This window comes from Novipirellula rosea (assembly GCF_039541335.1).
Classification (GTDB): Bacteria; Planctomycetota; Planctomycetia; order Pirellulales; family Pirellulaceae; genus Novipirellula; species Novipirellula rosea.
The window spans coordinates 173,015-230,685 of sequence record NZ_BAABGA010000107.1; the positions used below are offsets into that span (position 1 = coordinate 173,015).

Sequence of the window (57,671 nt, forward strand, 5' to 3'; positions counted from 1 at the left end):
TCGGCTGTGCAAGCTTGCCGTGGCGAGCTAAGAAGCCGCAGGAGACTGCCGAATACCAGACTTACATAGACCAAGCGGCTACCAACCAAACGTACGAGCAGTCCTATTAAACGACAGCGAATGATGGGCGGACACTGCTGCCGCCGATTGTCAGTCCTTCAGACCGCGTCGCCGATGCGGGCGGTGACTGCAAAGACGGTTGTTGTCATTGATATCGGAGCATCCGCCTCTCGCTAGGCTTTGCCTGAAACCTCGTCATTTATCAGCCGATGTGCTTAGCAGACGGTTCTAGACGCGCTGACTGTCTGAGAGCCGTTCGCTAGCACAATGCGGCTGATGATTTCAATCATGCTTAATGGACTATACGTCTGTTGAAAGTGATGGCGGTGGAGCATCCATTTGGATCGGTTCGTCACGCGATGCTTCCGGCTCGGTAGCAGTGAAAACAACAGAACGTCGACGATTGGACCGAAAAGGTCGGGCATAGTTCGTTTTCTGTGTTTATTCAGACGTGACGGACATTGAAGGTTACAACTAACGTTTTGACGAGTGGGTTCAGCTTAGACTCTGGCAAACTCCGTACCAATAGCTCGAAACACGCCTGCCGCACCAATCGCAATGCAAGGTTATCGCTCGGCACGGCGATTTGGAATTCGCGGCCGCCAACCATGCAGTAGCCAGGATCAGTTGTGCCAATGGCCAGACTGATGGACGTCATAGTGACCCTGTTGGTAATGGAAATGATTTCCGTGTTGGGTCGCTTGCGGCGCATGATAGTCGAGGTGCGTCGTGTTGTGGTATGTCGGTAAGTACTGGGGAGTGTAATAGCTTTGGCTTGGGTAGTGCGCTGAGTAGCTTGGAGTGTGGTGCAAATGAACACTTCCAGAGTAGCTATGTCCACCATTGAAGCCACCATGGGCGTGGCCCGAACTGAAGCCGTGACCGTGTTGCGCCTGCGCTTGGCTACCAAGGCCAAGAGAGAATGCCGCTGCAATTGCCAGTGCTGGAACCAATTTCTTCGTAATGGACAACATTGTTTTTCTTTTTGCGAAAGGGTGTTTGACATTTTTGAGACTCGGTTAGTAGTCCAAGCGAAAGAAAAAGCGAAATGTGAGCGAGAATTGGCACTAATCTGAAAAAGAATTTTCCTTGCGAGAAATGACTGGTCGAACGCAACCCCAAAAATTAAACTACGGAGTTGGCACTGTCGCGGACGTGGCTGGTCCAACGCGACAATTGCATTGTAGAGTTGAGCAAACCGCTTTTGGATTCGACAAAAATGATCCTGTTCCTGTCTGTTATTCGGTTCGGATGTCACGCACGGGCCTCTCGAGGTCTTGGCACATTCGCAGTGTTTGCACTCGTGATGACGATGTGTGTTGTCGTCTTTGCCGTTGACGCAGACGCGGGGACGCGACGCAAGAATTCTAGTCGCGGTCGACACAATGCCGCAGCCATTCAGGCTCAAAAGACGCGGATGATTCGGAGCATCCAGAACCAGATCGCCGATGCTAGAAAGGTGTTGAGTTCGATTGAATCAAAAACGGCGATGACTCAAAAGGAGGCGGAGCAGGCGATGGAAAAGCTCGCTTCGATTCATTCGGAAATCGAAGCCGAACGTCTCGATGTTCCGAAAGCGATGAAGGACATGCGCGGCATCGAAGAAGACATCCTTGCCGAGCAATTACCGGAGTCCGAGCTGAAGGTAGCGATGGCGAATATGGACCGGCTCAAGGAAGCAATGCACCTCGTGATTCATCAAATGCTAGGCCTTCCTGAACATTCAGGGGCGACCAGTTTGAACGAGGGTTTGTTTGATCTTTCCAAGCTCACCGCTGAGCAACAAAAGACGCTTGATGCCAATTCGGAATATCAGTCTACCGAGCAAAAGCTGGCGTCCGCCGCAGCACGTGTTAGGCAACTGCGGGAAAAGCTCTTTGCGAAGGACAGCGATTGGATCGCGGCCAAACAAGATGTGATCGACGCATCGAAAGAGGCACTTGCCGATAAGCGTGAGTTAAAATCGACAGTCGTTCACGCGGCGGCGGAGAAAAGTAAATTAGACAACGCAAGACAGATCGAGGCTGTCGCTCGTGCAGCTATCGCACGCGGCGAGGCTCGCCTGCGTCAATTGGGAGTCAAGTCAACGGAGGTCAAATCAACGACCAAGAAGTAGCACACTCTGAGTTGTGCTTGCCGAACTAAAACTGTTCCGCGAACAGCCGAACCGCTGTCCCCACGAACCTTGTGCCCGAACAATAGCCCGATTTGACGTGTCCAAGAGATTTTGCAAACCAGCGTGGTTGCCCCGGAAACGAAAAACAGCAAAAGCGGCGGCAGCGTTGACACTGAACCTTTCAGTTTCGTACCCATCTATCGTCCTTGACCATTGGTAATTCAGTGCAACACTTGCCTTGGAGGATGTCGTCAAAGTGTTGACATTGCGCCGTCATTTCGACACCGCTCGTTCTTCGCACCAGATATCGCGATTTTTTGGAAACTCTGTAAATCACGTGTTTTCTTGGAGTAGTATCCAGCGGCACGCCACTTGCGTTTGCGTTAAGAGGTCGAAGTCGTCCGTCCCAAACAACTTTCAAGCGAGCCAGTCTAAATGAACCGAATCATCCCTACTATCGGACTCCTTGTTGTCGGCTTCGCTCTGACGGCAAGCTCGGCATCAGCTCAGCATTACGGGTATGGGCATTATGGCTACGGTCATGAATCGCATCAGCACCACGCTCATTACGATCACGGGCCGCATCATGGCGGGCACGGCTATCACAATGATTACCACGGTGGCTATCACGCCACAGACTATTTGACCTACCCAAATCATCCGCCCGCCTATGTGTACGCTGCTCCTGTCCACGATGAACCAGCGTATGTCGATTCGCTGGCGGGCGATTACTACTGCCCCGATTCAGGCTACTGCCCCCAAGCCGCGAACGGATTCGGTCAGCATTATGCGCCTATGCCATCGCAAAACCAACAGGATGATTACGCCTACGGGCGATCGCCAGGCTTAAACGAGCTGTCTCACGACGGGCATGATCATTCAGGTGTCGCTCACGATAGCCACGACCACGGCGACCACTCTCACGGTCACGAAGGCCACTCACACGGCCCAGCGAGTCAGAGTCTCCAAAACCGAGGCAACACTTTCGCCTCACCCGATCGCCAACCGATGACGGTTCCGACTCTACCTAACCGCAACTTAGTCCCCCAACCTCCCCGCTTCAATCCACCGAGCAACCGCCAAACTCCACCCAGCGACGCACCAACGAATGATGATCCCATCCGAATGGACGGGCCACCACCGAGCCTAACATCGATCGTCAGTTCATCTGTCGATGTTGGCTGATTCAGTTGACTGCGATTTCAGTTTAGGTTTGCTGTTTGCGCAAAACGGCATTTGCAACATTCCTGTTAGGCATTCGGCTTGGTGTTCGTCGCGAAGTTCCTTGACTGCGATCGATATCTGCTGGTGGCCATTTTGCGGCTGCGCAACGTAAGGCCGAAGTAGATAGTCTCACCAGGGAAGATTAAAACCAAAGTTGTTATTTGTTTCGTGTAATATGACCGAATGACGCACGCGATGCTTGTCTGGCATGTCTGACATGAGACGCACGATTCTGTTGTGACATAGCGGAATCGAGACATTGCTGTGATTAATCATCGACGTCAATTCCCAGCCGTGTGTCTTCGCTAAGACTGCGGCACCAACGGCCGTCACCGGCTCCACTAGCCGAACGAGCTTTCCACTCAAGACAACAGGGCCAATGTTGCTGCTCCAACGCCAAGGTCGTTTCAAAGATAGTCTTTGACTTGGTGCTAGCCACTCCCAGATGGCCATCGTTGGGAGCAGGCTGAGCAATCGCATTAAACACTACACCTTCTTTCGCCAGCGGATGTTAGCTGAACTTTTCCACTGCGATGGCGATCCATAGAGGTTCGGATTCGTCGACGGCCCGATCGTCAGACACCCTCGGTGAGTGTTCCAGCTTCCATTCATGCACAGTCGCTATTTTTCTTTTGGCCAACCATGTTTAAGAACGCGACGCATCGCTGCGAGTGTTTCTTTACTCGCGTGGTGTTCCATGCCCTCGGCGTCCAGGGCGGCGATGGTTTCGCTGACGCCCAACTTGAGTAAGAATGCTTGGACGGTCTGGTGGCGGTCGCGGCATTTGTTGGCTAGTCGGCGACCGGCCGGAGTCAATTCGATCGGGCCATACGGTTCGGTCGAAGCCAAACCGTCGCGTTTTAGCCTTGCGACGGTGTTGTTGACCGTCGCATGGGTGACGTCAAAGTGCGAAACTAAATCGACCGCGCGGCAGGCTCCGCGTTCGGCGATCGCGTCGGCAATCGCCTCCACATAGTCCTCTGCCATTTCGCTGGAGTGATCTTGTCGGGTGCGTCGGTAAACTTGGTTGGTCATGATAGTGTGGCACGTTGGTCCCTTAACGTGGATTGCTTAGTCAAGAATCGAAATATTGCTTCGCGTGTACTCGGTGGAGCACTACCGATCCACATTCTAGCGATCGAGTGATTTCTCGCCACTGTCCACTTGCAACGCAACTTAGCCGTTGCTAAACTCCTCGTAGTTAGCCGGCGCTAAGTTTCGGTTTCTGCTCCTGTCTAACGAGGAAAAATTTTGTGATGAGTCGATCTGTTAGTCTATGGCTGTTGTTCCTTGTTGGCCTAGCGGGTTGTTCGAACTCGCGTCAAGACTCGGGAACTGCCGGCGCCGCCGCTAGTCAAGACGTCCCAATCCCGATCAATGTTGCGGCGACGGTCGGCATGGTCGCGGACGTGGTTCGCCAATTCGGTGGCGATCGAGTCACGGTGACCCAGGTTTGTGGTTCGGGCGTCGATCCTCACCTCTACATAGCCACCCGTGACGATGTACAAACGATGATCATCGCGGACATGATCTATTACTCCGGCCCATGAGCAACCAGCGAAAAACTCGCATCGAAGACTACTTGTTGGCCGTCGAACTGCTGTGCCGAGATACGGATCGTGCAACAACCGGAAAAGTGGCTGCGATGATTGGTGTGGCCAACGGAACGGCTAGCAGCTTTCTGCGGACCCTCGCCGAAAGCGGTCTGGTCGATCTACAGCCCTACGCGGGTTCGACCTTGACCGAAGCAGGACGTCGTCGATTGCTTGTGGTGATGAGAAGGCGACAATTGTTGGAGTTGTTTATCGTACAAACTCTGCACTTATCCATCGAATCCGCCAGCGAGGAGGCATGGCAGTTGGAACCCGCCGCATCCAATCACTTGATCGACTGTATTGACTCGCAACTAGGCAATCCCATAGTGGCAAGTTGGTCTCCAATGTGAACCGGATCAGCTCGACACACTGATTGCATCCTAATGTTAGCTTTGGCTAAATTGGATGTTGCCGGTTGTAGTGATGCCAAAACGATGCAAATACGCCAAAATTTGACTGTTTTGACGGTCTTGGTAGAACGAAACCGCCAATCGGATCGAATCTACCAGTGGCGCACGGCGGTCTCCGCCGTGTAATGTACTTGGGCGGTCTCCGGAAAATTAAGCTGATCGCACGGTGAGCACCACGGTGCCACACTTTTCAAAGGAATGATGGAATGAGACTCACTGGAAGCTTCAAGCAACGGATGTTCGCGTGGGTGCTGATGGCAAGCTGTGCGTCTGCACAAAATTCCTACGGACAAGATTGGGCTGAGTCGATCGCGCCGGCAGCTTACACCTCCTGTGGCGAATCTTCTTGCGATTCGTTCGCCGATCAGTGCCGAGCGAATCGAGCTTGTCAGCGCGGCACGGTCGGATCGCTGTTTCGCTGGAGTGCTGATCCGTCGGCGGGCGAGCTAGCTCAACCGGATGAACCGCTCGTTAGCGACCGCCCCGACTTCACCGAAGCCAGCAGCGTTGTCGGGCTTGGCATCCTGCAATTAGAAACGGGTTACACTTACACGTTCGACGATAACGGCACCGATCGGGCTGTCGGGCACTCGTATCCCGAAACGCTGTTCCGATATGGCGTGTTGGCGAATTGGCTCGAGTTTCGTTTGGCATGGAATTACGGCAACGAAGATGCAAACGGAGTCAGTACATCGGGAGCGGACGACTTGTATCTCGGATTCAAGATCGGGTTAACCCCGCAAGAAGGCTTGCGTCCGGAGATGGCGATAATCCCTCAGATGACTGTCCCCACCGGCGGCGCCGGCAGGACCGACGGCGAAGCCTTACCAGGACTCAATTGGTTGTACGGTTGGGATATCAACGATTTCTTCTCAACGGCCGGAAGCACGCAGTTCAATCGTTCGATCGACGGCGGAACCTCGAACGCTTACACGCAGTGGGCACAGTCGTGGACGGTTGGTTATTCACTTGCCGAACGCCTGGGCGGTTACACCGAATACTATGGCTTTTACCCCAGCGGTGCGGACACCGATCGGGTCAAGCATTATTTCAACGGCGGCTTAGCCTATTCCATCTCCAACGATGTCCAGTGGGACATTCGCGGTGGCAAAGGACTCAACGACGCTGCCGACGACTACTTCGTCGGTTCAGGGCTGGTAATTCGATTTCGCTAGTTGGAAATTGTGGATCGAACGAACCAAGGGAAAGGGGGCGTTTTGAACATCGAGCCACCAAAGCGAAAGACTCGCAAGTTTGTCTTTTACGAAATCACAAATCTCGTCACAGACCGTCGGTATTGATCGAGGGCTTCTTTCGCTTCCTTGGCAAGCATTGGGGTATCGTCTAAGCCGAGGTAGACCAACTTTGCTTTCATCAGAAACGCGGGGCAATTTTCGTCCGCGCGATTGCAAACGGTAATGACCAGTTCGCACGCAAGTTTTGCTATCTTCCAAACAATCGAAATTGCCGAACTAAGCGTCGCGAATCCAAGTCGCGCGGCGCATCTTTACCGTCGACCAACTAAGCCTAGTCGATCGAAGTCGCGCATCTCTGGATCAGCAATTCCGAGACTTTGGTTCATCGAGCTGGAATCAAGAGTCAGTTCGCTTTGAGTTCCCACCAACGCAATCGTGGGCGAGCTGTGTCGCCGTCGAATCCTCGAAGCAACCGCTGAGATGCCAGGCCAGACTAGTTAAGGAAACGGCGACAACAGTTCCAGAAGTGTAAATACTGTTGTGAAAGGCTTGCGCGAAGACTCGCGAATAAAGAATCTGCAAGATTAGAGTCCCGAATTCACTAAACGCTGTCAGTGCCAGTCACTTTTACGACCGAAAATCACTTCCGAGTCGCTATCTGATATCCCTTCGATCACACGGCGTATTCAATTAGATACCGGATGGGCCTTGCTTCAAAACGTTCAAATGTGGTTATACACGGGAAAACTGCTGTTAACAGTGTTTGGCATGGCGCATGCGATGTTTCACATGAAGTTTCCCGTCAACTGTCCCTTCAAGACAGAGCCCGCAACTCAACACATAGGATTCAGTCATGTTGAACAAGAAAATTTACCTTCCAGTCATCGCACTTGCCGTTGCCTTCACATTCGCCCTTGGTAGCGAAGCCCAGGCACAGCATGGTCATGGATGGGGACATGGTCACAGCAGTTTCCATAGTGGGCACGTTTATCAGCCGGTAACGCAAACACACTGGGCACACGGAGTTCAACAGTCGTTTTCCCCCAATTACGGATGGCAACAGCCGACGTTCCACAACACCACCCACCTTGATTACCACGGTCCACAAATCTCTCGGCACGGCAATCACTTGCACGTTCAACCGGGACACTACGACGTGCATCGCAGCGGTCACTGGGATCACTAAAATGTGTTGAGTGTTCAAAATCCCGCAGCCTGCCGTCTCAGCCGACCATTGTTGGCTGCGATTTTTTTTTAGGGGTGGGCATTGTCACAGGCATATTCGTTAAAAGCCCAGCCTATGCTATCTCGTTTTTGTTCAGCTCAAACAAACCTAACATCCACCAAGCCAAAATACCTTAGACTATTAGTTGACCTCTTTCCCATGGTTCCCGAGTTTCGACGACATCGCGAGATCTTTCTGGGCGGTTAGAAACTCTGGTGAATGAGATATTGCTCGACATGCACCACAACTATTCCCACAATCCCGGATTCGCAGAAACTTACCGCGAAGGCTACGAACTTCTGGGAGTAGCAAAGTTCATTCATGCCGCCGAGCACAACAATGACCGCGAAGCGATGCGTTCCAAGCTTCTCGGTACGGATCGGCTGTTTCATCACATCCAAGATGATGTTCGAGGTTGGACGAGCATTCATCACCGCCAGATCGGCACACTCGGTCTGATCTCTAAAATTGAAATCGCCGAATCCACTTTGCATCACTTGATGAACGACGTTGGAGTCTCCGAATCAGGTCAGGCTCCGCAAACTTCGCCAGCGGGCAGAGGAGTTGAGCAGGCTCCGCCGCCACCAGGCGTGCAACAAGGATACTCACCACAGCAGGACGCACCGCAAGGCTATGTCCCACAACAAGGTGGCCCTCAAAGTTATGCCCCCCAGAGTGCTCCCGCCCAAAATTACCCGCCTCAGCGTAGCACGCCAAATGCGGCTCCACTGGGCAATTCACCACCACCGCCGACTATTCAATAACACCAAATGCGTCCTCACGCGAATGGCCGCGATCTTGACCAACGGCGTCTGACCAATGCGTTGACATGCCAACAATTTCGAATCGATGGTGAATACTAGCGCCATCGATTTCCGCTCACAATCAAGCTCATGACGTAGCGACTCGTGAGGCAGCCGGTGGAAACGAAGGCCATTACCATGATACAACCCGGCGACTCGAACGCTTGCTAACGTCGATCGCGTTTAACGCTTCGCACGTTGTTCGCAATCGTTTCTGGTTCGGCAATCTGGTGGGGCCACGTTCCAACCCAGAGAGTGAATTGGTTTGCCATTGAAGTCAACACTGGGCAATCCGAGTCGGCTTTGGCGATAGTCGGTCTATGCGAGAAGAGCAAATCCTAACGCCGATCACTTGCTTCCCACTTTGTAGGTGGGAATCAAATCACTGTAGTCAAGCCCAAGACCGAAGTCTCCGTCGAACCCATCTCTTTCAATGACGTCGTTGTTGGACGCCGGAGATTTACCGTCGTGCAGCGACATGAAGTATTGGCTGCCGACGGCAGTAGGCATCAAGGGTATTCGACAGCGAAAGGATCGATAACTCATTGGCCTATCGAACCTCGATATAAGTAACATCGAGGCATCGATGCGATGCTTCCTGGGTAAGGGGGACTTCGCGCTGAACGAGCCGTCACTCGCTGCAACCTGAGAACTCGGGCAATCATATGATCAACGTCATAATGAAACAATTCCTCGTATATTTCGCCAGTAGTTTCATCCTGCACTTGATCTGGGAGAACGCCCAGATGCCACTGTTTGAGTCAGGCGACGCGTCGCTTTGGGACAACTTCAAGATGTGCCTGTGGGCCACCGCAACTGACGATATGTTTTTCATGCTGACTCTCTATCTAACGGTCGCCCTCATCCATAAAAATATTTGGTGGATTTGTGACCGATCGACATTTATACAACCGGCTACTTGGATTGTTCCAGTCATGATCGGTGTACTACTCGCTGTCAGTTTTGAGTTGTGGGCGGTTCATGCGACAGGTCGCTGGATCTACAGTTCGATGCCGATGATTCCCGTGATCAAAGTCGGACTGACGCCAGTTTTGCAAATGACACTGATCCCATTAGCCGCGATAGCCAGCGGGATGTGGTCATTGAGTCGCAGCTAAGAGCACTGCGATCATGTGCAATGCGAACCAAAGGACGAAACGACGAGACGTTTTTGGCGGATGTTCGATTGCACATAGTCAATAACTCGCCAGCAGCGTTTCAACCTCAGCCTCGCTGCGTAAACCAATCACCGTTAGTCGTGCCGCGTCCCGCTCCCATGAGATGGTGTCGACTCCATCAACGGTCACCTGCTGGAGCTGACGACCATCGCGGCTGACCAACTGGACGGGAAGATCACCAAAACTGACTTTCTGTGACTTGCAGTGTTCGAGAACGAGGAACGTAGATCGATCGGGTCTTTCACAAATACAAACGACACAGTTGCACCCGCTCGGACCAAATGGGCATTGCCCCTCACAACACTTGCAAAACGGAAACGACAGCAATTTCGTCGAAGCGAGCTTAGCATTGCCTGGCAGCGCATTCTTGTTGGCGTTCGTGCTGACGTACGTTGGACGTCCGAAGCTGGCTTCGGCTTGCTCGATCGAGACATCTTCACTGGATAACTCTTTCGTGAGCATGCTAAGTGCGCGCCCAGCATCTTGCTGGAAGAGTTCGAGTACAGGTTGCAAGTTAATTGCAACACTCGCTTGTGCCACAACCGCTTGATCCCCCGTCTGTGCGACACGGAAACTTGCGATGATCAGCATCGAAGCTGCGAGCGCAACCACAGCTCCAGAAATTGTTTTCCAACTGAAAATGAACGTCGGCGTAGTGGAAAGCGATGTACTGACATCATCATCCAAACGCCTTGCAATCGACTCCCAGGCGGGCAATCGAGACGGCGCCTCGACCTGTGACCGAGCATATTCGCCAAGCTCCTTGAATGAGTCAAGTTCGAACGAGCATGAATCACACTTGTCAAAGTGGTGCCTAATAATGACGCTGGATCTATCATCCAACTCGCCATCCATGTAAGCGGATAGATTGTTGCGAACGAATGTGCAATTCATGATTATTGCTCCCAACCTAGTTTCAAAAGCTGGTCTCGCAACTCCCTTCTCGCTCGATTCAACCTTGATCCGACCGTGCCCTCAGGTATTCCAACAATCTCACCGATCTGTGCGTATGACAGCTCGTCGACCTCCTTTAACTGAAAAATCAATCGCAGTTCTGGCTCGATCATCGCCATCGCCTTCGTCAATGTTTCGGCAGCGTCGCTGCACCACGACGTTTCCTCAGGCCGCGCGACATCTTGCTCCAAGAGCGGCTTCGTATTCCTCACTCGACGACCTCGCTGTCGCAGGTGCTGCAATGACTCGTTAACGACTAACCGATGCAGCCACGTCGGAAACGCTGACTCAAATCGGAAGCTCGGCAGTTTGGCGAACAAGTGCAGAAACGCTTCTTGGGCCACATCGGAGGCATCGGACTCGCCAACCACTCGGCGAGTGATTCGATATACCCGATCACTGAAAACTTCATAAATCTCCCGCTGCGCATCGCGATCCCCGACCGCAGCTCGGCGAACGATCTCGTCATCGACTGATTCTTGATCGGACGACATCAGACCTTCAAAATGTGTTCCGTAAGCACACGCGGAAGTCTATGTCACCACGTTGGATGCTGGAAAACAAGCGTTCCTTCACGAAAGATTCGATATTACATCAATTTTAACAGATTCAAATTTCCAAACGATCCGCGAGCAGTCAGGAAGAGCATTTCCGCGTCGTGATGGATTGTGGCTCGCCAACCGGGACATCAAGCCGAGCTTTCCTCCGCATGAAGCCATGACCGCGCATTTGTTGGACTTGCCATTGTCGCAGCATCCTTGCCCCAGCGGTACGGTTTGGCAATAGTCCATTTCGCAATCCTTTATGCAGCGCGGGCCGGCTTGGGCAGGTGGGGCGAAAGTCAATAGTATCGCCGTGATCGCAAGAGCGATTAACAGTCGGGCGGCGACGATGGATTTCGGACGGTACATTTCTGAGATTCTCATCAAGGTACGGGAAACATTCGCTGTGGCAAGCATTCACTAGCGACTGTTGGATGCATCTCGTCCGCTGCGTCTTCACGACTTTTGGCGATTCATTTATGAAATGTGACTTGGCATTCCGAAATCGAATGGTCGTCGCCAGAAAATCGCGTTCCCAGAAACGAAAACGCTGCTAGTTTTTTGCGCCAGCAGCGTCATTGTTGTTTTACTTTTGGAGCGACGTCCCGCCTCAGTGGGTGCGATAACGTCGTGGGTCCGTCTTCGGGTACTGCCAAGGTTGCTTGTGCGTTGCACCACGGTTACGAGCTTGCATGCTCGGCTGGTAGGAGAACCGACGGTAGCTTTGGACCTGTGGGGCCGCGACGTCAACACCTTGGTTTGAATTCGGTTGATACATCGTTGCCATCGGAACGGGCGACGACGCTGTCAGTGGTTGGGTTTCCACCGCAGGTGAGTAGGAAAACCGCTGATAGGTCTGTCCCAACGCTGCGTCACAACCGGACTGAGCCGACGCGTTACCAGCAGCCAAGCCCAGTGATCCCAAAATTGCAGCACTCAGAAAAGCACGTTTGAACATTTTGTCATCTCCGGGGCACGGCCCCAAACAATGTGACTAACGGACTTGGATTTTTGGTCTGGGGATCGTCCGCCTTGCTCCCTTTGACACAAATTAGATGCACCCCAGACCTCCCCCCTTCACGGCAGTCAGCAAAATTTTGCCTTTTTTCCGTTGCTGCTAGGCTTGTAGATCGCATCTGCCAAAGCGAATACATGCCAAACGATTTAGCATTCGTATGCCGCGCAAACAGGCACGAGCGTTGCGGTCATGGATTCACCCTGTACTTTCGTAAATATCCTAAGCCGTGATGCGGCCATGCATTACGATTTCGACGCGAGCCAAATTCGGTTTCAAATCACAGACCGGCACGAGAATTGAATTGAATTGAATGCACTGAGCTAGCCTCCGGTAACGCGTGGCATGCCAGGAAAGTTTTTTTGTTACTGCTGATGTCGAGGTTTAGCCCATGCAGAGTTTCACTCGCGTCCCAGCTCTATTGGGGCTGTTCGTTGTCACGTCGGCCGTGATGGATATTCGCTTGCTTCTCGCAGACGAATCACGCTTAACGTCGGTAACCTCGGGGAATTTCATCGCCCACACCTACCCAGGCGGTCCCTCAGCGGAGAAAGTTGCGAAAATTTGCGAGTTGTTGAGGGAGCAATTGGTTCGTGCTTGGTGCGTGAGTGAGCTGTCGGGTTGGAATCCTCGCTGCGAAGTTCGAGTTTACGCCTCACGCAACCAGTACATTCAAGCGGTTGGGCCCGCCGGGGCTCAGACGCTGGGCAGCAGTCTGATCCAAGTGAACGCGGTGCGTACGCTTTCCCGCCGAATCGACTTGCTCGCCGATTCCGCAGGTAACCTGCCGGCGTTGCCGCACGAACTGACCCACGTCGTGATGTCGGATCGTTTCGGAGGACGACAACCACCCCATTGGCTCGACGAAGGGGCGGCAATGCTGGCTGATAGCGAACAAAAGAAATCGCTCCATGAGCGGGATTGTCGCAAGGCGCTGCACGACGGCTCGGCATTGCCGTTGTCGGTCCTACTGCACCTCGAACAGTTCACTTCCGCTGATCAAATGCCCGCGTTCTACGGTCAAAGCGCCTCGCTGATGAAGTTCCTGTGCTCGAAAGGCGACATCAATAAAATTACGCGATTTGGAGTCGATGCAGCGAGTCACGGGTACGACCAAGCCTTGCTGAAACACTTTGAAATAAAAAACGTTCTCGATCTGGAAAAGCAATGGAAGCACTTTGTCTACAACACGGATGCGTCACAGAGGTTACCAGCCGTGTTGACCGTTAGTTTCACGCCCTGAGTCACCGCCGACACTTGCCCCACCTAGGCGACTATCGTCGTAGCACATTCACCATTGAAATTCATCGCCCGATCGGGAGCACTATAAAGACGCAATGCCGATTGACGCCTAGGCGTGCGTGTTCGTTCACGCGGCATTCAGGGGCCACTTTGCTACATTTTATCGGAACAGGACGAGCCACGGATTGCCCCAATCAATCGTTGCCGTGCTGAAGAACGCAGGCTATGAAGCACAACCACTCAACTAAGGCTCTCGGGAAACTGGTGAGTGTGTGGTCCGAGAGAAGGGCGGAGATGGCGTGTGGCCGCATCAAACCTGAAGCTTTGAATTGAACCGGACACCACCCCCACGAAAACCGATGTCAAGTATCGTTGTTGATTCGGAACCGGTCGTCAGTACCTCTGATTCGGTTCTCGCGTGCTGTGATTCGTTCCATTATTCGTAGCGATTGTAGAGGGTGCAGTAGACAGGGATCAAAACCAGTGTGTCGACGGCGAATGTGATCACTCCAAAAATGACCGGCACGGCGAATCGCTTCATCGGACCGGCTCCTGGAGTGGTCATCCACAAAATCGGAATCAGTGCAACGAAGTCCGTTGGGGCCAATACTCCATGCCGTCTGAATTGTCTCACAAGCGATGACCGAAATACTTGAATAGGTCTCGCATGGATTGCGCAATTTTCCGTGCCTCCGTCGTTGTTTTCAATCTTGTGTGCTCGGCTAGCCTCCGTGGTTACCACGCAGCAAACGTAGCCCGTTGGCAATGACGAGTAACGATGCTCCCATGTCCGCGGCGATGGCTGCCCACAAAGATGCGAACCCGGCGAAGGTGAGAATCACGAACAACATTTTAATCGCAAGTGAAAACGCGATGTTCTGGTGGATGATTTGGAGTGTTCGACGCGAATGATGAATCAGCCATGGCAGCTTCGAGAGATCGTCGGACATTAAAGCGATGTCAGCGGTCTCGATAGCTGCGTCGCTTCCGGCGGCACCCATCGCGAGGCCAAGTGATGCACGAGCGAGCGCCGGCGCGTCATTAACTCCGTCGCCGATCATGGCGACGTATTCGTACTTCTCAACCAGTCGTTCGATGGCTGTGACTTTGTCTTCGGGCAGTAGTTCAGCATGCACTTCGTCGATACCGGCTTCCTGTGCGATTGCCTTGGCCGTGCCTTGGTTGTCGCCGGTCAGCATCACCAACTGTTCGATACCCGCTTCGTGAAGCTGACGAATCACATCGCGAGTTTCTTCTCGAATGGCATCCGCTAAAGTGATAAATCCGCAAACGTGTTCATCGTTCCCAATCACGACAACCGTCCGTCCGGCTTCCTGCATTGACTTAAGTTGCTCGCGGACTTCGGGAGTTTCTTGGCCGCGTTGTTCCAAGTAACGATGAGATCCCAACCAGTACGTTTTGCCATTGATGACGCCTGACGCTCCCCTGCCTTGGATCGTTTCAAAGTCATCGGCTGGAGTGATTTTAATGTTGCGCCGCTTTGTCTCTTCGACAATTGCACGTGCCAGTGGATGATTGCTGTTCAGTTCCAATGCGCTGGCGCGTATCAAAAGTTCGGCTCCGTCATGTCCGTTCATGGGCACAACATCAACAACGGCGGGCGCTCCTTGCGTGAGGGTGCCGGTTTTATCCATCGCGATAGCTTTCAGTCGAGCGGGCAACTCGATGAACACACCGCCCTTGATGAGAACACCGTTGCGAGCAGCAGCAGCCAAAGCAGCCACGACACTGACAGGTGTTGAAATAACGAGGGCGCACGGGCACGCGATGACTAACAACACTAGCGAACGGTAGAGCCACACAGACCATTCACCGTCGAAAGCCAACGGTGGGATCAACAGCATCAACAGAGCCACAATCATCACGACAGGCGTATAGACTGCTGCGAACTTCTCCACCCATTTTTCCGATGGGGCACGCTTGGATCCAGCATCGCCGACCATCTTAATGATTCGAGCCAGTGTTGTATCGTCAGCCGCTTTAGTCGTTTCAATTTCCAGCAATCCGTCACCGTTGATGGTTCCGGCAAATACTTCATCGCCCGTTTCCTTCTCAACCGGAACGCTTTCTCCGGTAATCGGAGCCTGGTTCACGCCGCTGATCCCGCTGGTAACTCGACCATCCAGGGGGATCTTCTCGCCAGGCCGCACAATGACGGTGAAACCCACGGGAACGTCCGCCGGAGCCACGTCGCGGTCCTGACCGGCTGCATCGCGAAGGTGGGCGATCGGTGGCGACAAATCCATCAAAGATGCAATCGCCCGGCGTGCCCGACTAACACTCCACGATTCAAGCAACAGGGATAGTGAAAACAAAAAGGCGACGGTCGCTGCCTCGAACCATTCGCTAATCAGTACCGCTCCTACAACCGCAACCGACATCAACAAGTTCATGTCGGGGCGAAACGATGTCAGTGACCGCCATGCTTTCGGTAGCACCATCTGAAGCCCGGCCAAAATTCCGACGCAGTACAACGCGATCGACGCAAACGGTACGGATTCAGACTCACCACCAAAGGTTAATTGCCAAATCAACCCGGCCAATCCGCACAGCCCACTGACCGCAGTCAGAATGGAACGCTGATGCAGATGCCAGAATGTTTGGTCTTCACTCGCCGCACCGCCGTCTCGCCAAGACGCTGACTTCAGGCCCGTTCGCTCAATCGCGGCCAACACATCCGCTTGCGAAACGTCGAGCGACAACGTATCGACGGTGAGCTTTTCATTGAGCAAGTCAAAACCGAGCCGGTCTTCACCACCCACTAATGGTATCAACTCGCGTTTGAGCAGTGAGATTTCTTCGGCGCAGTCCATGCCGTGGATTCGCAAGATGATCAGTTCGTTAATCGGTTCTTTCATTCGTTCTCTTCAACGTCTGACGGTGTTACATTCCAAGCGTCACGTCCCGCTCCCAGCAAACCGGTTGATTGAGCGATGATACCAACAATTCCCACGAGCAACGCTTGGGAGAGATTAATCAACAAAACCCAGATCAGCGTTCGCCGTTCCGACCTTTCGTCATTGTTGATTCCGGCGGTCTCTATTTCGTCGCTCATGGCTTTCCCGTCCCTATGAACAGTGTATGGTCGCGTAGTGCAGCCAGCAGATCCGCTTTGGATTGCAGCCCGATGATCCGTTGAACTTCGACGCCGTCAACGAAGACTAACAGCGTCGGGTATTTGTCGATGTTGTACTTCTGTTTGATGAACAAGTTTTCGTCGATATTGAATTCGGCGACTTTCACTTGACCCGACAAATCGAAGGCAAGCTCGCGGATGGTCGGCTTCATCGCAATGCATGGTTGACACCAGGGGGCCCACATGTCGACTAGAACCGGGATATCGCTGTCGATGACTTCCTGCTGAAAGTTTGCGTCGATAAGTTGTATTGGATCGAGGCCTTTTGAATGCAACGCTTCCGAATTGATTTCGCTATTGCGACGACCACAACCAAACTGCATGAACGCAAGCGTGGCGACCACAATGAGTAGCAATGGATTCGAGGCTCTGAAGCTGGTTTCAGGCTGCATGATCGATTCGTTGCTTAGTTAACAATACCCACTAGCTGGAAAGCACCACGTTGATGATCTTTCGCGAACTGTAGGGTGAGACGAGGAAGGTGAAAAAAGTGGCTGAGGGCGAGCATTCTCGTAGGCTGGCAAAGCGCGCTCGTCAGGCCCCCAGCCACTACGTCGGGTAGCTCTATTCCTCCGGTTGCGGAGGCTTATGCCCCGTTTTGGCTTCGTAAGTAGCCGCAAACTTATCGAACCGTTTGGGACTGCAAATGAAGCACTGGGATTCGGGGCGGTCGTGCTCATCGCACCAGTCGCCGTCTTCTTTGAACTTGGCCACCAGCGATTTATCGCACAACGCGCACTCTTCCTCGGGCACGCCGTGCTCAACACACCACCATCCACCGTGACTGAGATCCACGTTTGTGGCCGCGACTGGTTCGGTGGTCCCTTCGGATGCCGTCTCGCTTTTGTTGCATCCGGCCAACGCTAATGCGCCGACCAATACAGTCAACGAGGAAGCACGCGTCGCTAAAATCCAATTCATCTTCATCTCAAAACTCCTTCGGCAGTGCCGAATCAAGGGGGAAAACTAAACCGTCACAGGTTTGGACGGGTGTTTACTTTCGGGCGGATGCCCTGGCTCAAGTTCATGCTCGACCTCGGGATCAGTCGGGTGATCAGGCTGACATAGATGACCGTCATCATCGCCACCATCTCCATCAAACTTCTCTACAGGCATATTGAAGACGACATAAAGCACTCTTAGCACGAGCAAGCTCATCACCATCGCGCTACAAACGCCACCAATCACCACCGTCGCAAGGGGTCGTTGAACTTCCGCGCCCATGCCCGTGCTGAACGCCATCGGGACGAAGCCGAGACTGGCCACCAGCGTTGTCATCAAGATTGGACGCAATCGTGTCATCGCGGCTTCTTCTACCGCTTGATCAAGCGATCGTCCGAGTCGGCGTAGTTGCCGAATCGTCGAAACGAGCAACATGTCATCCAGGACTGCGACACCGGACAAGGCAATGAACCCGACCGCAGCTGAAATTGAGAATGGCATGTCACGAATCCACAGGGCCAGGATTCCACCGATCCAGGCGAATGGGACACCGGTGAATACACGCAACGAATCAATCCAGTTGCGATAGGTCATGTACAGCAATGACAGGATCATCAGCAAGGCAATCGGCACGACGATCATCAAACGCAACTGGGCACGTTGCAAGTTTTCAAACTGCCCGCCCCACTCGACCCGGTAGCGGCCCGGTGGCAATTGGACCTTCTCGGCAATAACACGCCTCGCTTCGGCAACGAAGCTGCCTAGGTCACGTCCTCGCACGTTCGACTCGATCGTGATCCGTCGCTGATACCAGTCGCGTTTGATCGTATTGGAGCCATCGACTTTTTCGATGCTCGCCAAACGCGATAGCGGAATGCGTTGCCCCGATGGCGTTGCGACCAATATTTGCTTGATCGCTTCGGGATTCGCTCTCGCTTTCTCGGGCAGACGAATGATCAGCGGGAATCGCAATTGGCCCTCATAAACTTCGCCCACATTATGGGTGCCTAGCGAACGAACGAGGTTCATGACCGTGCTGGCAGGAATCCCGTAGCGAGCGATTTCATCTTGCTTGATGCGAATCTGTAACAGCGGTTGCCCGGAGACCTGTTCCATCTTGACATCCTCAGAACCAGGTATGGAATTGAGTGCCTTCTCAATCTCGCTGGCCTTTTCCACCATCAGGTCCAAATCGTCTCCGTATAGAATGGCGGCGACATCGGACCGAACGCCTGAGATCATCTCATTCATTCGCATCTCGATCGGCTGCGACATCGCAAGCCGTGGCCCAGGCAAGTCTCGCAACTCTTCCTGAATCGCGACGGTCAACTCTTCCTGTGTCTTGGCACGGGTCCATTTCTCGCGCGGGTGAAGCGTGACGAAGAGGTCTGTCAGTTCAGTTCCCATCGGGTCGGTCGCGATCTCTGCCGTGCCCATACGACTCCACACTTGAGCAATCTCATCGGGAAACTTTTCAAGCAGCACCTGCTCCATTTTTGTGTTGTAACGAATGGATTCTTCCAGCGTCGTTCCCGCCAGTCTGACCACGTTGATCGTGATCGCGCCTTCGGATAGACGCGGTACGAACTCACTTCCAAGGTTCGGAGCCACAAGTCCAAAAACACTCACAAGCAATAGCAATGCCGAGCCGATAACAAACGCCTTGTGGTGCATCGTGAATCGCAGCACCGGCGCGTAGAGTCGTTTGAGAACTCGAATCAGCAGCGGCTCTTTCTCTTGAATGTTCTTTGGCAGAAACAGGCTGGCCAATACCGGCATCAATGTCAGCGACAATACCATCGACCCAGCCAGTGCCATGATGACGGTCATTGCCATCGGTCGAAACAGTTTGCCTTCGACGCCTTCGAGCGTCAGAATCGGCAAATACACGATCATGATGATCAGTTCACCGAACATCGTCGGTTTGCGAACTTCGACCGCCGCGTCGCGAATGATTTCGAGTCGACTCTTGCCGTGTTTATCGTGGGCCAAGTGTCGCACACAGTTTTCAATCATCACCACTGAGCTATCGACGACTAAACCAAAGTCGATCGCTCCGAGGCTCAGTAGACTGGCCGCGATGCCGAACTTCAACATGCCCGAGAACGCGAATAGCATCGAAAGCGGAATCGCCATAGCGACGATCAAGCCTGCCCGCAAGTTGCCGAGGAAAATGAACAACACCGCGACAACCAGCAACCCTCCTTCAAAGAGATTCTTTTGGACGGTGTGGATGACGTGGTCGATCAATTCCGTGCGGTCGTAGACGGTTTGAATCTTGACGCCTGGTGGCAACGTGGCTTGGATACTGGCAATCTTTTCCTTGATGGACCAAGTGACTTCGTTGCTGTTTTCGCCCATCAACATAAAGCCCAGACCCAGTACGGCCTCACCACGACCGTTCGCCGTGACCGCACCCCGCCGGATCTCGTGTCCAAGTTGAACGTCTGCTACGTCGCTCACTCGTACCGGAACGCCTTTGACCGCCGTGATGACGATATCGCCGATCTCTTGAAGGTTGACGGTTCGCCCCACGCCGTGGACAAGCAACATCTCACTGCCATCGGTGACCGTCCCTCCGCCAACATTTTCGTTATTGGAGGCAATCGCGTCGGAGACTTCCTCGAACGTCAGCCCGTACTTGAATAGACGCTCGGGATCGAGTCGCACTTGGTATTGCTTTTCGTAGCCTCCCCAACTGTTAACCTCAGCGACGCCACGAACCGATCGCAACTGCGGCTTGACCACCCAATCATGGATCGTTCGCAACTCGCTCATCCGCTTGACGCGTTCTTCCTGCGAAGCGTCCGAGAAATCAGCACCGTCGTAGACCAAGACGTAGTGAAACACCTCCCCCAAGCCCGTCGAGACCGGACCCATCTGAGGTCGCTGAATTCCGTCGGGTAACTCGACAGTTGACAACCGTTCGTTGATCAGTTGTCGGGCAAAGTAGATGTCGATGCCGTCATCAAAAATCACGACGACCTGCGACAATCCGAACTTGGAGATGGAACGAAGTTGATCCAGTCCCGGCAGTCCGCTGATCGCTTGCTCGACCGGAAACGTGATCTGTCGTTCGATCTCTTCGGACGCCAGCGATGGCGCCACCGTATTGATTTGAATCATTACCGGAGTGGTGTCCGGAAACGCATCAATATCAAGTTGCCGTAGCGAGAAACCGCCGACGACCGCAAACAGCAACGCGACTAGGATCACCAGCGCGCGGTGCTTGAGTGAAAAATCAATGAGCCAATTAAGCATCCGTGCTCTCCCTATTCGGCGACGCAGTCACAGCCTGCACCTAAGTTGTTTTTTAGTAATTGGGCACGCAGCACGTCGCTACCCGCCGTTGCGATGACTTCGCCCGGCAACACGCCAGAAAGCACCTCGGTTCGACTCCCGTTGACAGCTCCCAGCCGGACGCTGCGCACATGAAAAACCTTGTAGCTTTCCGGGCTATCGAAATAATTCTTGTCGCGAACGAAGACGACTTGGCAGCAGCCTTCCCAGTGCGATGCACCCGTCGGAATTACGATCGCGTCGGATTCGCTTCGCAAAATGATCTCGCCCGTACCGAAGGTTTCGTTTCGCAGGCGTCCGTCAGGGTTATCCAACACGGCCCGGACTTGCACCATCCGCGTCATCCGATCCGCCGACGTGCTGATCCAATCCAGCTTTCCCACCACGGTTTCGCGGCTTCCGTCGGCGTGAAACTTAGCGGTCTGCCCGATGGCGAGTTGGTTCATATTTTCGAGTGGCACGTTCAATGTCAGCCACATTTGGCGAACGTCGGCGACTTTAAATAGAATCCGCGCCGGATCAACGACTTCGCCCGGTGCCACACTACGCTCGACAACGGCACCTTCGATGGGCGAGCGAATCGGCAACAGGTTTGACGTGACCGTTTGCGAATCGAGTTGACTGCGGATCGAATCTGGGATGCCAAGCAAACGCAGTTCGTCGAGTACCTGTTGCTGGTCCAGTCCCTGCAACGAGTTGACATCGACCGGCAATCCAAGATTTCGCAGCGACTGGTCGGCGGCCAGCACATCGGCTTGGGCTTTCGCGAGTGCGGCTTCGGAATCAAGAATTCGCGATCCGGCAACGGCACCGCGAGCCTCCCTTAGTCGTGCAACGTTCTGCTGTTGAAGGTTCCGTTCGGCGAGTGCTCGCAGCAACGTTGTTTTCAATTCGCCGACTGCCGCCGCGTCGATCACGGCCAGTACTTCGCCCTTGGCGACCGGATCGCCGACATTCTTGCTCACCAACCAAACCGTTCCCGGCAATCGTGACGCCAGACTGGCTTGACGTGTGGGGTCATAGACGATTTCGCCACTGCCAGTGATCGTTTCGACGATCGGAGCACGGTCAATGAGTTCAACGTCAACGCCAGCTTGCTGCACGGATTCGATCGAAGCGAACTGAATCCGCGTTTGGTAAACCTTGCAAGCGCTGTTGTTCTCTTTTCGAGGAGTAACCGCCAAGGCTCGCGATGCTCGTTCCAGGTCGTCTGGCAAAACCGATGGAGTCACTTTCAACTGGGCGACATCGGGATGCTCTAAAGTGCAGTTATGTACACCATGAATTTCACACCAACCGTAGTCGGGACCTTTCGGCATCAATGTTGGATCACACTGGACACAAATAGATTCGGGTACCCCATGTTCCTCGCACCAATCACTGACGACCGGTTCGACGGCTCCGGTCAGCGCTGCGAACTTTGGAATTCGCCAGTCGTTGTGATGTCCGTAATAGAAGACTGCAGCGAAACCAATCAGGACCAATGTCGGTCCGATGCTGCCAAGCAAAAGGGATACTCCACGCCGTAGCGGTCCGCGTTGTTCTGGTTTCACACCCGTTTGTGTCTCGGGTTTCTCTACGCTGTGACTGTCGGCGGTCGGCTGGGCCGGAGGACGCGACGGTTTCTGTGTTGGCGCATCAACAATGGAATGACTCATAATAAGACTCCTGCTGGAAAAAGATTGGACAAGCTCAAAACGCAACCTGTGCGATCCCGAGCACGAACCTTGAATGCAGGCCAACCAGAAAGGTCAAATCAAAACGCGCAGCGTCTAGCCAAGGTTGGTGACGACAACGCAGTGCGCTGGTTAGCGAGCGATGGCCAGCAGCGGCCTAGATTAAGAGAGAAGCGTGCGCAAGCCGCACCAATCGCCCTGTAGACAGATCAAGTCGGCGAGGTTGCTCCTCGAACCGAACCACAAGAGCGTCGGAGAGATCGAGAGTGTCCAGACAAACCGGCGCAAAGTCCAGCATCCACTGAACGTCCACGACTACCCGATGGTTCATCTCTGGTGTGACTTGGCACTCACAACCGGTTTCACACGGACAAGGGGAATCCATCGGAGGCTGTTCGCCTCCCTGACACGGTTCGCTTCGATCCGTTGAGCAGCTGCAAGTATGCGTGACCGTTTCGACCCCCATCTCATGCGCATCGCCACCTGCACAGCAGACTGGGCAGGCAATCACACGCAGTGCGATGAACGACAAGAGAAGCAGGCGAAACATATAAGAATATTGGCAGATTTCAGCGGATTAAGACCGGTTTAAGTCAACTATAGTCTACGCCAGAAACGACTTGCGAGCAATAGATATTGCGTCGCACGATTAAGCTTTGTCAGTCTTATCGGCAAACTGAGCAACGGTATTCACTCTATCTTTTTGCCGATTAATGATGAGAAAATGAGGTTTTCAAGCATTGAAGAATGGGGGAGAGACAAGAGGCATCCTTTATCTCTCCCCCACCCGAAAAACCTTTTAGCTCCTCGGCTTCGACGTGAAAGTACCGTCAGGCGTCACCATTAACTTTGGCACTTTACCGATGCCTTCCATGATCTCCCAAACCCCCTTCGGGCTCAGCCGAACGTGTTGCTCGGGGATCAACGTGACGGACTGTTTTTCGATATTGCACTGCACCTTGGCAACGCCTTCAACGCCCTCGAAACGTTTGGTGATCTTCTTCACACAACCGCCACACATTTCGCCCACCGTCATCACAACTTTGGACTTCGCTGCATCCGCCGCTTGGGCAGGCGAACTGGCGAAGATCGAAACGGCCAACAACATCAGACCAGCCACAAGACCAGCACTACGAAACAACTTTGACATGCCAAAACTCTTTTTTGGAAAGGCACCACAGAAAATTGTCACTCAACCGCACACGACCATCGCGCGCAGCATGTAGCAACAACAGAAAGTTAGAAACAGAGGATCGAAGCGATCACTTGTTCACCGGCAACGTCAGCAGACGAGCGATCGCGATGAAACGTCCGAGCGGTTCAGATCAACCAAGATTGGTGCGCAACTCGCACATCACGACCACAGAGAAGTTGCCCATCCGGGGCAAACGATCGACGCGAAGAGATCGAAACCAAAAGTTTCGTAGTCTGGTTGGCAGCCATAGCCGGTACCACCCAAACTACCGATTGAGCCGCTTGGCTTGGCAGTTCATCATCCGCCTCGACCACCGCACCTTCGCAGATACAATTTTTGCAATCGCAATCGTTGCCACACGGCTTTGGTGCTTCCGATTTCGGACACTCATTATCATATGAGCAGCATGAACAAGCCGGGGACGCACACGCTTCACCTACTGTCACTTTCGCTTCGCACGAAAGGCAGCGCACCGGACAGGTCAACAAGTTGACGATCAGAAGCAGGGCAAGGAATGGACTTCGCATAAGGACAACCGTACTAAAAAGGGCAGTCCGTCGCAACCTGAACCCAAGCGTGTCTACTTCGAAATTCTCCCATGCGGGCTGGGAGCTTCATCGGACAGGGATGCGTCTCTCCTTTTTCCTCAGATAGGAATGTTATTCACGACGTGGCGTGTCCAAGTCCTTCTGGTCACAGACGAGTCCGAGCTAGTCGAGGAGAAATTCGCCGTTCACAATGGAAAATGCAGAGGAAGGGTGCCTGTTCCAGAAGAAGCATTCCTCAACATAGACGCTTGGCGACAATCAGAACCCACACGGTGAAAACTGCTTTGGCTAATTCAGGATTCAGCAAGCCAATCATAGCCATCAATAGAAATAAACAGCATTGTGCTCTAAGCATTATCGATCCCCCGCCTTCCTACATGCCTGAATACTGTCGACTGGAGTCGTGGTATCGACGTAGACCTTTACCGACGAGCGATGGAGGTTCAGCACTGCATAAGGTAACGTTGCGAGCGACTGACGTTTGCGATGTTTGTTCACACGGCGGAGGATGTTGAGCAGTTGTCGGCGGATGGGGGCGTAGCGGGAGTAGGTAATTTTTGCAAATTCGGTGGCTAAGTTTTCAGGTGTTCGATGAACGGCGATCGCTTCATAGTGGGCCTTCATTGCCGCATAAGTCGCGCTGTCCAGACGGACATGAGCGTGCCACTTGACGGGCCGCCCGCCTGACTGGGCTACGCCACTTCGCCGATAGGAAATCGAATATCCGGCAAACCGGATCGGAATCCGGCGGCAATCTTTCAACTGCTCGCCTTCTCCTCCGGCGGACGTTGGCGACCTTATCGCGTGGTGCCCTTCGGTCAGCATCAGGATGAACCACTGGCCATGACGCAGGTAATGCGAGTTGGCGAGTCCCGACTTACGGCGTTTGGATCGCTGCCATTCGGAAACGTCAATTCCGTATTTTGCGATCAGTTTCTGATCGACAGCTTCCGGAGGTTTTCCGTCAGGGATCTTGCCGGTCACGTACCAGTAGTAGCCATAGCGGAGGTAACTTGCAGCGATTAGTTGCACAACGGCTTCGGGTGAACTAGCTTCGCAGCGGTATTTGTGTTTCGTTCTCATATGCCTCCGAGGCTGCTTCATCTTCGGTTTTCGTTTTCATCACAACGATCGACTGTAGCACGCGATCGCAAAGAAGGACGTTGATTGATTGGCTCAACGTCCAAAGCCTAGGAATTCCTTTCGGGGAAACCTCAATTGGCACAGGGACTCATTGTCGTGCGACTAGGTTCTGGAAAGTCGAACGAATGACTTTCGACGGAACCAAAGCAGCGACTTAGATTCGACCTATTGCCAGCACGGCTGCAAACGAAATTGACAAATACACTGCATTCCACAGTGTACCCACGCAATTCATAGCACCCGAACTAAAAACCTCTCGACAGACACCACGCCAGATGCAAAACGCAACTCGGGTGTCCGCCGTCAGTTTGCAGTTTTTAAGGTGACCACTTTTCCCAAAGCAACCACCTTAAAAACGCCCTCTGCTGTCAACCAAGAAAAGCCCAAGCACCACTGAACTGAATCAACGGCACTTGGGCTGAACATCAAAACGATTGGAGCTTTTTTAAAAAAGTGCTCCTCAGTCCTTTCGTCGTCACTCACCAAGGCATCACCCTTGGGTTGTGGTGAACGGGTCACGACTGCCAGCCGTACAGAGTCCGCGTGAGAACACGCGTACCCTGTCTTACCCTTCGGCAAGACCACCGCCTCCCTTCCGGAAGCTTTCTACTCAGACCACTCTCCCTCTCTACGGCATTTCAATCACCAAGCTGACAAGGCTTGGCACCGGAACGCTACTTCCGGCAGCCGCAGAGACTCCGGCGTTAGTCAACAAACTTCACCCTATGGTTCACGTCGCTAGAGGATGTTACTCCTCAATCCACTCTGGTATGTGCGGCCTTCCGGCACGCCATAGTTTCCGACCGCCGCTAGTCGCGGCAATCGATTTCCCCCTGAGAACGCAGAAGGTCGGGGTACCCATTGGACAGCATCATGCCGACCGACCAGAGTAGTGGTGTCACAGTTTGGCACCGTCTCCCATAAGATTCACTGGCAAGCCCTCCCTCACCTATTCGGTTGGGCCTTTCATGGTTGAGCTCTTCACGGCCGGGTTTTTAGCCCAGTCCCCGAGCGAGTCTCGCTCGATGTGACCTGTCGCCAGGTTCACAGCTCCCCACGCCAGCACGGTTAAAGGAACTCTGGCAAACGCCAAAGCCCACGGTCCCCGTGACGGGATTTTGCAACCTGCCTCACCCGCTTTGTTCGCTGACGGCTTGGATGACGACGTCAATCGTCGATCCAAGTGTTTCCGCCTCGCCCGTATTCATATTGTTGTTGAAAAGATCAAATGTGGGACTGATTTCTAAACCAGTCTGTTCTCAAGCAAGATGCCTAAGCCACGTTGGATGGATATAGGATAGAACGGTGGGATTACTCTCGCGTTGGTTCTTCTCACATACGACGTGAGCGTGAACCTACAAGGATTACTCCAACGAGCCTCCTTTGAACTGGGCGAGCACCTCTCGATGCACCCAGCTCGAAGAGCGGCAGCCAGGGGCAAGTAGCGAACTTGCTTGTTCTGACAATACAGATACCCCTTAGCCAAGCTGATGAGGCTTGGTTTACCGGGGTCTGCCACTCCAATCGTTTCGACGTCAGCGTGTCGCTTTTGACCGGTTACCGTATTGGCGATCGGGATTCGAGCGACGACGTTTGCAATAAGCATGACGACCAGCGATTTCTCGCCTGGCCATTTGAATTACCACAAGTTGCGTTAAAATCCAAATCGAGCTGCATTGCCAACGAGGCCGATATGTTTGAGGCGAGTTCATGCTCCGCTTCAAGTCGCTCGGTCGACATCACCATGAACATTTTGAAGTCTGTTTTGGTAACTCAATTTCTCGGCAAGTTGCAAACACTTTCCGCTCTAAAAACGGATGAAGAGCCGGCATGATTCCCATACCGCCCTTCATCGTTGTCCGTTCGATTCAACTCATTAACTATCTTCGGACTAAACTAGGCGGCCTGGACGCGAAACGTTTTGCCCACGTGAAACGCTGGATCCTCGATGCGTTCGCGTCTAAGGGGGACCAACAATGCCGCTAAAGGCAACGCTGTTAAGCATTTTCTCGTAGCTAGTGTCTGTCATTAAACAGAATGAGCCTGCGTTTTACGAGATTATTTAGAAAAAAGCTCCTTGAAGACTGAACCGTTTGACCGGTTCGCGCGTTGAAATAGTTGAGTAAAACCAATTTCATCACAAATCTTCAAGGAGTGGTCCAGATGCGAAAGAGTTATGAACCTCAGATGCGGTTCGGAGCAACACCCATCGCGCAGTTGCAATTGAATCTGAATTGTCGTGACGAAATTGTACCCTTTCTCGCTGCCCTGCGTCATGTCTATCTCGACGGTCCGCTGCGAAGAAGCCTTACCAACTTAATTGCGCAAGATGTCAGTGAACTCTCGCGCCGCGATACCGGCAGACCCGGTTTCGATGATTGGCAAATTCTCGTGCTGGCAGTTCTCAGAATGAATTGAAATTTCGACTACGACAAACTCCAAGACCAAGCCGAGAACCATCTCAATCTCCGTACGGTTCTCGGTGTTGACAATTGGGAGCAAGAGCCGAGTTTCGACTTTCGACGTATTCGCAATTCGTGTTGTCTAATCAAGCCTGAGACGATTGAGAAGATCAACCACATCATTGTTCGTCACGGACAAGAGTTTCATGGCGATGCAGTTGGATCGGCTCGCGCCGACTCGTTCGTTATCGAAACGAATATTCATTACCCAACCGAAAGCAGCTTGATGTACGACGGGATGCGGAAGATCATCCCGCTAGCCCGCACCCTTGCTGACGAAATCAATCTTCCTCTGTGGCGTCAATCCGATAACTTGTTGAAGAAGATCAAGAAGCTTCATCGACAAATCAATCAGCTTTCTGCCAGCCGTGTCGTCAAGAAGAAGGAGGCGATCGAATCGCTCTACTGTAGCCTGATCGAGCGAGTGGACTTGATCCTCGAAAGAGTCAAAACACTGGAAAAAGAAGGGAAAAGTGCATTGCCTCTCTCGCTGCACGTTCGGCTTGAGGAACTCACTGGTTGGGCAAATTTGACCAAGCAGGTTCGTGATACGGCGCATCGCCGAGTGGTGCTGGGCGAGACGGTTCCCAACAGTGAGAAGCTGTTCAGCCTTTTCGAAACCCATACGCAACTCTACCAACGTGGCAAAGCAGGCGAGCCGATTCAGTATGGACGTCTGGCAATGATCTTTGAGGACGGTGCGGGTTTCATCAGCCATTACTACTTGATGGATCGTGATGAAACGGACGGCAGTGTCGTGGTTGAACAAACGAAGATCGCCCAGCAGCGTCACCAAGGTGAGCTTGAGGAACTTTCGCTTGATCGCGGCTTTCACAGCGCCGCGAACGTCGAGGCCTTGTTGCCGATTGTTGGCAACGTCAGCTGCCCATCGCGGAACTCTCAACGCTTTGCATCCGAGGTTGCCAACGAGTCAGACGACTCTCGCCGCCGTCGGTACCGTCATGCAGGAATTGAATCCGCAGTCGGTGCGTTGCAACGGGGCAACGGATTGAAACGTTGTCGCGACCGCAGTGAAGTTGGTTTGAAACGCTATCTTGGCCTAGCCGTGCTGGGGCGGAACCTGCAGGTGCTTGGCCGGCTATTGATCGCGGCAGAAAACCCTGACGCTGCAGCGGCAAAGACAGCGCGTGCAGCGGCCTGATTAGGTCCAAGACACAACGCAGAGATGATCAACGACAGCCTTCTGGCTGAAGGTACGCGCAGAGGTCTGAAAACACGGCCAATTTGCCCCTCATCGTGGTGTCGAAGGCGGTTCGCCAACAATCTTCACTCTAACAATTCGCCCCCTCAATCTGTAAAATTACGCCGCCGCGGGGTTTAATGACAGACACTAGCTACCTTCGCCAGAAGGTGGTGATTCGTATTTGCCGGCAACCATCCACGCTCTGGCGAGCGTAGCTACAAATCGTAAATGCCGTAGTTTGCCGTCTCTAAATGCTTCACAGCGTTACGGCAAAGGGCTCCAGTAGCATCAGGCAGTGCCCAGGTACCTTTCATGTCATTAACGTTGGTTTGCATTGAAAATGGGGATGCTTGGGAAAGAACGATTACATGTTAAGTTTGGCGAGGTATTTATCGGGATCAGCGAGCAGTTTGTCTTTGCAGCCGTCGCAGCAAATCCAAACGGTCTGCCCCTCTACTTCCATTTTCTCGGGCTCACCCATCACGCCGAGCATTTCGCCGCTGACGGGACAGAAATGCTGCTTCATGATACTGATGCGGTCCGCTTCGGGCATGTCCGCAATTGCGGCCATCATCTTGTCCATGTCACTTTGCCCTGCGGGGATTTCCTCGGCTGTCGCTTGCGATCCATGGGCGGAGTGATCGTGACCGTCCATGGCGTGATCGTCGTGGTCCATGTTGTCGTGATCCATCTCAGCCGCTGGTGGGGCCGTCGCTTCACTATCGGTTTCGGTCACGTCGGAGGGATTGCAGCCGACTAAACCGACAAAGAGAAACGACATTGCGGCGACCGGAAGGGTCCATTTCACAAGGGACATGGTACTTGGCTCCTGAGTATAGGAAGGAATGATTCGGCTTCTCAATTGCGTGGTTGGATGCTCGCGAGCGTGCCGTTCTTCACGAATTTTGCTGAAATTTCGGAACAGACCGAGCGAGTACCGCGTTTCTCATAAAATCAGGGGAAACGGTGAAGAAAACGGCATGCCATCGCATCAAACGTGCGTCAGGTGAGTCGTGTTCGAGCGACTAGCTCGACGTTCGCCCTGTGACCGATTTTTCTGGCGCTGACTGTGAGCAACTGGCGCTGACTGTGAGCAAACCGAGGCAAGCGACAATAAGACAATGAACTGCGCGGAAATCCAAGAACTGCTTTCGCCCTACTACGACGGCGAACTACCGAGCGACGCACTCGCGTCGGTTGCTAAGCACGTACGGGGATGTGCGTCCTGCGCTGAGGTGCTGGCTGGATACGGAAAATTGAGCGAGTCGTTCTCGGCGGCTCCGGCGGGGGCTGTTTCCGAGGATATTTGGGCGAAGATCGTCGACGAGTTGGATCGGCCCGATGAGATTCAGGATAAGTCGAAAGTCTTGACGATTTCCGCGACTACAGATGCTAAGCGACCTTGGCTGACCAGGGCGACTTACCAGCGTTTGGCCATTGCCGCGTTGATGCTATTCGTTTTAGGTTTAAGCATCTGGCTCCACCGTCAGGATGCCATAATGGACATGCACGACGGCCATGGAGCAGAATTCGTAGCGACAATGAATCATTACCTGGAGGTGTTGCCAGAAAATCCGGACCAAGCGGAGCAGTTCTTGCTGGATAAGTACGACGGTAAGTTGGTTGCGCCAGAGCAGGCCATCAGCTTGGTTGGCTATCGTCCGACCGTCGCCAACGGGCTTCCAGAGGGTTATACACTGGCTTCGACCAGCGTGTTAAAAATGCCTTGTTGCACGTGTGTGAAAGCGGTCTGTAAGCGAGCCGATGGTTCAACGCTTGTTCTGTTTGAACATGATGATGAGAAGGCCGCTTGGTTTGGTGAGCGTCCATCGAGCATGGCCATGTGCGGCGACAAAGAGTGTTGTCTAGTGGACTTGGATTCGAGTATCGCCGCGACGTGGCGAGAAGGTACGCGCAGTGTGACGGCGGTGGGGGCGCGGGATCAAGCTGAGGTCGCGTCATTGGTCAATTGGTTCAAGAGGGGCTGATCGCTCCTCATAAGGATAATCGAAGATGAAAGATTTTCTAAAACGGCTTGTCACACATGCTTGGTTCTTACACGCGATTGCGTTTCTGGCAATTGGCTTCGCTGCGGCTTGGTGGTTGCGTGGACCAAACGCGTCTCCGGAATCGCTGCCAACAACGACGACCGAGGGGTCAAGCGGCGATGCCGAAAAAGCGTCGATTTGGACGTGCAGCATGCACCCGCAAATCAGGCGTGACGGTCCTGGTGACTGTCCGATCTGCGGGATGGATTTGGTGCCGGTCAAGAAATCCGCCGGAGGTATCCGCACCGTCTCGATCAGCAAGAATGTTCAGAAGCTAATGAACGTGCAAACGGTGCCCGTTGGACGGAAATATGTGACTGCCGATGTCCGCATGGTTGGAAAAGTTGACTATGACGAAACGCGTCTCGCGTACATCACCGCTTGGGTATCCGGTCGTCTGGATCGCTTGTACGTCGACTATACGGGCGTCGAGGTCAAGAAGGGCGACCACATGGTTTACATCTATAGCGAGGAACTTTACACCGCCCAGCAGGAATTGATCGCGGCGATCGAATCTAATGCCAGCCGTCCATCGTCACGCTTCGTAAAGCCGATCGACTTGGCGGAGTCTGCTCGAGAAAAACTGCGATTGCTGGGGATTACGGAAGAACAGATTCAGGAAATTGAACAGCGTGGCAAACCGACCGAACATATAACGATCTATTCGCCCGTCGGCGGCATCGTCATTGAAAAGCTTCGCCAGGAAGGCGATCGTGTGCGCACGGGTGATCGCATCTACACCGTTGCGGACTTGACTCATTTGTGGGTGCAAATGGATGCCTACGAATCGGACCTCACTTGGCTGCGATACGGGCAGGAGGTCGAGTTCACAACGGAAGCGTATCCAGGCGACGTTTTTAAAGGCCGAGTGGCGTTCATTAACCCGGTATTGAACAAAGACACGCGGACGGTGAAAGTGCGTGTGAATATCTCAAACGAAGACGGGCGGCTGAAGCCCGAAATGTTTGTCCGAGCGGTGGTGAGATCAAAGATCGCTTCGGGCGGTCGTGTACTTGATGCATCGTTGGCCGGAAAATGGATCAGTCCGATGCACCCCGAGATCGTCAAGGACGAACCGGGCAATTGTGACATATGCGGAATGCCGCTGGTTCGCGCGGAGTCACTTGGCTACGTCACGGCGGAACCCAGCGACACGGCCAAGCCGCTGGTGATTCCGGTGTCGGCAGCACTGCTGACGGGAACCAGAGCCATCGTCTATGTGCAGGTTCCCAATGCAGAGGAGCCCACCTATGAAGGACGCGAAATCGTACTCGGTCCGCGTGCGGGCGATTTCTATCTTGTCAAAGCGGGCCTCAAAGAAGGCGAATTGGTCGTGACCAACGGTAACTTCAAACTCGACAGTGCTCTACAAATATCGGCCAAACCGTCGATGATGACACCCGCAGGTGGCGGTGGTAGCGGAGCCCACAATCACGGCGGGGGAACAATGCCGAAGGGAGATGGCGGGGAAACGCAGGAACATGCGGCAATGTCGCTTCCGCCGCAAGTAAATCAGCAAATGGTGGCGGTCATCGATTCGGTCGAGGCAATCGAGAAGGCGATCGAAGAGGCTGAGCTGAAAAAGATTCGTGAGGCCTTCGCATCACTGGGGAAGCGAGTTGCGGCGGTGAACGGTCAGGCGTTGGTAGGTGGCATGGCGGCACAATGGGGTGAGTTTGCGATGTTATTGCGAAACGACTCCGTCGAAGGCCGAGATGTCGAGTCGTTGCAAGAAGCAGACCGTGTGTATTTAGTCACGAAAGATCATGCGAAGCGTCTGCAGGTAATGTTCGGCGTAGCTCATCCGAAGCATGAGATGCCGGTTGAAACGCTCGATGTTCCAATGGCGTTTCGTGAACAACTCGACCGCCTCTTGTCACCTTATCTGGCAATCGGTGAAGGACTCGCGTCGGATGATTTGGATGCCGCCACATCCGCTGTTGGTCAACTGAATCAAGTGTTGAACTCGATTGACAGTGGCGGACTCGATGCTGGAGTCTCAAAACGATGGCAGGCGGAACAAAAAGGACTGTCAGCGATCACAGGGCGACTCGTAAAGGCCGATGATTTGGAATCCATGCGGTCGGCCTTCGTTCTGCTCTCGGACGAACTGCTGACGATCCAGCGGACGTTCGGCTTCCAGAGTGCGAAACAGTTGTATGAGTTGCATTGCCCGATGGCGTTCGATGGACGTGGTGCGACATGGCTTCAAAACAACGCCTCCGTACGCAATCCGTATTTTGGTGAGTCGATGCTGAAGTGTGCCGATCGAGTTGAGAAGTTGGAAGCTGAAAAGCTAGGAATCGAGGAGGTGGGAGGTGGGAGCATGGCGAAACCCCATCAGCACTAACCGTTTCCAACTCATTGGCTCCCTGCTTCCGATTCCCAGCTCCCAACTCCCAACTGAAAAATGCCAGCTAACGACGACACAGCCGACGATATCAAAGCAGCACGCCGAACCATCCTCGGAGGGATCATCTGGTTCTGCATTCACAACAAGCTCGTCGTCGCCTTGATCGTATTGGCCATTATCGGCTGGGGAGTGATGACCGCTCCTTTTGACTGGAAAGTGGGCGAGCTGCCACGGAATCCGGTGCCGGTGGACGCGATTCCGGACATCGGCGAGAACCAGCAGATTGTGTTTACCGAATGGATGGGGCGAAGTCCGCAAGACATCGAAGATCAGATCGGGTATCCGCTGACCGTTGCGCTTTTGGGGCTACCCGAAGTGAAGACGATTCGCAGCTATTCGATTTTCGGTTTCTCGACGATCTACATCATCTTCAACGAAGAAGCGGAATTCTATTGGTCGCGATCGAGGGTGTTGGAAAAGCTAAATAGTTTGCCTGCAGGGACGCTTCCCGAGGGCGTTCAACCCGCGCTCGGACCCGACGCGACGGCGCTCGGTCAAATTATGTGGTACACGCTGGAGGGGCTCGACCCCGATGGCAATCCGACCGGAGGCTGGGATCTCGACGAATTACGAACTTACCAGGACTGGTACGTTCGCTATGCGATCACGGCAGCCGAAGGCGTCAGCGAGGTCGCGTCGATCGGCGGCTTCGTCCAGGAATATCAGATCGACGTTGATCCCGACGCAATGCGTGCCGCTGGCGTCAGTTTGACGGACATTTACATGGCCGCGCGAATGTCAAACGTGGATGTTGGTGCGCGTACGATCGAGCTGAACAAGGCCGAGTATATCGTTCGCGGTCTTGGTTTCATCGAAGGTGTGGAAGATATCGAGAAGGCCGTCGTCAAAGTTTCCGACAACGTTCCGATCACGGTGGAGGACATCGGTAGTGTGCGTTTGGGGCCTGCGCTGCGCCGCGGGGCGTTGGACAAGGCCGGTGCTGAAGCCGTGGGTGCGGTGGTCACTGTTCGTTACGGATACAACCCGCTGCAAGCGATCAAAAACGTCAAGAAAAAGATCGCTGAAGTTTCGGTGGGGCTACCGACCAAGGTCGTCATTGATCACACGCGAACCACTGCCGAGCAGGTTGACGCTTACGCTGCTGCGAATGAGCTTCCGATCACGGGCGGTATCGAACCTGTCCACGATCCTTGGGTCGCACACCTGAAAAACATGCCTCGCCAGCAGTGGCCAAAGTGGATCACCACCAGCCAAATCGGCATCGTTCCCTTCTATGATCGCACCGGAGTGATCTACGAGACTCTCGGCACGCTGAACACGGCACTCACCGAAGAAATCCTGGTCACGATCATCGTGATCATCGTGATGGTCTTGCATCTGCGAAGTTCCATCTTGATTAGTGCTTTATTGCCTGTTGCTGTCTTGATGTGCTTCATTGCGATGAAGACCTTCGGTGTTGATGCTAACATCGTTGCACTCTCGGGCATCGCCATTGCGATCGGGACGATGGTCGATATGGGGATCATTCTGAGTGAAAATATATTGAAACACTTGGATGAAGCCGATCCCAACGAAGACCGAGGTGACGTCATCTTTCGAGCGGCCAACGAAGTCGCATCGGCTGTGTTGACGGCGGTATCGACGACCGTGATCAGTTTCTTGCCGGTATTCACCATGATCGCGGCAGAAGGAAAGCTGTTCCGGCCGTTGGCGTTCACAAAGACGTTCGCACTGGTCGCGTCGGTGATCGTCGCACTGACGATCATTCCGCCCGCCGCGCACGTGCTGATGGGTGGCCGTGTCAAGTCCGACTTCTTGCGCCGTTTCATGCATATCGCGTTGATCGGTGCGGGAGTATTGATAGCGGTTCTGGTTTCGTGGTGGGTTGGTGCGATCATCGCTGGCCTCGGACTGTACAAACTTCTCGAAGATCGAATTCCGGCGAAGTTCCAAAGGTCCGGTCCCATGATCGCCAACGCCTTGGCGGTCATCGTCGTCACGTACATCTTGGCTGAACATTGGCTGCCGCTTGGTCCCGAAAAAGGAATCGTCCGCAATCTATTCTTTGTATCTATTTTGATCGGGGGACTGCTTGGCTTCTTCACGGTATTTCAGAGATACCTTTATGAACCGATTCTGCGTTGGTGTTTGGGGCACAAGTTACTTTTCCTTTCCATGCCGTTAATGATTCTATTGCTCGGGGCCAGTTCGTGGCTGGGATTTGATAGGGTCTTTTCATTCATCCCGAAGACGGCGTCGATGGTGGGTATCTCGGAATTGACCGTGCGAGAGTCAAGGCCTTGGGTCGCTGCCAGTACAGCGTTTCCGAGCTTGGGCAAAGAGTTCATGCCGCCGTTGGATGAAGGTTCGTTTCTGTACATGCCAACGACGATGCCACACGCGTCGATTGGCGAAGCAATGGATGTGTTGCAGTTGCAGAACAAGTTCCTGATTTCGATTCCCGAAGTGGAGTCGGTGGTAGGGAAAATCGGTCGCGCCGAGAGTCCGCTCGATCCGGCGCCCATTTCGATGATCGAAACGTTTATCACGTACAAATCAGAATACAAGACTGATCAAAACGGAAACCGATTGAAGTTTCGCTACGACGAGGACGCGGATGACTTTGTGCGGGATAAGGACGGAAAACTGATCCATGAACCGCACGGGCGGCCGTTCCGGCAATGGCGAGAAGAAATTAAATCGCCCAACGATATTTGGGAAAAGATCACAGAAGCCGCGGACATTCCCGGTACGACATCGGCGCCGAAGCTTCAACCGATCGCCGCAAGGATTGTGATGTTGCAAAGCGGTATGCGGGCGCCGATGGGAATGAAGATCAAAGGCCCCGATTTGGAAACAATCGAAAAAGTGGCTCTGCAGATTGAAGGTTATTTGAAGCAAGTGCCCACGGTGGAGGCTCCTGCGGTGATCGCGGACCGGATCGTCGGGAAGCCCTATTTGGAAATCGACATTGATCGCGATGCAATCATGCGATACGGCCTGCAAATTCGTGATGTTCAAGATGTGATCGAAGTGGCGATCGGCGGAAAACGCATCACGACGACCGTTGAAGGCCGCGAGCGTTATCCCGTTCGAGTTCGCTATTATCGCGAGCTTCGAGACAGTTTCGAGTCTCTTGGCCGGATTCTTGTTCCCACGCCGATGGGGCCGCAGATTCCCATCGAACAGCTTGCCGAAATTCGATACGTTCGCGGACCGCAGATGATCAAGAGTGAAGATACATTCCTGGTGGGTTATGTGCTGTTCGATATGAAGCCCGGTAACGCGGAAGTCGACGTGGTCGAAGACGCTCAGGCGTTCTTGCAAGAGAAGATCGATAGCGGCGAGTTGGTCTTACCCGCAGGTGTCAGTTACACATTCGCGGGTAACTACGAGAATCAAATTCGCTCACAGAAGACGCTGATGATTGTCTTGCCGCTGGCACTCGGATTGATCTTCTTGATTTTGTACATGCAGTTCAAGTCGGTCATCACAACGTCATTAGTCTTCAGCGGGATCATGATCGCCTGGGCGGGTGGCTTCATCATGTTGTGGCTCTACGGAACCGACTGGTTTCTCAACTTCAGCTTCCTCGGTACGGAAATGCGGGAGTTGTTCCAGGTTCACACGATCAACCTAAGTGTAGCCGTGTGGGTCGGCTTTCTCGCGTTATTCGGTATTGCCAGCGATGACGGTGTGGTGATCGCGTCCTACTTGGATGAAAGCTTCCGAAAAGACAAAATCACAAACGCTGAGCATGCACGCGAGGCCACCGTGACGGCTGGCATGCGACGTGTTCGGCCTTGCTTGATGACAACAGCCACCACGTTACTGGCACTCATCCCTGTACTCACCTCCACCGGACGCGGAAGCGACATCATGGTTCCGATGGCGATCCCTAGTTTCGGCGGCATGACGATCGAGATCATGACGATGCTGGTAGTCCCCGTTCTGTACTGTGCCGCCATGGAATGGAAACTAAAGCTAGGAATTAAGGACGAGAAGTTCGCTGAAGATGCCTGAAAAAGCTGGGAGTGAGGAGACTGGGAGTCCGGGAGATCGGACGCTTGATCGTTCAAAAACTCTCTAATCCCAACTCATTGACTCTCTAACTCTGACTAAACATCCATGAACTTGCTCAAAAGAACAATACAAATCGCAGGCTCAATAGCCTTCAATCTTCATGTCAACAACTTTCCCGATCGAAGGTACCTGCGAGAGACCATGCTGCCTACCACCGCGGGCACAACACCCTCGAATGTGATGTTGGCCGAAACTCGTCGCTACAACATTGGTTATCCACGAGTCTTCAATCAGACAGCGACTGCGGTCTGGACGCATTCGATATGAATGCTCGGTTGGCCAGCGAAGTAATCATCTAATTGCGATTTGTGATCAAACACCGCAAGATGCGAACCATCCTCTCGCTGCCAATCCGCTTGGACGCATTTGCAATAGGGCATGTCCAGTACGATTAACTTGTCGCAACTGAATCCACTCGGTGGTACATCCACGCTGCGTGGCCGATAACCGACCAGTCGCACCGCCTCGTCTGGCGAAACGAATTGCCCGGAGTACTGTTCGACTAAATGTTGCTGCGCAATTTCGGGGTTTGTTCCAAGAAGGATCGCGTATGTTCGAAGCGGCTCATGATGCCCACCTGGGGTGTGCGCTGTCCAAGACAGGCCGAATGCGATCAGCGACAATGCCGCAGTTGCAAGGAGCCTCCATCACCATTGTCGCTTACGATTTGGGCGACCGTTGAACGAGTAGACTTCTGCGACGTATTGTCAAATTCCGCCATGATTCGCTGCCACAGCATCTCGCTCGGAGTCTCGGGTGCAGAAAACTTTCGGATGGCCTTCGAAAGCATTGCAAAAAAACGCGACGCACTGCAAGCATTCCACGCAGTCTTTGATATGAACTTCGACTTCGATTCGCTAATCAGCAGGCAGTTCGCCATCGAAGTAGTGGGACAATAGATTGGTCGTTTGTTGGCAATCCATGTGACTGCTCCGCAAAGAATTCGATGAAAGTCCAATGGCCTGGGGGACTCGTTTGGATGGTTGTCACGACCGAACCCTTCATGCGAAAGATATGTTTTGGAGTGTAATGGGTGATCCGAGAATTTGTTTAAATTCCGTGAAGAAGTCCATCTGTCGGAGCATCCAAAACAGCGTAAGACGAACGACGGCGGAAACGTTCCGCCGAAACGTCTTAATTCCCAATCCCTGACGACTAGAGGTGGAAGTCATGTTGTTGAAATCAGTAGCAGCCTGTGTTTTGGCTCTTGGGCTTTTCGGCACCGCCGGGTTGAACGTGCCCGCATCCGATTCGGCCCCCAGTGCCGTGGTGCAAACAAATTCGATCGAATCGACCGAGTTGGCCGGAAGCACATGCTGTGCAAAGCGTGCGTACTGCTGCACGGTCAAACGAAGTTGCTGCGGCAGTTCGGTCATGATCCAAAACGACGATCAGTAGAATCGGCAATGCATTTTTGCGACTCGCCAGAAGAAAACCTGGATGCTTCTGGCGAATTTCCGCATCCGATAACGCCTTGATTCTCGCGGTTTACTGTCGTTACTGAGTCATTCGCAAATTCAGATTCCCTCGATCGCCTGGAGGTTCGCATGAGTGTTGTTTCTACGGAGGAGTGCAACTCATCATCGACGGATCGCTTGCGGGAACTATATGACCGAACAGTCGGCGTGAGAAAATGCGACGCCACATATGCGGGGCTGCCATCCGACGGCGCCGAAGAGCGATCGTCGCCAAAGCTGACAGAGCTTCCGGTCATTCAACCCTGCGGATGTCCCCTTGTCGCAGGCGTACAGGGGCGATGGGCGAGAAGTGGGTACGCCGCGTTGCGAAACATTTCTTGCCGATGCGACGACGGCGACGTAGTCATTGACGGCACCGTACCAAGCTACTTCTTCAAGCAGATGGCTCGAGAGCTGGCGCGAAGCGTCAACGGAGTTCATCGAATTAAAAATCGACTGATGGTGGATGACGAAGGCGGCAACAAGCAGCAATACGATGAACGACCAAACCAATGATTAGTAACGAAAACGAAAAGAACCCGCTAGCACCAACAGTCGCCTATTTCTCAATGGAGATTGCACTCGATCCCGCGATGCCGACCTACAGTGGCGGATTGGGTGTTCTTGCTGGGGACACGTTGCGGGCGGCAGCCGATATGAACGTGCCGGTGATTGCCGTGACATTGCTGCATCGACAAGGCTACTTGTCACAGACAATCGACGCCGAAGGCTGGCAGCATGAACAACCGGTTGATTGGAATGTCGAGGAGCATTGTCGCGAATTGCCGCAGCGTGCTGAGATAGAGATCGAAGGGCGCAGAGTTCATGTCCGAGTATGGCAGTATGACGTGGTTGGGTGCGAAGGGCATTGTCTTCCTGTTTTGCTTTTAGACACGGACTTGGATGAAAACGCTGATATTGATCGGGCATTGACTCAGCAACTTTACGGCGGCGACAGTCGGCGTCGTTTGTGCCAGGAAGTAGTTCTGGGAATTGGTGGGGTTCGTATTCTGCGATCACTTCGCCTTGAGTCGCTCGTTCAGTTCCACATGAATGAGGGCCATGCGGCACTGCTTGGGCTTGAGTTGCTTGATGAGCGGTCTAAATCGCTTGGTCGCGAACTGTTCAATTCTGACGACGTCCAGGCCGTTAGGAATCAATGCGTCTTCACGACGCATACTCCTGTTCCGGCTGGTCACGATCGCTTTGGGATCGATCTCGTCGAGCAACTGTTGGGCCGATCTGACCTGTTCGACATGCACGAAGTGTTCTGCTGTGCGGGTGAGCTGAACATGACGTACTTGGCGCTGAACTTGAGTCACTACGTCAACGGCGTGGCAAAGAAGCACGGCGAAGTCTCGCGTCAAATGCTAGTGCCCAAAGACGCAAACCATCACTACGCCATCGACCACATCACCAATGGCGTTCACGCTGCGACATGGGCGGCCCCCTCTTTCTCCGAATTATTCGATCGCTTTATCCCTGGATGGCGTGAGGACAATGCCAGTTTGCGCGGATCGCTAGTGATACCGTCCAACGAAATCTCGCAAGCTCACCGAACCGCCAAGCTGCGGCTGATCGACGAGATCAACGCGACTCAAGATGTCTTGTTCGATCCGCTGACGTTTACGATCGGATTCGCAAGACGCGCGACCGCGTATAAGCGAGCGAACCTATTGATCAGCGATCCAGAGCGACTCCACCGCATCGTTGAAATGCATGGACCAATCCAGATCGTCTTCGCGGGCAAGGCGCACCCGCACGATGTCGAGGGAAAGCGTCTGATTCAACAGATCGTGCGAGCGAAGAATCAACTGCACCCAGCAATCAAACTCGTCTATCTGGAAAACTATGACTGGGAACTTGCTCGACTGATCGTTTCCGGCGTTGACGTTTGGCTGAATACTCCACAGCCGCCGCTGGAGGCATCGGGCACCAGCGGAATGAAAGCTGCGATCAACGGCGTACCGAGCGTGAGCATTTTGGATGGTTGGTGGATCGAAGGTTGTATCGAAGGCACAACTGGCTGGGCGTTCGGCAATTCGATGTCAGCGAATCCGTCGGATGTCGACCGCTTCAAGGAAGACGCAGATGCCCTGTACGACAAACTTGATCAAACAATTGTTCCACTGTATTACAAGAAGCCCGACCAATGGCTGCGAATCATGACGCATGCAATTGCACTGAACGGGTCATATTTCAACACTCAACGGATGGTGCAGCAGTACGTGGTGAAGGCTTACTACGAAACCTAAATGCCGTTAGCGAATAAAGAATTTCAGAGGGAAGTGCATCTAAAAGGCAATCAATCACTGTATGCCACTCAGGAGCTTTGAGATGTGTCGAGAATGTAACACACGCGAACCGTCACAGCCGACCCGCGTAAAGACGAGGATGTTAGCGGCCTTGATCTTTGGAGTCATCTCTGTCTTCGCTGTTTCGGCTGCGATGTCTCAGGAAAACTCACAGAACGAACAATCGCATAAGGCACACGCGGCCACCGATGTCGACGTTCGGTACTTCCAGAAAAAGCTGGAACTCGCCAAGCACGATCTGCAAACTGCGTTGGACGCCAATATGAACTCTAAGCTGTCGCTGCTGCGGCTTGAAAACCAAGTTGCCTTCGCGAAGAAGTTGCTTGAGCAGGCCGGAAAGCATACTGACCATGACCTGCACAAAAGTCATCTGCAACCGGTCAAGAATGACGTGATTCTCGCGGAGGAGCAACTTGATTGGGCCAAGAAAGCATCTGCGTATCTGCGTGAAGACCAGATCAAGCGAATGGCGCTTGCCGCGCAACTCGCACGACTAGCGCTGGAGCGAGCCGAGCAGCCAGAAATCACCGCCGACCCGATGCAACACTTGCAGTGGCAGATCGACCGGTTGCGATCGGAACTGCTAAGCCTGCAGGTCGAGTTTGAACGCACGCGATCAGGGCACTAGAACCGGATAGCTCAATGACTCAAAAGACGATTCAATCCCACTGTCGTCACTGCGGCACCGATGTGAGTTCGGTGACGCAGCATCGGCCAACGCTCGGGCCAAACTGGGAGCGGGCCGACGGCACGCCGCGACCGCTCGGCGTCACTTGGCTGGGACACGAACAGACCTACAACTTCGCACTCCACGCTGCGAATGCTCGCAGCGTCACGTTGCTGATGTACCTCAAAGATGAATTGCGAGTTCCGTGGCACTCAGTGACGCTTGATCCGCTGAGAAACAAGTCGGGACCGATTTGGCATTGTCGAGTTCCTATCGCCGAAGCCGGCGACGCGGAATACTACGCTTACCAAGTTGACGGTCCGGTCGAGGGTGCCGCTTTGCCGTGGCACGCTTACGACCCTGAGAAAGTCTTGCTCGATCCGTATTCGCGAAGCATCTATTTTCCCGATTGCTTCAATCGCGAGGCAGCACGCTCGTCCGGCTCCAACGCGGGCCGCGCTCCGCTGGGGCGGTTGGACGTATGCCGATGTCCGTTTGACTGGGGAGATGAACAGAGAATCCGCCATGGATCCGATTTGGTCATCTACGAAATGCACGTGCGTGGTTTCACTCGGAATCCCTCTTCAAATGTCGATGCCAGCAATCGAGGCACATTCGCTGGTGTAGTGGAGAAAATCCCGCACTTGCAGGAGCTTGGCATTACGGCCGTTGAGTTGATGCCAGTCTTCCAATTCGACCCCGAAGACAAAAACTACTGGGGTTACATGCCCTTGAACTTCTTTTCGCCCCACCACGCCTATTCTGCTCATCAGTCGTCTTGCGAACAACACAGCCAGTTTCGCGAGATGGTTCGTGAACTGCATGCGGTTGGCATCGAAGTTATCTTGGATGTCGTCTACAACCACACGTGCGAAGGCGATCATCGTGGGCCAACATACAGTTACCGTGGAATTGACAACGATGTGTATTACGTCGCGTTGGGCGATCCCGAGTCGCCTTACGCCAACTACAGCGGAACCGGCAATACACTCGATACTTCGCATCCGACCGTGCGTTCACTGATCGTCGACAGCCTACGGTATTGGGCGAAAGAGATGCACGTTGACGGATTTCGCTTCGATCTCGCGTCCGTCTTTTCTCGGGATTCCGAGGGAAATGTCAATCTGCAACAACCACCATTGTTCGATCAAATCGCCAGCGATCCCGACTTGGCCAACGTCCGACTGATCGCCGAACCATGGGACGCCGCCGGATTGTTTCAACTCGGCAGTTCCTTCCCCGGCCAGACATGGATGCAATGGAACGGACATTATCGAGACACACTGCAACGCTTCGTTCGTGGCGACGCTGGCATGGTGCCGGACCTGATGACACGACTGTACGGAAGCAGCGACTTGTTCCCCGATCATCCGTCGCAATCATTCCGGCCTTTCCAAAGCATCAACTACATCACGTCCCATGATGGATCCACGATCTACGATCTGGTCTCGTACAACGAAAAACATAATGAGGCCAACGGGCAAGACAATCGAGACGGCCCGACGGAGTTCCGTTGCAACAACGGCTGGGAAGGCGAAGTGGATGCACCGCAAGAAGTACTCGACCTACGCAAACGCCAAGTTAAGAACTTCTGCTGCCTATTGATGCTCTCCGCTGGAACGCCGATGTTTCGCATGGGTGACGAATTCATGCAAACTCAAAGCGGTAACAACAACCCGTACAATCAAGACAACGAAACAAGCTGGCTTGATTGGAGTCGGCTTGACGCACACCAAGAAGTGTTTCGCTTCTTCAAGAGAATGATCGCGTTTCGCAAGACGCATCCAACAATTGGACGCTCAACTTTTTGGCGTGACGACATTCGCTGGTTCGGTGCCGAGTCGCCTGAAGTGGACATGTCATCCGAGTCACGGATTCTGGCCTATCACTTGTCCGCCCTATCAGAGAGCGATGCTGATCTCTACGTGATGATTAACGAATCGACTCGGCAACGAATATTCGGCATTCACGCCAATGGTCCAAACACCTGGCAACGGGCAATAGACACTTCGCTTCCGAGTCCACTCGACATTGCTTGCCAGGAATCGCAAGTCACGATCGAAAACAGCCGCTACCACGTAAACCCTCGTAGCGTCGTCGTGCTGACATGCTGCAGCGGTACATCCGCCTCCTAGTTGATCCAAAGGAATGACTTATGATTACTACGCGATCCATTGCGTTACTGTTGGCACTGACCACAACGACGAGCGTTTCCGCACGCGAATGGTCCGACCGATCAGGGCAATACCAAGTCAACGCCGACCTGATCGGCTACAGCGACACCACTGTTGTTCTCAAACGGAAGCCCGATGACTTGGTCGCCGTTCCGATCGAGCAATTGTCGGATCCAGATCGCAAGTATCTCGAAACCCAAACGAAGGACACGATCACCACTGGTGGCAGCGGCAATCAAGTCTGGGAATTGAAATCCGGCCTGAAATTCCCCGGGCGAATCGTTGGCTTTGACAAGCACGGCGTCAAGATTCAGCGTCAGCTAGGAAAAGTCTACGTCAACAACCAACGCTTCGACAAAATGCCCGGTGTTTACCGTGAAATCATTCCCAAGCTGGTCGCGCATTTCACGTCCGAAGAAATTGAAGGTGAAAAGGGGCTCGAAGACTGGGCACGGGAACAGCGAGGTAAACCGCGAACCTTCGAGTGCGCCGGAGTGATGATCGAACTCGAGGACGGCATCCTCTACTGCGTTCCGTTCTTTCTCTTCACGGATGAAACTTTCGCGATGCTTAAGCCAGGCTGGGATCGCTGGCTTGCCGCCAAGGAAGACTACGACGAAAAGGAGAAAGAGTCGTTCCTTCTACAAGCTCAAACACGAGCTTACGAGCAACAGCAAATGGAAGCGCGGCAGATTCAGCAATTGCAGTTGAACCTACAAGCCTACGACGCCGGTCTCTTCGACTTGTGGGAAGTCACGATGTATCCGCAGGCAGGAGGTTACGGAATGCCCTTGAGCGTCGTCGTCCCAGCAACCGACAGCCAACAAGCCGCCGCAGCCGCCCATCAGCAAAACCCATCCTACGTCATCGGCCCCATGCGAATCGTCCGACGTCGAAACTGAATCGACAGCATTAAATTGTTCGCGATAATCTTACTGCAACATCCGGCACCCGACAGCGAGATCCACACATTGCCCACGTCATCTAGTTCCACCGATGTGGGAAAGTCCCACCCGTCCGTGACTATCGAAACGTCCACATCCAGAGCAGTTGGGACCGCGTCAGCCTTGACATCGAGGAGCTCCTTCGATTCGCGATTCTTATGCGATGACTCGCTCGCGTGTGCTTGAGCGAAGGTCGAACAGGTTGCCGCGGAGCCGTCAATCTAGCGAGTTGAAGTTGCGATGGCTGCGAATTCTCCGGTGATCGCGTCCATCGGATTTGAACAAATCGATGTTGGCACGCCATCTGCGTGGTGAGTCAGCTCTGGATGGCAATTTGCCGAAATATACCACCATCGCCTCTAATAAATTAGCAGCCAAAGGAATCAGTACCATGTCCAAATACCGCCTTTTTGGAGCCATGATCGCAACGTCCACCGCAGTCATGTTCTTGTTGATGTACCTGAACACTTACGCCATCGATCATGTCTACTGGAGCGAGACTCGCTTCTATATGGCGTTGGTGATGGGTGCGACCATGGCAATGATCATGCTGTCGTTCATGCTCGGGATGTACAAAGACACCAAGACCAATATCGCGATTTTTGTCACCAGCGTCGTGGTATTCGCTGGATCATTGTTCCTCGTCCGGAGCCAAGAAACGGTTCAAGACGTCGCTTGGATGAAGGCTATGATTCCTCACCACTCGATCGCGATCCTAACCAGTGAAAGGGCTGAGATCAGTGATCCACGGGTCCGCGAATTAGCCGATGAGATCATTAAGGCGCAAAGAAAAGAAATTGCTGAGATGAAGGCGCTAATCGCGGATTTGGAGAATGAGTCTGAAGGTCCGATCGCGTCACGGTAGAACGGCTTGACGAATCAGGTAGGTTTGCGAAAGTTGCCGAGCTGATAAAGGCAGGTAATAAGCACGATCACGGCGAGCATGACAACTCCAGGAACTGCGCGAGACCGCTGCGACGAAGGCCTTTGGCTCTAATGGCTGTTGAGCGCCGCCGGATATTGTGGAACTCAATCCGCCGACGTGACGGCTCATCCACCGGCTGAACTACAAACAACTCAAGAACCCGCCGTTTCTCGTCTTGTTTTTCGTGTTGGAACGGCACTTGCTAAACGTAATCGCAGTCAAAGCGATCATGTGATTGCAAAGAGAAATATTTATTTATCACGGGAGTAGACGATGGTCCAATTCAAAAGTTGTATCGAAGCGTGTCAGCAGTGTGTGGTCGCTTGCACCGAATGCCTCGAAGCCATGGGTGGAAAGAAGAGTGACAACGACTGCCCAAGCTGCTGTGCTCAGTGCATCGACATCTGCGAAGCCTGCGTGAAGGCGATGGCGCGAGATAGCAAGTACGCCAGTCAGATCTGCCAGTTGTGTGCCGAGATTTGCAAATGGTGTGCCGATCAATGTGGGCAGCACGACCACGACCACTGCAAGCGTTGCGCGGAAGCTTGCCGAAAGTGTGCCAAAGAATGCGAGAGCATGGCAGGAAGTGCTGCGTAAAACGTTTCGTGCAGAAATGAGCAAAGATCGCCTCCAGTATCGCCGACGCGCGATACGTGAGGCGATAACGCTCGCTAGGAGTAGAGCGTGTTCGATCCAATCATTTCACTCGTTGGCTTAACCATCGTTGCTGTAACGATGGTCGATGCTACCATCACGACGATCTCGCTAAGTGGAGCGGGGCCGATCTCAGGTCCAGTCGGACACGTCGTTGGCCGGTTAGCCATGCATGGATCTTCACGTGTCTCGAAAAACGCATCGATACTTGCGTTGTTGGCGATGTTTTTCACATGGGCATTGCTCCTGCTGATCGGATGGACTCTTGCGTTTTGCGGGAGCGAATCAGCGGTCGTTTCAAGCACTGGTGGACAACCGGCCAACCTGATCTCGCGTGTCTACTATGCAGGGTTCACCATCACGACGCTCGGCACCGGGGACTACGTTTCGCAAGGTGGCTTGTGGCAGTGCTTGACAATCATCGCAGCGACCACCGGATTTTTTCAAGTTACTATTTCTGCAACCTACGTTTTCAACGTTCTCACCGCATTGAATGAACGACGTACGTTAGGGTTCGCTGTCGGGATGCTCGGGGATAGCCCCTCAGAAATTGTCGCTTTGCATGCGGAAGACACCTCTTCTTTACAAGATGAGCTTCAACGCATGACTTCTGCAATGCAGGCAGCGGCGATCAAAGCGGACAGCTATCCGATCCTCGCATACACGCACGTTCCCAACGAGAAATACTCGTTCTCTAAAGCGATTGCCACGTTAGCTGAAGTCGCGGTCTTGATGCGTGAAGTGGTCGAGAAAGAGAGTCGGCTGCCGGAGTCGGTTTTGCGGCCGCTGTTTCAATCGGCGATGCAATTGATATCGGGACATACCAAAGAGGTTCTTGCTGGCAAAAAACATGATTGTGATATTCGCCCGCTAGAGAAAAGCGGGATTACGCTGCAAGCAGATTGGGATCAGCGACTGCAAAGTAACTCTGTCGAAAGCATTCGTCGCCAGCTTGACGCGTGGCTGAGATGGCATAACACGGACTGGGGAGCAATCTACTAGACGACTAAATATGCGTGGTGATTCAACCGTGGGCTCCAGATCGTTTCGAGTTAACCAGGTTCGGCAATGAACCATTGAACTATCAACTTCGCTTGGCCACGATCCGGCTGATTGCGGTCGAAGCAACGGGAATGAGTGTCATTTGCAACACGGGTGAAATTCCGACTCCAAGGATGGGGACCAACGGCATCGAACTATAGGCCCAGCGATTTACAACATGAACGGCCCATAGTTCAAAATTGACGGCCAGTAGGACGCCGATTACCATCTGAACGACCCAAGTTGCGGGATGCAAGTAACTATCTCGATTTGAGAGCCACCAGATGTCTTCGTGAATCGTCGCGATAGTCGCAAACAGCGTGAGCATGAAGAGCATGTCACCTGTGGCGGTTGCCTTGAAGCACATCCAGAAAGTGTCCTGGAAGGGTGCGTCACCAGATTCAAACAACGGCATTTGCGCATTTTCCCAAGCTAAATGCAGGACAAACGCGCTGGCAAAATATGCCACCAAAGGAAGAATTCGGTTTTTTGCCGTTGAGTCGATCATCCTGATGTCCTGCCGGTAAAACGTCTGGGTGATAAATGAATACGGCTCATCAATAGCCTGACGTGGATATCTCCCGATGGTATCTGCAGCACCGCTTGCCGTTTTGCTGGTTCAAAAAACGGTTGTCTCCACGCCATATTTGCTGAGTTCGCCACGACAGAGCAAGCTACAAGTACGGGCAGTAAATCTCCGCTGCATGCCAGAATTTGTGAGGTAGCGGGATCAGGATGAGCGCCAGGATCACGAAGGTTGCGTAGCCGATCCAGCGACGGCCGGGGCTGATCGGTGTGATGTCGTTCAGCGGCGGTATTCCGCGTCCGGCGATGAAGTAGATGAACAAGGCGAAGAACAGCAGGCCGGGCCAAACAAAGATCGCCAGCAGGAATAGCGACCACATTCCGACACTGCTGATCGTTTCTCCGACTCGCCGTCCGAACATCGCTCGGGCCATGTGCCCTCCGTCGAGTTGACCGATCGGCATTAGGTTCAGGGCTGTGACCAACAAGCCTAGCCATCCGGCAAATGCGAGCGGGCTGAGTTGCAGCAAGTAACCGTCTTGAAGCTGATCGCCCAGAGCGATTTTGGAAATCAATGCAAAGAGCAAAGATGATCCCGCGGATGTGCCGTGCCCCATCATCGCTGACGCTGGTTCCGCATCCGGTGGCAGCACTTCGGTCGTTTGCAATCCGATCAGGAGCGCCGGTATCGCGACGACGAGTCCCGCCAGCGGACCTGCCACGGCAACGTCGAACAATGCCCGTCGATTCCTTGTTGGTGACTTCATTTGAATGAAGGCACCGAAGGTACCCAACGCGAAGGGGACCGGGATGAAAAACGGCGGCGAAACATTCAATCCGTGGTGACGGGCCATGAAATAGTGGCCCATTTCATGGACGCCGAGGATCAACAACAGGCCAACGGAATACCAAAGCCCGACCGCAATTTCGCTGGGCTGTTCCAACAGATTGACGCCTTGGTGCAGTGCACCCGCCCAGGTCGTGGTTAGAAACGTAAGACCGAACAGGAGCCAGTGCAGCCACGGTCGGGTCGGTCGCTCCAGTACCGATTCATCGGTTGGCCGGTTCATCAAAACGATAGCCGTGCCCAGTTCTTCGTCCTGTTGAATCATGGGAACAACGTTCTCGCCAAGGTCCGATTGCAGTCGCATTAACGCTTCATCGGCAGGTGCGGTCAGGCGTCCGCGAAAGATTCCTGCACTATGTTGCTGCGTCGCCACTCGCACATCCATCACTGCGCGAATCGCATCCGGCTGTTCGCCGTCCGAAATCATGCGAACCCCATCGTCGATCGTGTGGTCGGTCTCTTCTTGTTGCTCGCCGCGAGCCGCAGCAGCCATGCTCGCGATCATCCAAAAGCATAGCAAAAGAACGATAGGCAGCCACAGAAATGCACCCATCATCGTGCCGCCAGGCATCATCAACAGAATCAGCACGGGCAACAAGAGACAGATCATGAATAGGACATTGAGCCAGCCGATTGGTGTTGATTTCTTTTCCATGATGTTCTTCGTGTTTGGTGTTCCAAGTGTCTGTTTCGTTTGCTCTTGCAGCCAATACAACTACGCGGCATGACCGTCCGCATGTTTCGAGTCGTCGTCATCTTCCGTCCAAGAGAGAAAGAGTTTTTCGCCAGCGAAGATGAAGACAATTCCGCCCAGGGCGACCCAGATGACGAGCATGTCGCTGGTCGCTTTGATCCAAAGGAACGCTCCTAGAATGATGGTGTCGAGCACGATTGCGGTAATCGGCATCCAGCGATTGGCGTTGACCTTTTCGCGAACATGACGCAGCACGCCCCAATGCACTGCCATGTCCATCACGATGTAGAAGATCGCTCCGAGAGATGCGATACGCGATAGATCAAAGAGAATGGTCAGCGTGACTGCAAAGACGACGGTGTAGACAAGCGTATGCTTTTGAATACCGCCGGGCATACCAAAGTGTTTGTGCGGAACGAGCTTCATTTCGCTTAGCATCGCCAGCATTCGCGACACGGCGAACGTGCTGGCAATCAATCCTGAAATCGTTGCCACAATCGCGAGCCCCACGGTGAAGTACATTCCCCATTGCCCAAATGCCGGTCGTGCTGCTTCGGCAAGCGCGTAGTCTCGGCTTTCGATGATTTCTGCGATGGACAAATTGCCAGCCACGGCGAATCCAACAAGCATGTAGACGACTAGACAAATCGAGAGCGAAATAATGATCGAGCGGCCAATGTTTTTCTTTGGGTGAGTGATCTCCGAGCCACTGTTCGTAATCGTCGTGAAGCCTTTGTAGGCCAGCAGTGCCAGAGCGATTGCGGAGAGGAAACTGCCACTGGATGTTCGCTCTGTCACACCCACGCTTTCAAAATTCAACCCCGAAACCCAGAGGCCCGCGCCAGCAAACAAGAGGATGCCTACGATCTTGATGACCGCCGTAACAGTCGAAAACGTGCCGATGAATTTGTTGCCGAGTATGTTGACGATGAATGCAGCGACCAGTAGCCCAACGCCCAAGACGGGGACCAGGAACTGATTATCCTTCGCATCGAACAACTGCAATGTGTACGTACCAAAGGTTCGAGCAACGAGGCTCTCGTTGATGACCATTGAAAAATACATCAGCAGGGACATGCCAGCCGTCACGGTCCCTTTGCCGTACGCTTTCATCAAGAACATGGCGATGCCGCCAGCGGACGGGTACTGCTCGGCCATCTTGACGTAGCTGTAAGCACTGAATCCGGCAACGATCGCGGCAGCCAGGAACGCGAGCGGAAAGAGTCCTCCCGCCTGTTCTGCGACTTGGCCCGTCAACGCGAAAATACCCGCACCGATCATGACACCGGTGCCCATCGCAGCGGAACCGGTTAGCGACAGACTGTTTTCTTCGTACCCACCCGATGATTCTGAATTATTCATTCCTTGCCTAGTTCATTGTTCAGTTGGCTGCTGTTCCCCCTTCCTCACCACATGACTACAACTTCCTCTCTACATGACTACGAGCAAACATCACGCCAAATGAGTTGGGAGATTACGACGTGGAAGGGATGTTTTCGGGACCACTCGGTGTCTCCCAACTCCTTCACTTCCGATTTCCGGCTCGCTCATCCCGCGTCACTTTTCCGCAGCAGTTGTAACCGCAAGCAATCAGCGCCCCGAACAACCATCCCAGCACGAAGATTCCGACGGCACCGAGAATCGTCTCACCAATCGGCATGTCCCAACGCATGATGGTTGTCACGTCAACGCCGTGCATTAAGCTATTGAAGAACCGGATTGCGACATCCTTGGGGACGGTCATCATCACGAAGACACATCCGAGGTACGACACGATCGAGGCACTGGCGATCGCGAAGCCGAAACGTTTTATGCTAAGAGTTTGCATGATCTTGGTCCTTGTGTTGGTGGTCGTAATCAAGGTGGCCCGAGTGGTGGTTTGGCACCATGAGTAGGTGGCACCCGAGCATCAGAACGAGGAAGACGCCTAGGGTCACGCCTTCGCTGATTCCGAGCAAAGGTAAAACAAAAATCATCGCTATCGGGATCATGCAACCCAAAAGCATTCGCCAGAAGTGACTCATTGTTTCTTTTCGTTTTCTCGTGAATGAATGGATGGCTTGGTCGTTTGCTTCTTTAGATGCTGTTCAACGCTGTTTTCTTCATCAGTCGCTTGGGAAAGGAGGTGGGAGCTGGATGATTCGTACGAAAAAACCGCACCGACATGCACTGTTTTGGTACACATCGCTGCGGTTTGACGAGATTCAGTTAGCTGAGTCGCCTAGGGCCGGACGAAGAACAATCTTCTTCTTCTCCCAGCTCCCTTCTCCCAGCTTTCTCCTAGTGCTTGTGTCCGGCGTGATCGCCGCCTTCATGATCGTGACCTTCGTGCGAACCAGCCTTCTTGAGTTCTTCGACTTTCGCGAGTGTGGCTGCAGGGTTGGCTTGCGCCTTCTTCGTGCATCCGCCGCAGCAAAGGTAGACAGGTTTGCCGTCCAATTCCAGTTTGATCGGTGCGCCCATCGAACCCAGGAAGCCCGTGGTGTTGACTGCACAATATTTCTGTGCTTCCACTGCCATCCGTTCTTCCATCGGCAACTTGGCGAGCGTCGCCGTCGAGTCACGGAGCTTCATGACGGTTTTGACCGTCTTCGCACCGCCTTTTTGGGCGTCTTCCACGCAACCTTTGCAGCACAGGAAGACCGGTTTGCCTTCGATCATGACTTTGAGCGGTGTGCCCATCGCCCCCAGCCGATCGTAGGTCATGATCGGGCAGAACCGCTGTTCCTTAGCGAGCCGTTGGTCAGCGGCCGGAAGCGTGGAAAGGGCGTCTTCGATTTTCTTCTCGGCCTTCTGCATCGCTTCGTGATCATGGCCTTCGTGATCATGGCCTTCGTGGGCGAAGGCGTTCAAGGAACCAAGACTGCTAGCAATCAGGCCGAGAGCCAGCGACAGAATAAGCGGTGATCGTTTGATCGACATTCGAAAAATCCTTCGATTCAGGGGTTGGGGAACCATTTCTTTCGTTTTGCGGTTCATCCGGCAAACCTCTCACCAGCAACCACAACGCGAAAACGTTGTACGTTGCTCGGTTAGATGCTCGTCCTTCCCTGATCCTTCACGCAGATTCGGAATATTTTCGGGAACCGGGAAAGCATGCCGAAATTCAGGTCTTTGCTAATTTCGGCACAGCGAGTAGATGCCTGGAAACTGCGGCAAGCTGACTCACATTGATTTTTCGCGACGGATGCGATGGTTTGCGGCATCCAAGCGGCCATGTGAATTCACGATTCCTAAAAACCACTCGAGAGATTTTGATGATAAAAATGTTCATTGCAGCAACCGCGTTCTCACCGATGTGCGAATGAGCGGGTTGGGCCAGTGAAACTTTGGTCGGCTTGATCACTTCTGGTCCTTGCCCGTGGAAGAACACTTCTATTTCATTTGGCCGTGGATTGTCTTTACCGTGCCCGCTCGCTAGTTGCTTCGAGGCGTGAGAGAACAGCAATCCATCTTGCACAGATTGCCGACGCCACGTCGATGTCTTTCGTGACATACTTGCTTGCCCTCGCAAGCTGGCACATCCTCGAAAAACACTTCCTTCGATGGAAGCGATCGTTTGCGACCAAGTCCTCGGCTGATCTCAATTGACCGCGAGCAATTGATCCATTTCATTCAGATCGCGTAACCCAAAGGCGACCTTCCGTGTGCGATTTGCCGTCCAGGTGACGGCCAGACTCTTCTCATTGCTGGTCACATGCAACTCGTGGTCACCCCGCTGCACAAGCTGAACTGGCAGGTCGCCGAAGTTGACGTTCTGGCCGTGGCACTGCTCGATGACAAGAAAAGTCGAACCGTCGGGACGCTCGCAAACGCAAGCAACACAGTTGCACAGGCCAGGGCCACACATGCACTCACCTTCAACACAATTGCACTGCGGCATCGTTAGCAACTGCGCCGAAACCAATCGAGCACCGCTGGGCAAAGGCGATTGGACAATCGGTTTAAAGCCGACATTTTTCACGACCTCGTCCAGCGAAGCCTCTCGGCCCTCGTACTTTTTTGCGAGGGTTTGCATCGCCAGCCCAATGTCCTGCTGTTGAAGCGAAACGGTGTCCTGAAAATTGATAGCGGCGGCGTTCATCGCATGACCCGAATGATGCGAGTGGCCCGAATGAGCCATCTGCGTTGGTTCTTCGGCCGGTCGCCACGTCCACGCGAGAATTATGATCGACGCAGCCAAAGAAGCCACGATCACCATCACGTCTCTTAACTTTGATCGACCAGACTTCGCGGAAGACGAGTCGCTCGGCAAAGTGACTGGAGTTGTCGGCTCGACCTGCAAGCGCTCAGCGACAAACGCCCATGGCGGAGGCTGAAGATCGCGGAGAGTGCTAGTACCAACCAAGTCACTGATTCGTCCAAAGCTGCGTGACTCCGCACTGCATGCCTCGCATTGAGTGAGGTGCGAGTCGATATCTTCGGACAATGATACCGACAGCTCGCCGTCAAAGTGGGCGGAAAGTTGTTCGACAACGGTTTCGCAACGCATGGTAATCATTCAAACCTGAGTAAACTCCGACTTCCGAATGAAACCATATTCTATCGGATGAAAGTCTTAGAGTGCGTGGCCATTGAGCGAATCGGCGGCCAAATTGCTGACTTCAAACACGCTGATGACAAGACGATCGGCACCAATACTTTCGATGCTCTCCAGCCACACCTTCTTCACGCAAATTTACCATTTCTAAGAAAAAGGGGCCATTGGGAGTCTGGGAGACACGGAGACAGGCATTTGGAAATCTCCTTGACTCCCAGACTCCCCCTCCCAACTGCGGTTAGTGAGAGTGGCCTGCGTGACCATCAGCCCCCCATAGCCTCCGCTGCCCGAGGCGGCACAACCGCCCGCAGTACAGGCAAGTGCCAATATCACCAGCACAATACCCGTCGTTAATACGCTTTTCATCTCATTCATCCTTGATCGAGAAACTCTCTTACTGAAATGCTGGCGAGCCAGCGACGATTTGATCACTTACAAGAGCAGTGGTTAGATGCTTGACAGCTGAGCTTTCTTCACGACGTCCCACAAATCTATCTTCACTCAATTCGAGCAATCGCGAAGTACTTGGCTGGATCGGCTTTCACCTTTTTCACGCAGCCACGACAGCAAACAAACAGCGTTTCTCCGCCAACAGTCACCGGAACGGGATCGCCCATCGAACCCAACGGCTCGCCCATCACCGGGCAAAGTTTGTTATTGATGACACCGCCACCGGAGGCAACCATCGGCTGTTGCATGGATTGGGAAGCCATCGTTTGCTGCGACATATCATGCTGCGACATATCATGTTGGGGCATCGCCGCGCCGCCATCAACAGACGAACTGCCGCAGCCTCCTCCGCCGCAGCCCCCGCCACCGGGCATTCCAACAAGGGCTGTGCGGTCTTTTGCACAGCCAGAAATGACAAAGACCAGCGTAAGAGCGACTGGCCAGACCAACGACTTCATTGCGTTTTTCATGATTTCCTCGAATCCTTGAGGAGGTAGTGGTTTGGAGACTGCCCGCTTAGATGTCGCCACTCGCCGATTCCTTCACGGAAAAACGGGGAAAGCTGGGAGTCGGGAGTGAGAAATTTACTCAGCAACCTATCCATCGCTCCCACCTCCCACCTCCTCACTCTCTCCCCATCGCCCACTTTAATGCTGGCGGTGTGATCAACGTGGTCACGAAGACAACGATCACCAGTGCCGCGAACAACGAGTCGCTGATTACTTCGAGGCTTCGTCCGGCTCCCAATAACACGAGGCCGACTTCCCCTCGTGGAACCATGCCAATACCGATGCTGAGTCGATCAAGATCACGACCAGCGACTAGGCCCGCCACGAGTTTCCCAATCACCGCACACACGCAAAAGACCAACGCGAGCAGCAAAGTTTGAGAATTGAGAAAGAAGCGTACGTCGACTTGCATTCCCACGTACAAGAAAAACAGTGGTGACAAAAACCGCTCGATAGGCGAAACCGCAGCTAGAACGGTCGACTTTGCTTGAAAACCATTATTCTCCGGTTTTCCGTTCGCCGTGCTATTTCGCGTGACCAGCCCTGCCGCGAAAGCGCCGACAATCGCGGCCAAGCCAACCGATTGTGCGATCCAAGAAACCGCGAACGCGAAGGCAAGTGCGGAGTATAGAAGTCCGTCTTGCTTATCCAGGCGACGAGTGATCGCGAGGCCCCTTGCCGCCAAACGCTCTCCAGCAAAGATGACGGCAACAATGAAAAGCAGGGCGATCACGAGCGTCTTGCCAATGAGAAACCCATCAACGGAACCACTGATGGCGATTCGCGAAACGATGGCTAGCAACACCAAGCCCAACACGTCGTCGATGACCGCCGCGCCGAGGATGACTTCGGATTCGGGGCGTTCGATGGCTTTCAGGTCCTTCAGCACGCTGGCGGTAATTCCAACACTGGTCGCACTGAGTGTCGCAGCAAGAAACAAGTGACCGACAACATCCATTTCGACATGCAAAAGCAGGCAGGTCAGGTACGCCAGCGAAAACGGGGCAACAACGCCAACCAACGCCACGATGGTTGCTCGGCCACCAACCCGCCTCATCTTCGAGACGCTCGTTTCCAGTCCCGCAGTGAATAGAAGCAACACAGCTCCGAGTTCCGCCAGAGCCTGAAAGACGGTTGCAACATGCGCGGCGACCGGAACCGACTCGGCAAGCGGTTCCGACGAATCAGGGCTCATTATAATTTCAAACAGCGGTTCGCCGAACCACACGCCAAGGTTACCCAGCATCACGCCGAGCAACAGTTCGCCCAAGACGGAGGGCTGGTCCAGTCGGGCTGAGACCCATCGCATCGTCATCAGCGCTAGCGATAGAACGGTCAGTAACAGAAGCAACAATGAAAGTTCGTTCACGCCGATTCGCTGTGGCTACGGGAGTGTTCGTGGCCGTCACCTGAAGGTTCGTTACCGTCGGTGCGCATTTCAGCCACGATGACAGTCACCGCAACTGCCACAACAACAATTAGAGCAGTCACCCATTTTCGGAGAACGCTCCTTGCACTCGTTGGTGCAGTGTCCTCAGTCAACGAGAAAGACTCGGTATGCAAATTGCGGCATGGTACCTTTTGACGCCGCAGTGCGGTGACGACTTGGTCCGTCATCGCGGCTGGGCCGCAGATGTAGAAACCGGTTTTCATTAAGTCGCCTCCCAGCAAGCGGTTGAGCAACTTCCCATCAATGTGTCCGCTCTCGCCCGGCCACTTTTCATCTGGTTCGGAAAGAACATGTTCAACGTGCAAAATCGGTTCTTGCATTGATTGCATGTCAGCTAACTCGCTGCGAAACAGGATGTCGGCTTCCGTCTTGTTCCCATAGAGTATCACGACACGCCTCTTGTCGTCCGTATCTCGCATGTGACGAAGCATGCTCATCAGCGGCGTGATTCCGATGCCGCCAGCGATGAACACAAGTTCAGATTCGTCCCGTTGCAAAGTGTAGGAAAAGCGACCGAAGTCACCATGAACAATCACAGTTTCGCCGCGTTGAATCTCTCCTATTTGACTAGTCAAATCTCCCGATGCTTTGATCGTGGACTCGACGAAGCCGTTGAGTGTCGGGCTAGAAGAAATTGTGAAATGGTGTTCTTCCGCGGGGACTGCGGCGGAGTTCGGAAACGTCAAAAAGTTAAATTGTCCCGGCAAATGCTCTGACACTTCCCCCTCGGGCAAAGCCAAACGCAATGTCCAAACATCCGGTGATTCTTGCCGAACGTCTTCAACTC

53 protein-coding genes (2 of these 53 running past the window's edge) are annotated in these 57,671 nt (G+C 53.5%); 23 read left to right on the plus strand and 30 right to left on the minus strand.

Annotated features, from left to right (window positions below; translation table 11 throughout):
• A protein-coding gene (locus tag ABD971_RS30935; RefSeq protein WP_345327538.1) for a hypothetical protein crosses the window boundary here: on the plus strand, positions 1-110 show its 3' portion. The gene continues 70 nt to the left of window position 1, outside the view; 110 of the gene's 180 nt are visible here — the last part of the coding sequence; its start codon lies beyond the left edge, outside the window; its stop codon occupies positions 108-110.
• 395 nt (positions 111-505) lie between these two features.
• On the opposite strand, the gene ABD971_RS30940 is transcribed toward ABD971_RS30935, so the two are convergent.
• Complete coding sequence (locus ABD971_RS30940; protein ID WP_345327539.1) at positions 506-1,066, minus strand: hypothetical protein; 561 nt, start codon at positions 1,064-1,066, stop codon at positions 506-508.
• A 213-nt stretch (positions 1,067-1,279) separates the two neighbouring features.
• Here ABD971_RS30940 and ABD971_RS30945 point away from each other — a divergent pair, with 213 nt between their 5' ends.
• Positions 1,280-2,176, plus strand: coding sequence for a coiled-coil domain-containing protein (locus tag ABD971_RS30945; protein ID WP_345327540.1), 897 nt, complete (start codon positions 1,280-1,282; stop codon positions 2,174-2,176).
• 435 nt (positions 2,177-2,611) lie between these two features.
• Positions 2,612-3,361: a hypothetical protein gene (locus ABD971_RS30950; protein ID WP_345327541.1), complete on the plus strand. Its 750-nt coding sequence runs from the start codon at positions 2,612-2,614 to the stop codon at positions 3,359-3,361.
• 307 nt (positions 3,362-3,668) lie between these two features.
• On the opposite strand, the gene ABD971_RS30955 is transcribed toward ABD971_RS30950, so the two are convergent.
• Positions 3,669-3,887 (minus strand): hypothetical protein, encoded by a 219-nt coding sequence (locus tag ABD971_RS30955; protein ID WP_345327542.1) that lies wholly within the window; start codon positions 3,885-3,887, stop codon positions 3,669-3,671.
• Positions 3,888-4,021: 134 nt separating this feature from the next.
• Positions 4,022-4,435, minus strand: coding sequence for a manganese-binding transcriptional regulator MntR (gene mntR, locus ABD971_RS30960; RefSeq protein ID WP_345327543.1), 414 nt, complete (start codon positions 4,433-4,435; stop codon positions 4,022-4,024).
• Between the two features lie 221 nt (positions 4,436-4,656).
• Between mntR and ABD971_RS30965 the strand changes: the two genes are divergently transcribed.
• The 5 genes from ABD971_RS30965 to ABD971_RS30985 all read left to right on the plus strand — a co-directional run bounded on the left by ABD971_RS30965 (position 4,657) and on the right by ABD971_RS30985 (position 8,590).
• The gene (locus ABD971_RS30965) at positions 4,657-4,950 is read left to right on the plus strand and encodes a metal ABC transporter solute-binding protein, Zn/Mn family (protein ID WP_345327544.1); all 294 of its coding nucleotides are present in this window, start codon (positions 4,657-4,659) and stop codon (positions 4,948-4,950) included.
• Complete coding sequence (locus ABD971_RS30970; RefSeq protein ID WP_345327545.1) at positions 4,947-5,345, plus strand: metal-dependent transcriptional regulator; 399 nt, start codon at positions 4,947-4,949, stop codon at positions 5,343-5,345. The genes ABD971_RS30965 and ABD971_RS30970 overlap by 4 nt, the downstream gene beginning before the upstream one ends.
• Positions 5,346-5,611: 266 nt before the next feature.
• The gene (locus ABD971_RS30975) at positions 5,612-6,580 is read left to right on the plus strand and encodes a transporter (protein ID WP_345327546.1); all 969 of its coding nucleotides are present in this window, start codon (positions 5,612-5,614) and stop codon (positions 6,578-6,580) included.
• An 874-nt stretch (positions 6,581-7,454) separates the two neighbouring features.
• On the plus strand, positions 7,455-7,787 hold the full coding sequence (locus ABD971_RS30980; protein WP_345327547.1) for a hypothetical protein: 333 nt from the start codon (positions 7,455-7,457) through the stop codon (positions 7,785-7,787).
• A 254-nt stretch (positions 7,788-8,041) separates the two neighbouring features.
• Positions 8,042-8,590 (plus strand): hypothetical protein, encoded by a 549-nt coding sequence (locus tag ABD971_RS30985; RefSeq protein ID WP_345327548.1) that lies wholly within the window; start codon positions 8,042-8,044, stop codon positions 8,588-8,590.
• Positions 8,591-8,977: 387 nt separating this feature from the next.
• Here the strand turns inward: ABD971_RS30985 and ABD971_RS30990 are convergent, their stop codons facing one another.
• Positions 8,978-9,139 (minus strand): hypothetical protein, encoded by a 162-nt coding sequence (locus ABD971_RS30990; protein ID WP_345327549.1) that lies wholly within the window; start codon positions 9,137-9,139, stop codon positions 8,978-8,980.
• A 170-nt stretch (positions 9,140-9,309) separates the two neighbouring features.
• On the opposite strand from ABD971_RS30990, the gene ABD971_RS30995 reads away from it, so the two are divergent.
• Complete coding sequence (locus ABD971_RS30995; protein WP_345327550.1) at positions 9,310-9,747, plus strand: hypothetical protein; 438 nt, start codon at positions 9,310-9,312, stop codon at positions 9,745-9,747.
• A 78-nt stretch (positions 9,748-9,825) separates the two neighbouring features.
• Here the strand turns inward: ABD971_RS30995 and ABD971_RS31000 are convergent, their stop codons facing one another.
• The 3 genes from ABD971_RS31000 to ABD971_RS31010 form a co-directional block, all read right to left on the minus strand.
• Complete coding sequence (locus tag ABD971_RS31000) at positions 9,826-10,701, minus strand: anti-sigma factor family protein (RefSeq protein ID WP_345327551.1); 876 nt, start codon at positions 10,699-10,701, stop codon at positions 9,826-9,828.
• A gap of 2 nt (positions 10,702-10,703) precedes the next feature.
• A complete protein-coding gene (locus ABD971_RS31005) occupies positions 10,704-11,255 on the minus strand; it encodes an RNA polymerase sigma factor (protein ID WP_345327553.1) in 552 nt (183 codons plus the stop codon).
• Positions 11,256-11,913: 658 nt separating this feature from the next.
• The gene (locus ABD971_RS31010) at positions 11,914-12,261 is read right to left on the minus strand and encodes a hypothetical protein (protein WP_345327554.1); all 348 of its coding nucleotides are present in this window, start codon (positions 12,259-12,261) and stop codon (positions 11,914-11,916) included.
• Positions 12,262-12,709: 448 nt separating this feature from the next.
• Here ABD971_RS31010 and ABD971_RS31015 point away from each other — a divergent pair, with 448 nt between their 5' ends.
• Complete coding sequence (locus ABD971_RS31015; protein WP_345327556.1) at positions 12,710-13,561, plus strand: gluzincin family metallopeptidase; 852 nt, start codon at positions 12,710-12,712, stop codon at positions 13,559-13,561.
• Between the two features lie 721 nt (positions 13,562-14,282).
• Here ABD971_RS31015 and ABD971_RS31020 read toward each other — a convergent pair.
• From ABD971_RS31020 to ABD971_RS31060, 9 genes are all read right to left on the minus strand, one after another.
• Positions 14,283-16,439, minus strand: a complete 2,157-nt coding sequence (locus tag ABD971_RS31020; protein WP_345327557.1) for a heavy metal translocating P-type ATPase — start codon at positions 16,437-16,439, stop codon at positions 14,283-14,285.
• Positions 16,436-16,636 (minus strand): hypothetical protein, encoded by a 201-nt coding sequence (locus tag ABD971_RS31025; protein ID WP_345327558.1) that lies wholly within the window; start codon positions 16,634-16,636, stop codon positions 16,436-16,438. Before ABD971_RS31025 ends, ABD971_RS31020 begins: the two co-directional genes overlap by 4 nt.
• Complete coding sequence (locus ABD971_RS31030) at positions 16,633-17,109, minus strand: thioredoxin family protein (RefSeq protein WP_345327559.1); 477 nt, start codon at positions 17,107-17,109, stop codon at positions 16,633-16,635. The genes ABD971_RS31025 and ABD971_RS31030 overlap by 4 nt, the downstream gene beginning before the upstream one ends.
• Before the next feature lie 172 nt (positions 17,110-17,281).
• Positions 17,282-17,644, minus strand: a complete 363-nt coding sequence (locus ABD971_RS31035; RefSeq protein WP_339946229.1) for an RND transporter — start codon at positions 17,642-17,644, stop codon at positions 17,282-17,284.
• 39 nt (positions 17,645-17,683) lie between these two features.
• Positions 17,684-20,920, minus strand: coding sequence for an efflux RND transporter permease subunit (locus tag ABD971_RS31040; protein ID WP_345327561.1), 3,237 nt, complete (start codon positions 20,918-20,920; stop codon positions 17,684-17,686).
• An 11-nt stretch (positions 20,921-20,931) separates the two neighbouring features.
• Positions 20,932-22,617, minus strand: a complete 1,686-nt coding sequence (locus ABD971_RS31045) for an efflux RND transporter periplasmic adaptor subunit (RefSeq protein ID WP_345327562.1) — start codon at positions 22,615-22,617, stop codon at positions 20,932-20,934.
• A gap of 817 nt (positions 22,618-23,434) precedes the next feature.
• The gene (locus ABD971_RS31050; protein ID WP_345327563.1) at positions 23,435-23,785 is read right to left on the minus strand and encodes a heavy-metal-associated domain-containing protein; all 351 of its coding nucleotides are present in this window, start codon (positions 23,783-23,785) and stop codon (positions 23,435-23,437) included.
• Positions 23,786-24,732: 947 nt separating this feature from the next.
• The gene (locus ABD971_RS31055) at positions 24,733-25,461 is read right to left on the minus strand and encodes a hypothetical protein (RefSeq protein ID WP_345327564.1); all 729 of its coding nucleotides are present in this window, start codon (positions 25,459-25,461) and stop codon (positions 24,733-24,735) included.
• 363 nt (positions 25,462-25,824) lie between these two features.
• A complete protein-coding gene (locus tag ABD971_RS31060; RefSeq protein WP_345327565.1) occupies positions 25,825-26,004 on the minus strand; it encodes a hypothetical protein in 180 nt (59 codons plus the stop codon).
• A gap of 967 nt (positions 26,005-26,971) precedes the next feature.
• Between ABD971_RS31060 and ABD971_RS31065 the strand changes: the two genes are divergently transcribed.
• The 3 genes from ABD971_RS31065 (at position 26,972) to ABD971_RS31075 (ending at position 29,145) form a co-directional block, all read left to right on the plus strand.
• Entirely contained in the window at positions 26,972-27,355 is a 384-nt protein-coding gene (locus tag ABD971_RS31065) for a hypothetical protein (RefSeq protein ID WP_345327566.1), read from the plus strand.
• A gap of 284 nt (positions 27,356-27,639) precedes the next feature.
• A complete protein-coding gene (locus tag ABD971_RS31070; protein WP_345327567.1) occupies positions 27,640-27,939 on the plus strand; it encodes a hypothetical protein in 300 nt (99 codons plus the stop codon).
• Between the two features lie 282 nt (positions 27,940-28,221).
• Positions 28,222-29,145, plus strand: a complete 924-nt coding sequence (locus ABD971_RS31075) for a hypothetical protein (RefSeq protein WP_345327568.1) — start codon at positions 28,222-28,224, stop codon at positions 29,143-29,145.
• Between the two features lie 406 nt (positions 29,146-29,551).
• Here ABD971_RS31075 and ABD971_RS31080 read toward each other — a convergent pair whose 3' ends face one another.
• Positions 29,552-30,004 carry a hypothetical protein gene (locus tag ABD971_RS31080; RefSeq protein ID WP_345327569.1) on the minus strand — a complete coding sequence of 151 codons (453 nt, stop codon included), beginning with the start codon at positions 30,002-30,004 and terminating at the stop codon, positions 29,552-29,554.
• Positions 30,005-30,308: 304 nt separating this feature from the next.
• Between ABD971_RS31080 and ABD971_RS31085 the strand changes: the two genes are divergently transcribed.
• The 3 genes from ABD971_RS31085 to ABD971_RS31095 are packed head-to-tail and all read left to right on the plus strand — an operon-like array spanning position 30,309 to position 37,632.
• Positions 30,309-31,175: an anti-sigma factor gene (locus ABD971_RS31085; RefSeq protein WP_345327570.1), complete on the plus strand. Its 867-nt coding sequence runs from the start codon at positions 30,309-30,311 to the stop codon at positions 31,173-31,175.
• A 25-nt stretch (positions 31,176-31,200) separates the two neighbouring features.
• The gene (locus tag ABD971_RS31090) at positions 31,201-33,585 is read left to right on the plus strand and encodes a heavy metal-binding domain-containing protein (protein WP_345327571.1); all 2,385 of its coding nucleotides are present in this window, start codon (positions 31,201-31,203) and stop codon (positions 33,583-33,585) included.
• A gap of 60 nt (positions 33,586-33,645) precedes the next feature.
• On the plus strand, positions 33,646-37,632 hold the full coding sequence (locus ABD971_RS31095; protein ID WP_345327572.1) for an efflux RND transporter permease subunit: 3,987 nt from the start codon (positions 33,646-33,648) through the stop codon (positions 37,630-37,632).
• 290 nt (positions 37,633-37,922) lie between these two features.
• Here ABD971_RS31095 and ABD971_RS31100 read toward each other — a convergent pair whose 3' ends face one another.
• The gene (locus ABD971_RS31100) at positions 37,923-38,072 is read right to left on the minus strand and encodes a hypothetical protein (RefSeq protein WP_345327573.1); all 150 of its coding nucleotides are present in this window, start codon (positions 38,070-38,072) and stop codon (positions 37,923-37,925) included.
• Positions 38,073-38,693: 621 nt separating this feature from the next.
• Complete coding sequence (locus tag ABD971_RS31105) at positions 38,694-39,068, minus strand: hypothetical protein (protein ID WP_345327574.1); 375 nt, start codon at positions 39,066-39,068, stop codon at positions 38,694-38,696.
• Between the two features lie 249 nt (positions 39,069-39,317).
• Here ABD971_RS31105 and ABD971_RS31110 point away from each other — a divergent pair, with 249 nt between their 5' ends.
• The 6 genes from ABD971_RS31110 (at position 39,318) to ABD971_RS31135 (ending at position 46,114) form a co-directional block, all read left to right on the plus strand.
• On the plus strand, positions 39,318-39,665 hold the full coding sequence (locus ABD971_RS31110) for a BON domain-containing protein (RefSeq protein WP_345327575.1): 348 nt from the start codon (positions 39,318-39,320) through the stop codon (positions 39,663-39,665).
• The gene (glgP, locus tag ABD971_RS31115) at positions 39,662-41,404 is read left to right on the plus strand and encodes an alpha-glucan family phosphorylase (protein WP_345327576.1); all 1,743 of its coding nucleotides are present in this window, start codon (positions 39,662-39,664) and stop codon (positions 41,402-41,404) included. Before ABD971_RS31110 ends, glgP begins: the two co-directional genes overlap by 4 nt.
• Positions 41,405-41,597: 193 nt before the next feature.
• Positions 41,598-42,092, plus strand: a complete 495-nt coding sequence (locus ABD971_RS31120; RefSeq protein ID WP_345327577.1) for a hypothetical protein — start codon at positions 41,598-41,600, stop codon at positions 42,090-42,092.
• A 14-nt stretch (positions 42,093-42,106) separates the two neighbouring features.
• Positions 42,107-44,266: a glycogen debranching protein gene (locus ABD971_RS31125; RefSeq protein WP_345327578.1), complete on the plus strand. Its 2,160-nt coding sequence runs from the start codon at positions 42,107-42,109 to the stop codon at positions 44,264-44,266.
• 20 nt (positions 44,267-44,286) lie between these two features.
• Positions 44,287-45,207 (plus strand): SHD1 domain-containing protein, encoded by a 921-nt coding sequence (locus tag ABD971_RS31130; RefSeq protein WP_345327579.1) that lies wholly within the window; start codon positions 44,287-44,289, stop codon positions 45,205-45,207.
• Positions 45,208-45,640: 433 nt separating this feature from the next.
• Complete coding sequence (locus ABD971_RS31135; RefSeq protein WP_345327581.1) at positions 45,641-46,114, plus strand: DUF305 domain-containing protein; 474 nt, start codon at positions 45,641-45,643, stop codon at positions 46,112-46,114.
• A gap of 318 nt (positions 46,115-46,432) precedes the next feature.
• Here the strand turns inward: ABD971_RS31135 and ABD971_RS31140 are convergent, their stop codons facing one another.
• The gene (locus ABD971_RS31140; protein ID WP_345327583.1) at positions 46,433-46,795 is read right to left on the minus strand and encodes a hypothetical protein; all 363 of its coding nucleotides are present in this window, start codon (positions 46,793-46,795) and stop codon (positions 46,433-46,435) included.
• A gap of 63 nt (positions 46,796-46,858) precedes the next feature.
• Here ABD971_RS31140 and ABD971_RS31145 point away from each other — a divergent pair, with 63 nt between their 5' ends.
• A complete protein-coding gene (locus ABD971_RS31145; protein WP_345327585.1) occupies positions 46,859-47,830 on the plus strand; it encodes an ion channel in 972 nt (323 codons plus the stop codon).
• Between the two features lie 82 nt (positions 47,831-47,912).
• Here the strand turns inward: ABD971_RS31145 and ABD971_RS31150 are convergent, their stop codons facing one another.
• From ABD971_RS31150 to ABD971_RS31195, 10 genes are all read right to left on the minus strand, one after another.
• Positions 47,913-48,377: a hypothetical protein gene (locus ABD971_RS31150; RefSeq protein WP_345327587.1), complete on the minus strand. Its 465-nt coding sequence runs from the start codon at positions 48,375-48,377 to the stop codon at positions 47,913-47,915.
• Between the two features lie 166 nt (positions 48,378-48,543).
• Positions 48,544-49,896, minus strand: coding sequence for a site-2 protease family protein (locus ABD971_RS31155; protein ID WP_345327589.1), 1,353 nt, complete (start codon positions 49,894-49,896; stop codon positions 48,544-48,546).
• 60 nt (positions 49,897-49,956) lie between these two features.
• Complete coding sequence (locus tag ABD971_RS31160; protein ID WP_345327591.1) at positions 49,957-51,297, minus strand: APC family permease; 1,341 nt, start codon at positions 51,295-51,297, stop codon at positions 49,957-49,959.
• Positions 51,298-51,460: 163 nt separating this feature from the next.
• Entirely contained in the window at positions 51,461-51,763 is a 303-nt protein-coding gene (locus tag ABD971_RS31165; protein WP_345327593.1) for a DUF5676 family membrane protein, read from the minus strand.
• Positions 51,764-52,215: 452 nt separating this feature from the next.
• Positions 52,216-52,857 carry a hypothetical protein gene (locus ABD971_RS31170; RefSeq protein WP_345327595.1) on the minus strand — a complete coding sequence of 214 codons (642 nt, stop codon included), beginning with the start codon at positions 52,855-52,857 and terminating at the stop codon, positions 52,216-52,218.
• A gap of 184 nt (positions 52,858-53,041) precedes the next feature.
• Entirely contained in the window at positions 53,042-53,395 is a 354-nt protein-coding gene (locus ABD971_RS31175) for a hypothetical protein (protein WP_345327597.1), read from the minus strand.
• Positions 53,396-53,518: 123 nt separating this feature from the next.
• Entirely contained in the window at positions 53,519-54,427 is a 909-nt protein-coding gene (locus ABD971_RS31180) for an anti-sigma factor family protein (RefSeq protein ID WP_345327599.1), read from the minus strand.
• A 545-nt stretch (positions 54,428-54,972) separates the two neighbouring features.
• On the minus strand, positions 54,973-55,395 hold the full coding sequence (locus ABD971_RS31185; protein WP_345327601.1) for a hypothetical protein: 423 nt from the start codon (positions 55,393-55,395) through the stop codon (positions 54,973-54,975).
• A gap of 154 nt (positions 55,396-55,549) precedes the next feature.
• A complete protein-coding gene (locus tag ABD971_RS31190; protein ID WP_345327603.1) occupies positions 55,550-56,803 on the minus strand; it encodes a cation:proton antiporter in 1,254 nt (417 codons plus the stop codon).
• A protein-coding gene (locus ABD971_RS31195) for a ferredoxin reductase family protein (protein ID WP_345327605.1) crosses the window boundary here: on the minus strand, positions 56,800-57,671 show its 3' portion. Its footprint extends 607 nt past the window's final position; only the last 872 of its 1,479 coding nucleotides appear in the window; its start codon lies beyond the right edge, outside the window; its stop codon occupies positions 56,800-56,802. The genes ABD971_RS31190 and ABD971_RS31195 overlap by 4 nt, the downstream gene beginning before the upstream one ends.

Excerpts from the sequence above, each read along its gene's own strand:
- ABD971_RS30940 (WP_345327539.1), bottom strand. The coding sequence starts at position 1,066 with ATGTCAAACACCCTTTCGCAAAAAGAAAAACAATGTTGTCCATTACGA.
- ABD971_RS30945 (WP_345327540.1), top strand. The coding sequence starts at position 1,280 with ATGATCCTGTTCCTGTCTGTTATTCGGTTCGGATGTCACGCACGGGCC.
- ABD971_RS30950 (WP_345327541.1), top strand. The coding sequence starts at position 2,612 with ATGAACCGAATCATCCCTACTATCGGACTCCTTGTTGTCGGCTTCGCT.
- mntR (WP_345327543.1), bottom strand. The coding sequence starts at position 4,435 with ATGACCAACCAAGTTTACCGACGCACCCGACAAGATCACTCCAGCGAA.
- ABD971_RS30965 (WP_345327544.1), top strand. The coding sequence starts at position 4,657 with ATGAGTCGATCTGTTAGTCTATGGCTGTTGTTCCTTGTTGGCCTAGCG.
- ABD971_RS30970 (WP_345327545.1), top strand. The coding sequence starts at position 4,947 with ATGAGCAACCAGCGAAAAACTCGCATCGAAGACTACTTGTTGGCCGTC.
- ABD971_RS30975 (WP_345327546.1), top strand. The coding sequence starts at position 5,612 with ATGAGACTCACTGGAAGCTTCAAGCAACGGATGTTCGCGTGGGTGCTG.
- ABD971_RS30980 (WP_345327547.1), top strand. The coding sequence starts at position 7,455 with ATGTTGAACAAGAAAATTTACCTTCCAGTCATCGCACTTGCCGTTGCC.
- ABD971_RS30990 (WP_345327549.1), bottom strand. The coding sequence starts at position 9,139 with ATGCCTACTGCCGTCGGCAGCCAATACTTCATGTCGCTGCACGACGGT.
- ABD971_RS30995 (WP_345327550.1), top strand. The coding sequence starts at position 9,310 with ATGAAACAATTCCTCGTATATTTCGCCAGTAGTTTCATCCTGCACTTG.
- ABD971_RS31000 (WP_345327551.1), bottom strand. The coding sequence starts at position 10,701 with ATGAATTGCACATTCGTTCGCAACAATCTATCCGCTTACATGGATGGC.
- ABD971_RS31005 (WP_345327553.1), bottom strand. The coding sequence starts at position 11,255 with ATGTCGTCCGATCAAGAATCAGTCGATGACGAGATCGTTCGCCGAGCT.
- ABD971_RS31010 (WP_345327554.1), bottom strand. The coding sequence starts at position 12,261 with ATGTTCAAACGTGCTTTTCTGAGTGCTGCAATTTTGGGATCACTGGGC.
- ABD971_RS31015 (WP_345327556.1), top strand. The coding sequence starts at position 12,710 with ATGCAGAGTTTCACTCGCGTCCCAGCTCTATTGGGGCTGTTCGTTGTC.
- ABD971_RS31020 (WP_345327557.1), bottom strand. The coding sequence starts at position 16,439 with ATGAAAGAACCGATTAACGAACTGATCATCTTGCGAATCCACGGCATG.
- ABD971_RS31025 (WP_345327558.1), bottom strand. The coding sequence starts at position 16,636 with ATGAGCGACGAAATAGAGACCGCCGGAATCAACAATGACGAAAGGTCG.
- ABD971_RS31030 (WP_345327559.1), bottom strand. The coding sequence starts at position 17,109 with ATGCAGCCTGAAACCAGCTTCAGAGCCTCGAATCCATTGCTACTCATT.
- ABD971_RS31035 (WP_339946229.1), bottom strand. The coding sequence starts at position 17,644 with ATGAAGATGAATTGGATTTTAGCGACGCGTGCTTCCTCGTTGACTGTA.
- ABD971_RS31040 (WP_345327561.1), bottom strand. The coding sequence starts at position 20,920 with ATGCTTAATTGGCTCATTGATTTTTCACTCAAGCACCGCGCGCTGGTG.
- ABD971_RS31045 (WP_345327562.1), bottom strand. The coding sequence starts at position 22,617 with ATGAGTCATTCCATTGTTGATGCGCCAACACAGAAACCGTCGCGTCCT.
- ABD971_RS31050 (WP_345327563.1), bottom strand. The coding sequence starts at position 23,785 with ATGTCAAAGTTGTTTCGTAGTGCTGGTCTTGTGGCTGGTCTGATGTTG.
- ABD971_RS31055 (WP_345327564.1), bottom strand. The coding sequence starts at position 25,461 with ATGAGAACGAAACACAAATACCGCTGCGAAGCTAGTTCACCCGAAGCC.
- ABD971_RS31075 (WP_345327568.1), top strand. The coding sequence starts at position 28,222 with ATGCGGAAGATCATCCCGCTAGCCCGCACCCTTGCTGACGAAATCAAT.
- ABD971_RS31080 (WP_345327569.1), bottom strand. The coding sequence starts at position 30,004 with ATGTCCCTTGTGAAATGGACCCTTCCGGTCGCCGCAATGTCGTTTCTC.
- ABD971_RS31085 (WP_345327570.1), top strand. The coding sequence starts at position 30,309 with ATGAACTGCGCGGAAATCCAAGAACTGCTTTCGCCCTACTACGACGGC.
- ABD971_RS31090 (WP_345327571.1), top strand. The coding sequence starts at position 31,201 with ATGAAAGATTTTCTAAAACGGCTTGTCACACATGCTTGGTTCTTACAC.
- ABD971_RS31095 (WP_345327572.1), top strand. The coding sequence starts at position 33,646 with ATGCCAGCTAACGACGACACAGCCGACGATATCAAAGCAGCACGCCGA.
- ABD971_RS31100 (WP_345327573.1), bottom strand. The coding sequence starts at position 38,072 with ATGCCCTATTGCAAATGCGTCCAAGCGGATTGGCAGCGAGAGGATGGT.
- ABD971_RS31105 (WP_345327574.1), bottom strand. The coding sequence starts at position 39,068 with ATGACCGAACTGCCGCAGCAACTTCGTTTGACCGTGCAGCAGTACGCA.
- glgP (WP_345327576.1), top strand. The coding sequence starts at position 39,662 with ATGATTAGTAACGAAAACGAAAAGAACCCGCTAGCACCAACAGTCGCC.
- ABD971_RS31120 (WP_345327577.1), top strand. The coding sequence starts at position 41,598 with ATGTCTCAGGAAAACTCACAGAACGAACAATCGCATAAGGCACACGCG.
- ABD971_RS31125 (WP_345327578.1), top strand. The coding sequence starts at position 42,107 with ATGACTCAAAAGACGATTCAATCCCACTGTCGTCACTGCGGCACCGAT.
- ABD971_RS31130 (WP_345327579.1), top strand. The coding sequence starts at position 44,287 with ATGATTACTACGCGATCCATTGCGTTACTGTTGGCACTGACCACAACG.
- ABD971_RS31135 (WP_345327581.1), top strand. The coding sequence starts at position 45,641 with ATGTCCAAATACCGCCTTTTTGGAGCCATGATCGCAACGTCCACCGCA.
- ABD971_RS31150 (WP_345327587.1), bottom strand. The coding sequence starts at position 48,377 with ATGATCGACTCAACGGCAAAAAACCGAATTCTTCCTTTGGTGGCATAT.
- ABD971_RS31155 (WP_345327589.1), bottom strand. The coding sequence starts at position 49,896 with ATGGAAAAGAAATCAACACCAATCGGCTGGCTCAATGTCCTATTCATG.
- ABD971_RS31160 (WP_345327591.1), bottom strand. The coding sequence starts at position 51,297 with ATGAATAATTCAGAATCATCGGGTGGGTACGAAGAAAACAGTCTGTCG.
- ABD971_RS31165 (WP_345327593.1), bottom strand. The coding sequence starts at position 51,763 with ATGCAAACTCTTAGCATAAAACGTTTCGGCTTCGCGATCGCCAGTGCC.
- ABD971_RS31170 (WP_345327595.1), bottom strand. The coding sequence starts at position 52,857 with ATGTCGATCAAACGATCACCGCTTATTCTGTCGCTGGCTCTCGGCCTG.
- ABD971_RS31180 (WP_345327599.1), bottom strand. The coding sequence starts at position 54,427 with ATGCGTTGCGAAACCGTTGTCGAACAACTTTCCGCCCACTTTGACGGC.
- ABD971_RS31185 (WP_345327601.1), bottom strand. The coding sequence starts at position 55,395 with ATGAAAAACGCAATGAAGTCGTTGGTCTGGCCAGTCGCTCTTACGCTG.